The organism is Paraburkholderia sp. HC6.4b, assembly GCF_014200875.1.
Classification (GTDB): domain Bacteria; phylum Pseudomonadota; class Gammaproteobacteria; order Burkholderiales; family Burkholderiaceae; genus Paraburkholderia; species Paraburkholderia tuberum.
The window spans coordinates 338,402-395,502 of record NZ_JACHDC010000003.1 but is presented as its reverse complement, the minus strand read 5'-3'; the positions used below and the strand labels follow the sequence as shown (position 1 = coordinate 395,502).

The 57,101-nt window shown below is 65.9% G+C and carries 54 protein-coding genes (1 of these 54 cut by a window edge); 38 read left to right on the top strand and 16 right to left on the bottom strand.

The features are described from left to right. From accC to HDG34_RS06315, 5 genes are all read right to left on the bottom strand, one after another. Positions 1-618, bottom strand: partial view of an acetyl-CoA carboxylase biotin carboxylase subunit gene (gene accC, locus HDG34_RS06335; protein ID WP_090801904.1) — the beginning only. It extends 747 nt beyond the left edge of the window; the window shows 618 of its 1,365 coding nt (coding positions 1-618); the start codon lies at positions 616-618; its stop codon lies beyond the left edge, outside the window. A 116-nt stretch (positions 619-734) separates the two neighbouring features. Then, positions 735-1,208, bottom strand: coding sequence for an acetyl-CoA carboxylase biotin carboxyl carrier protein (gene accB / locus HDG34_RS06330; RefSeq protein WP_184058519.1), 474 nt, complete (start codon positions 1,206-1,208; stop codon positions 735-737). 77 nt (positions 1,209-1,285) lie between these two features. Continuing rightward, positions 1,286-1,741: a type II 3-dehydroquinate dehydratase gene (gene aroQ, locus HDG34_RS06325; RefSeq protein ID WP_184058517.1), complete on the bottom strand. Its 456-nt coding sequence runs from the start codon at positions 1,739-1,741 to the stop codon at positions 1,286-1,288. 208 nt (positions 1,742-1,949) lie between these two features. Continuing rightward, complete coding sequence (locus HDG34_RS06320) at positions 1,950-2,510, bottom strand: TlpA disulfide reductase family protein (RefSeq protein ID WP_184058515.1); 561 nt, start codon at positions 2,508-2,510, stop codon at positions 1,950-1,952. Positions 2,511-2,529: 19 nt separating this feature from the next. After that, on the bottom strand, positions 2,530-3,180 hold the full coding sequence (locus tag HDG34_RS06315; protein WP_090801898.1) for a UDP-N-acetylmuramate--alanine ligase: 651 nt from the start codon (positions 3,178-3,180) through the stop codon (positions 2,530-2,532). Between the two features lie 188 nt (positions 3,181-3,368). Between HDG34_RS06315 and mpl the strand changes: the two genes are divergently transcribed. The 16 genes from mpl (at position 3,369) to pyrF (ending at position 21,329) form a co-directional block, all read left to right on the top strand. Then, positions 3,369-4,763: a UDP-N-acetylmuramate:L-alanyl-gamma-D-glutamyl-meso-diaminopimelate ligase gene (gene mpl / locus HDG34_RS06310; RefSeq protein ID WP_184058513.1), complete on the top strand. Its 1,395-nt coding sequence runs from the start codon at positions 3,369-3,371 to the stop codon at positions 4,761-4,763. Beyond that, complete coding sequence (locus tag HDG34_RS06305; protein WP_184058511.1) at positions 4,760-5,374, top strand: YqiA/YcfP family alpha/beta fold hydrolase; 615 nt, start codon at positions 4,760-4,762, stop codon at positions 5,372-5,374. The genes mpl and HDG34_RS06305 overlap by 4 nt, the downstream gene beginning before the upstream one ends. 215 nt (positions 5,375-5,589) lie before the next feature. Next, a complete protein-coding gene (locus tag HDG34_RS06300) occupies positions 5,590-7,746 on the top strand; it encodes a ribonuclease catalytic domain-containing protein (RefSeq protein WP_184058509.1) in 2,157 nt (718 codons plus the stop codon). Then, positions 7,743-8,606, top strand: a complete 864-nt coding sequence (gene aroE, locus HDG34_RS06295; RefSeq protein WP_184058507.1) for a shikimate dehydrogenase — start codon at positions 7,743-7,745, stop codon at positions 8,604-8,606. The genes HDG34_RS06300 and aroE overlap by 4 nt, the downstream gene beginning before the upstream one ends. Before the next feature lie 25 nt (positions 8,607-8,631). Next, positions 8,632-9,366, top strand: coding sequence for a monofunctional biosynthetic peptidoglycan transglycosylase (mtgA, locus tag HDG34_RS06290; protein WP_184058505.1), 735 nt, complete (start codon positions 8,632-8,634; stop codon positions 9,364-9,366). A 363-nt stretch (positions 9,367-9,729) separates the two neighbouring features. Then, on the top strand, positions 9,730-10,758 hold the full coding sequence (locus tag HDG34_RS06285) for an IclR family transcriptional regulator (protein WP_184058503.1): 1,029 nt from the start codon (positions 9,730-9,732) through the stop codon (positions 10,756-10,758). Beyond that, complete coding sequence (locus tag HDG34_RS06280; RefSeq protein ID WP_184058501.1) at positions 10,755-11,870, top strand: 2-dehydro-3-deoxygalactonokinase; 1,116 nt, start codon at positions 10,755-10,757, stop codon at positions 11,868-11,870. Before HDG34_RS06285 ends, HDG34_RS06280 begins: the two co-directional genes overlap by 4 nt. Positions 11,871-11,915: 45 nt before the next feature. After that, entirely contained in the window at positions 11,916-12,596 is a 681-nt protein-coding gene (locus tag HDG34_RS06275; RefSeq protein WP_184058499.1) for a 2-dehydro-3-deoxy-6-phosphogalactonate aldolase, read from the top strand. Continuing rightward, positions 12,593-13,396: an SDR family oxidoreductase gene (locus HDG34_RS06270; protein WP_184058497.1), complete on the top strand. Its 804-nt coding sequence runs from the start codon at positions 12,593-12,595 to the stop codon at positions 13,394-13,396. Before HDG34_RS06275 ends, HDG34_RS06270 begins: the two co-directional genes overlap by 4 nt. A 120-nt stretch (positions 13,397-13,516) precedes the next feature. After that, positions 13,517-14,515, top strand: a complete 999-nt coding sequence (locus HDG34_RS06265) for an arabinose ABC transporter substrate-binding protein (RefSeq protein WP_184058495.1) — start codon at positions 13,517-13,519, stop codon at positions 14,513-14,515. A gap of 127 nt (positions 14,516-14,642) precedes the next feature. Next, positions 14,643-16,199, top strand: a complete 1,557-nt coding sequence (araG, locus tag HDG34_RS06260) for an L-arabinose ABC transporter ATP-binding protein AraG (RefSeq protein WP_184058493.1) — start codon at positions 14,643-14,645, stop codon at positions 16,197-16,199. A gap of 54 nt (positions 16,200-16,253) precedes the next feature. Beyond that, complete coding sequence (araH, locus tag HDG34_RS06255; protein WP_184022903.1) at positions 16,254-17,270, top strand: L-arabinose ABC transporter permease AraH; 1,017 nt, start codon at positions 16,254-16,256, stop codon at positions 17,268-17,270. A 51-nt stretch (positions 17,271-17,321) separates the two neighbouring features. Continuing rightward, complete coding sequence (locus tag HDG34_RS06250; protein ID WP_184058491.1) at positions 17,322-18,122, top strand: SDR family NAD(P)-dependent oxidoreductase; 801 nt, start codon at positions 17,322-17,324, stop codon at positions 18,120-18,122. Then, complete coding sequence (locus HDG34_RS06245) at positions 18,119-19,060, top strand: SMP-30/gluconolactonase/LRE family protein (protein ID WP_184058489.1); 942 nt, start codon at positions 18,119-18,121, stop codon at positions 19,058-19,060. The genes HDG34_RS06250 and HDG34_RS06245 overlap by 4 nt, the downstream gene beginning before the upstream one ends. Before the next feature lie 220 nt (positions 19,061-19,280). Continuing rightward, positions 19,281-20,342, top strand: coding sequence for an aldose 1-epimerase (locus tag HDG34_RS06240; RefSeq protein ID WP_184058487.1), 1,062 nt, complete (start codon positions 19,281-19,283; stop codon positions 20,340-20,342). A 171-nt stretch (positions 20,343-20,513) separates the two neighbouring features. Then, complete coding sequence (gene pyrF, locus HDG34_RS06235; RefSeq protein WP_184058485.1) at positions 20,514-21,329, top strand: orotidine-5'-phosphate decarboxylase; 816 nt, start codon at positions 20,514-20,516, stop codon at positions 21,327-21,329. A gap of 96 nt (positions 21,330-21,425) precedes the next feature. Here the strand turns inward: pyrF and HDG34_RS06230 are convergent, their stop codons facing one another. From HDG34_RS06230 to thiL, 4 genes are all read right to left on the bottom strand, one after another. Beyond that, the gene (locus HDG34_RS06230) at positions 21,426-21,956 is read right to left on the bottom strand and encodes a cupin domain-containing protein (RefSeq protein WP_184058483.1); all 531 of its coding nucleotides are present in this window, start codon (positions 21,954-21,956) and stop codon (positions 21,426-21,428) included. Positions 21,957-21,988: 32 nt separating this feature from the next. After that, a complete protein-coding gene (locus HDG34_RS06225) occupies positions 21,989-22,489 on the bottom strand; it encodes a CinA family protein (RefSeq protein WP_184022908.1) in 501 nt (166 codons plus the stop codon). 109 nt (positions 22,490-22,598) lie between these two features. Further along, positions 22,599-23,174 (bottom strand): phosphatidylglycerophosphatase A, encoded by a 576-nt coding sequence (locus HDG34_RS06220; protein ID WP_184058481.1) that lies wholly within the window; start codon positions 23,172-23,174, stop codon positions 22,599-22,601. After that, positions 23,164-24,165, bottom strand: a complete 1,002-nt coding sequence (gene thiL / locus HDG34_RS06215) for a thiamine-phosphate kinase (RefSeq protein WP_184058479.1) — start codon at positions 24,163-24,165, stop codon at positions 23,164-23,166. Before thiL ends, HDG34_RS06220 begins: the two co-directional genes overlap by 11 nt. Positions 24,166-24,343: 178 nt before the next feature. On the opposite strand from thiL, the gene HDG34_RS06210 reads away from it, so the two are divergent. From HDG34_RS06210 to HDG34_RS06200, 3 genes are all read left to right on the top strand, one after another. After that, on the top strand, positions 24,344-26,683 hold the full coding sequence (locus tag HDG34_RS06210) for an NADP-dependent malic enzyme (protein WP_184058477.1): 2,340 nt from the start codon (positions 24,344-24,346) through the stop codon (positions 26,681-26,683). Positions 26,684-27,103: 420 nt separating this feature from the next. Beyond that, positions 27,104-27,517, top strand: a complete 414-nt coding sequence (locus HDG34_RS06205; RefSeq protein ID WP_184058475.1) for a ribonuclease — start codon at positions 27,104-27,106, stop codon at positions 27,515-27,517. A 7-nt stretch (positions 27,518-27,524) separates the two neighbouring features. Continuing rightward, complete coding sequence (locus HDG34_RS06200; protein ID WP_184058472.1) at positions 27,525-28,094, top strand: barstar family protein; 570 nt, start codon at positions 27,525-27,527, stop codon at positions 28,092-28,094. A 129-nt stretch (positions 28,095-28,223) separates the two neighbouring features. Here the strand turns inward: HDG34_RS06200 and HDG34_RS06195 are convergent, their stop codons facing one another. The 3 genes from HDG34_RS06195 to speE form a co-directional block, all read right to left on the bottom strand. Then, complete coding sequence (locus HDG34_RS06195) at positions 28,224-28,964, bottom strand: 16S rRNA (uracil(1498)-N(3))-methyltransferase (RefSeq protein WP_184058470.1); 741 nt, start codon at positions 28,962-28,964, stop codon at positions 28,224-28,226. A 19-nt stretch (positions 28,965-28,983) separates the two neighbouring features. Continuing rightward, positions 28,984-29,397 carry a glyoxalase/bleomycin resistance/extradiol dioxygenase family protein gene (locus HDG34_RS06190; RefSeq protein WP_090801864.1) on the bottom strand — a complete coding sequence of 138 codons (414 nt, stop codon included), beginning with the start codon at positions 29,395-29,397 and terminating at the stop codon, positions 28,984-28,986. Positions 29,398-29,501: 104 nt separating this feature from the next. Further along, complete coding sequence (speE, locus tag HDG34_RS06185; protein ID WP_184058468.1) at positions 29,502-30,404, bottom strand: polyamine aminopropyltransferase; 903 nt, start codon at positions 30,402-30,404, stop codon at positions 29,502-29,504. Between the two features lie 269 nt (positions 30,405-30,673). Between speE and tkt the strand changes: the two genes are divergently transcribed. Together tkt and gap are read left to right on the top strand one after the other, a co-directional pair. Beyond that, positions 30,674-32,695, top strand: coding sequence for a transketolase (gene tkt, locus HDG34_RS06180; protein ID WP_184058466.1), 2,022 nt, complete (start codon positions 30,674-30,676; stop codon positions 32,693-32,695). Between the two features lie 112 nt (positions 32,696-32,807). Then, the gene (gap, locus tag HDG34_RS06175; protein WP_008923882.1) at positions 32,808-33,818 is read left to right on the top strand and encodes a type I glyceraldehyde-3-phosphate dehydrogenase; all 1,011 of its coding nucleotides are present in this window, start codon (positions 32,808-32,810) and stop codon (positions 33,816-33,818) included. A 71-nt stretch (positions 33,819-33,889) separates the two neighbouring features. Here the strand turns inward: gap and HDG34_RS06170 are convergent, their stop codons facing one another. Beyond that, positions 33,890-34,576, bottom strand: coding sequence for a FadR/GntR family transcriptional regulator (locus HDG34_RS06170; protein WP_184058464.1), 687 nt, complete (start codon positions 34,574-34,576; stop codon positions 33,890-33,892). A gap of 237 nt (positions 34,577-34,813) precedes the next feature. Here HDG34_RS06170 and HDG34_RS06165 point away from each other — a divergent pair, with 237 nt between their 5' ends. From HDG34_RS06165 to HDG34_RS06155, 3 genes are all read left to right on the top strand, one after another. Continuing rightward, the gene (locus HDG34_RS06165; RefSeq protein ID WP_090801858.1) at positions 34,814-36,142 is read left to right on the top strand and encodes a C4-dicarboxylate transporter DctA; all 1,329 of its coding nucleotides are present in this window, start codon (positions 34,814-34,816) and stop codon (positions 36,140-36,142) included. A 135-nt stretch (positions 36,143-36,277) separates the two neighbouring features. Then, complete coding sequence (gene alc, locus HDG34_RS06160; RefSeq protein ID WP_090801856.1) at positions 36,278-37,288, top strand: allantoicase; 1,011 nt, start codon at positions 36,278-36,280, stop codon at positions 37,286-37,288. Positions 37,289-37,315: 27 nt separating this feature from the next. Beyond that, positions 37,316-37,828, top strand: a complete 513-nt coding sequence (locus tag HDG34_RS06155; RefSeq protein ID WP_184058462.1) for an ureidoglycolate lyase — start codon at positions 37,316-37,318, stop codon at positions 37,826-37,828. Positions 37,829-37,930: 102 nt separating this feature from the next. On the opposite strand, the gene fur is transcribed toward HDG34_RS06155, so the two are convergent. Continuing rightward, positions 37,931-38,359, bottom strand: coding sequence for a ferric iron uptake transcriptional regulator (gene fur / locus HDG34_RS06150; protein WP_013090534.1), 429 nt, complete (start codon positions 38,357-38,359; stop codon positions 37,931-37,933). A gap of 153 nt (positions 38,360-38,512) precedes the next feature. Between fur and HDG34_RS06145 the strand changes: the two genes are divergently transcribed. The 9 genes from HDG34_RS06145 (at position 38,513) to HDG34_RS06105 (ending at position 48,432) form a co-directional block, all read left to right on the top strand. Beyond that, positions 38,513-39,361, top strand: a complete 849-nt coding sequence (locus HDG34_RS06145; protein WP_184058620.1) for an outer membrane protein assembly factor BamE — start codon at positions 38,513-38,515, stop codon at positions 39,359-39,361. A gap of 352 nt (positions 39,362-39,713) precedes the next feature. Beyond that, positions 39,714-40,511, top strand: a complete 798-nt coding sequence (gene dapB, locus HDG34_RS06140; protein ID WP_184058460.1) for a 4-hydroxy-tetrahydrodipicolinate reductase — start codon at positions 39,714-39,716, stop codon at positions 40,509-40,511. Between the two features lie 78 nt (positions 40,512-40,589). Beyond that, a complete protein-coding gene (locus HDG34_RS06135; RefSeq protein ID WP_184058458.1) occupies positions 40,590-41,309 on the top strand; it encodes a MotA/TolQ/ExbB proton channel family protein in 720 nt (239 codons plus the stop codon). 91 nt (positions 41,310-41,400) lie between these two features. Then, positions 41,401-41,832, top strand: a complete 432-nt coding sequence (locus tag HDG34_RS06130) for a biopolymer transporter ExbD (RefSeq protein ID WP_184058456.1) — start codon at positions 41,401-41,403, stop codon at positions 41,830-41,832. Positions 41,833-42,016: 184 nt separating this feature from the next. Next, the gene (gene leuS / locus HDG34_RS06125) at positions 42,017-44,608 is read left to right on the top strand and encodes a leucine--tRNA ligase (RefSeq protein WP_184058454.1); all 2,592 of its coding nucleotides are present in this window, start codon (positions 42,017-42,019) and stop codon (positions 44,606-44,608) included. Positions 44,609-44,696: 88 nt separating this feature from the next. Next, positions 44,697-45,248: an LPS assembly lipoprotein LptE gene (lptE, locus tag HDG34_RS06120; RefSeq protein WP_176078962.1), complete on the top strand. Its 552-nt coding sequence runs from the start codon at positions 44,697-44,699 to the stop codon at positions 45,246-45,248. A gap of 54 nt (positions 45,249-45,302) precedes the next feature. After that, positions 45,303-46,430, top strand: a complete 1,128-nt coding sequence (gene holA, locus HDG34_RS06115) for a DNA polymerase III subunit delta (RefSeq protein WP_184058452.1) — start codon at positions 45,303-45,305, stop codon at positions 46,428-46,430. A gap of 264 nt (positions 46,431-46,694) precedes the next feature. After that, entirely contained in the window at positions 46,695-47,966 is a 1,272-nt protein-coding gene (locus HDG34_RS06110) for a glutamate-5-semialdehyde dehydrogenase (RefSeq protein WP_184058450.1), read from the top strand. Positions 47,967-48,015: 49 nt separating this feature from the next. Continuing rightward, the gene (locus HDG34_RS06105) at positions 48,016-48,432 is read left to right on the top strand and encodes a CopD family protein (RefSeq protein WP_090801840.1); all 417 of its coding nucleotides are present in this window, start codon (positions 48,016-48,018) and stop codon (positions 48,430-48,432) included. Between the two features lie 112 nt (positions 48,433-48,544). Here the strand turns inward: HDG34_RS06105 and HDG34_RS06100 are convergent, their stop codons facing one another. Next, a complete protein-coding gene (locus HDG34_RS06100; protein ID WP_090801838.1) occupies positions 48,545-49,390 on the bottom strand; it encodes a MurR/RpiR family transcriptional regulator in 846 nt (281 codons plus the stop codon). A gap of 298 nt (positions 49,391-49,688) precedes the next feature. Here HDG34_RS06100 and edd point away from each other — a divergent pair, with 298 nt between their 5' ends. From edd to HDG34_RS06080, 4 genes are all read left to right on the top strand, one after another. After that, complete coding sequence (gene edd / locus HDG34_RS06095; protein ID WP_184058448.1) at positions 49,689-51,665, top strand: phosphogluconate dehydratase; 1,977 nt, start codon at positions 49,689-49,691, stop codon at positions 51,663-51,665. A gap of 2 nt (positions 51,666-51,667) precedes the next feature. Beyond that, positions 51,668-52,309, top strand: a complete 642-nt coding sequence (eda, locus tag HDG34_RS06090; RefSeq protein ID WP_184022929.1) for a bifunctional 4-hydroxy-2-oxoglutarate aldolase/2-dehydro-3-deoxy-phosphogluconate aldolase — start codon at positions 51,668-51,670, stop codon at positions 52,307-52,309. A 256-nt stretch (positions 52,310-52,565) separates the two neighbouring features. Beyond that, positions 52,566-53,969: a gluconate:H+ symporter gene (locus HDG34_RS06085; protein WP_184058446.1), complete on the top strand. Its 1,404-nt coding sequence runs from the start codon at positions 52,566-52,568 to the stop codon at positions 53,967-53,969. 10 nt (positions 53,970-53,979) lie between these two features. Further along, positions 53,980-54,474: a gluconokinase gene (locus HDG34_RS06080; protein ID WP_184058444.1), complete on the top strand. Its 495-nt coding sequence runs from the start codon at positions 53,980-53,982 to the stop codon at positions 54,472-54,474. A 99-nt stretch (positions 54,475-54,573) separates the two neighbouring features. Here the strand turns inward: HDG34_RS06080 and purB are convergent, their stop codons facing one another. Beyond that, the gene (gene purB / locus HDG34_RS06075) at positions 54,574-55,962 is read right to left on the bottom strand and encodes an adenylosuccinate lyase (RefSeq protein ID WP_184058442.1); all 1,389 of its coding nucleotides are present in this window, start codon (positions 55,960-55,962) and stop codon (positions 54,574-54,576) included. A 164-nt stretch (positions 55,963-56,126) separates the two neighbouring features. On the opposite strand from purB, the gene HDG34_RS06070 reads away from it, so the two are divergent. After that, complete coding sequence (locus tag HDG34_RS06070) at positions 56,127-57,083, top strand: LysR family transcriptional regulator (protein WP_018421792.1); 957 nt, start codon at positions 56,127-56,129, stop codon at positions 57,081-57,083. Positions 57,084-57,101: the final 18 nt, after the last annotated feature.

The window sequence follows — 57,101 nt, the reverse complement described above, 5'->3', positions numbered from 1 at the left end:
GTTCTCGAGGAATTTCTCCATGTAGACCTGCGGGTTGCCGAACGCGCGGCCGGCTTCCTCGCGGGTCATGATGACCGCGTTGACGAGCGCCGCTTCCGTGTGGACCACGCGCATGCCGCGGCCGCCGCCGCCGCCCGCCGCCTTGATGATGACCGGATAGCCGACCTGGCGGGCGATCTTCACGATTTCTTTTGGATCGTCCGGCAGCGCGCCTTCCGAACCCGGCACGCAAGGCACGCCGGTCTTGATCATGGTCTGCTTGGCCGTGACCTTGTCGCCCATCATGCGGATCGTTTCCGGACGCGGGCCGATGAAGGTAAAGCCGGACTGCTCGACGCGCTCGGCGAAGTCGGCGTTCTCCGACAGGAAGCCGTAGCCGGGGTGGATCGCTTCGGCGTCGGTGACTTCGGCCGCGCTGATCAGCGCGGGCATGTTCAGATAGCTCAGATTCGACGGTGCCGGGCCGATGCAGACCGCCTCGTCGGCGAGCTTCACGTACTTGGCTTCCTTGTCGGCTTCCGAATAGACGACGACCGTCTTGACGCCGAGCTCGCGGCAGGCGCGCTGGATACGAAGCGCGATCTCGCCACGATTGGCAATGAGGATTTTTTCAAACATAGCGGGTTTTCGACTCATCAATGGGCGCCGGGTCGGTCACGACGCCGGCTGCCGCAGAGGATCGGTCGCGCGCCTCGGGACGAGCGGCGCGCGGGCGGCAAATAGTGCGTGCCGCGTTAGCCGACCACGAACAGCGGTTGGCCGTATTCGACCGCCTGGCCGTTTTCGACGAGGATTTCCTTGACCACGCCGGACTTGTCCGACTCGATCTCGTTGAGCAGCTTCATCGCTTCGATGATGCAGATGGTCTGGCCTTCCTTGACCGTGTCACCGACCTGCACGAACGGATCGGCGCCCGGCGACGGCGCGCGGTAGAACGTGCCGACCATCGGCGAGGTAACGACGTGACCCTGCGGCGCGGCGGCGGCCGGCGTGGCCGGAGCGCCCGCGGGGGCTGCCGGTGCTTCGACAGCGCCGAACGGCGCCGGTTGTGCGAATTGCGGTGCGGCGTATGAGACGGACGGTTGGACGTAAACCGGCGGCGCATTCTTGACGATGCGGACCTTGCCTTCGCCCTCGGTCACTTCGAGTTCGGAAATACCGGACTCCGAGACGAGGTCGATCAGAGTTTTGAGTTTACGTAGATCCATCAGGTTGCCCCTTTCAATGCGTAGTGTGCCGGCGTGTACAAGTCGCAGTAGCCGGCTCAAATTGGACGTGTTTGGATTCAGCCGCGCGACGACCCGGCCGCGAGCCGGTCGAGCGCGAATTCGAGCGCGTACAGATACCCTTTCCAGCCGAGGCCGCAAATGACGCCCTCAGCCTGGTCGGAGAAATACGAGTGATGCCGGAACGGTTCGCGGCGATGCACGTTCGACAGATGAATCTCGACGAACGGGATGCCGACCCCCGCCAGTGCGTCGCGAATGGCCACGCTCGTGTGTGTGTACGCGGCGGGATTGATCAGGATGAAATCGGTTTGCTCGGTGCGGGCCGCCTGAATACGGTCGACCAGTGCGCCTTCGTGATTGCTCTGAAACGACGCGAGTTCGACGCCTGCGTCGGCTGCGCGGTCCACCAGCGCCTGATCGATCTGCGGCAGGGTCACGCGACCGTAGACCTCGGGTTCCCGGCTGCCGAGAAGATTGAGGTTGGGTCCGTGCAGTACCAGCAGTCGCGTCATGGTCGCTTCTTTTTCCGTGGAATTGCGCGCACTTTAGCGCTGATTAGAGAAACTTGTCTAGTTTCGCGCGCGTACGCGGCGACGGCCGGCGCGGGCCGCGGCGCAGCCTTGGGTCCAACTTCACTCAAATTCGGGAATTATCCGTGTATTTTTGCTCGTTCTGCACGGAATCGCATGCCAAAAAGCGCAGCGTGGGAAATCGGGGAATTTACAGCGCGTCGAGCGTCTGACGCAGCGCCGTCGGGTCGATCTGGCCCAATTTTGTCGAGCGGATGTTGCCTTTTGCGTCGATCACGACGGTAAACGGCAAACCGCCCGCATTGTTGCCGAACGCGCGCGCGAGGTCGGCGCCGCCGAAGCCGGTCACGTAGACGGGGTACGCGACCTTGACCTTCTGCAGGAAGGTCTGGATGTTCTTTTCCGAGTCGACGCCGAGGCCGACGAACTGGACGCCTTTCTTCGCGTACTCGCGCTGGATCTGCGACAGCGCCGGCATTTCCTCGACGCACGGAGCGCACCACGACGCCCAGAAGTTGACGACGATCGGGTGGCCCTTGAGCAGGCTCAGCGACTGCGATTTGCCGTCGACGTTCGTGACCGGCGCGCTCCACAGTTGCTGCACGGGACTCGCAGAGGTGGCAGGCTGCGCTCCGGCCTGCGCCGCGTACGCGACGTCGGAACTGCGATTGAGCCAGTGATTGGCCAGTACGCCGCCGCCCGCGGCAATCAGCGCAACGACCGCGCCCGCCAGCATACGTCTCGTGTTCATCGTGCTCCGTTCTGTCTGATCAATTGGTGAAGGACGGCACTTCGTCGCCGTCGAGCAGCGCCTGCACCGCCGGCAAATTGGCCCGCGCCGTGCGGCCGCGCGCGTCGGCGCGTACCGCGCCACGCAGGTCGTCGGTTTCGTACAGCGCGACGTGGATGCCGACCGGCTCGGCGTTGCGCTCGCCCGCGGGGCGCCACAGAAAGCTCAGCGTCTCCACGTAGCCGCGGCCCGCGAAGTGGCGCGTTTCCGACACGTCGTACTGGATGTTTGCATTGAGCATGTAGATCGCGACTTCCTTCGGGTTGTCGCAAAACACCTGCAGATGCACATCCGAATGCTCGCCGGCCGTACCGCCGAGCACCGCGCCCGTCAGATACGGATTGAACGGCGCGAGCCGCTCCATCCAGTCGACCGCGATCATGCGCAGGCGCCGCAGCAGCGCCGGCTGGCTGTCGCTCTGGAACAGCGACTGATATTCGCGGATTTCTTCTTCGATCTGATCGTTGTCCGGCAGCCATTCGCCGGCAACACGAGTCTCGCCGACGACTTGCCGGGCCGCCTTGCGCTTCGCGCTGGCGTAATCCAGGCCGTCTTCGGCAATCAGGCGTGCCGCCGCGATTGCGATTTCCTCGCGCACGCGCTGCGGGTCGAAATGTGATTTGCGGACCATCCTTGCATGATACTCGATCGAGCCTGCGACGCGGTTCGGCGGCCCGCACGGGGCGGCGCCGGGCGTGGCCGGCAGGGGGCAGCGCGCGTCGCGTCGGTTACAATAGGCGTCCTTTGCAGACGGTCGTTCCGACCGTCCTGTGGCTCTCTCATCCCTCGCAAGAAACGCCCCCGCGGCACGACAGGCTTATGCATATCCACATCCTCGGCATCTGCGGCACCTTCATGGGCGGTCTCGCGGTGCTCGCGCGCAATGCGGGCCACACGGTGACCGGCTGCGACGCCGGCGTCTATCCGCCGATGAGCACGCAGCTCGAGGCGCAAGGCATCGGTCTGATCGAGGGTTATGACGCGGACCAACTGAACGGCCTGAACGCGGATCTATTCGTGATCGGCAACGTGGTCACGCGCGGCAACCCGCTGATGGAAGCGATTCTGGACCGCGGCCTGCCGTACGTGTCCGGTCCGCAGTGGCTCGGCGAGCACGTGCTGAACGGCAAATGGGTGCTGGCCGTGGCCGGCACGCACGGCAAGACCACCACGAGCTCGATGCTGACCTGGCTGCTCGAAGACGCGGGCCTGAACCCCGGCTTCCTGATCGGCGGTGTGCCGCTCAATTTCGGCGTGTCGGCGCGGCTCACCGATTCGAGCTTCTTCGTGATCGAAGCCGACGAATACGACACCGCGTTCTTCGACAAACGCTCGAAGTTCGTCCATTACCGCCCGAAAACGGCGGTGCTGAACAATCTCGAATTCGATCACGCCGACATCTTCCCTGATCTCGCCGCGATCGAAACGCAGTTCCATCATCTGATCCGCACGGTGCCACGCCTCGGCCGCGTCGTCACGAACGGCCGCGAGGACGCGCTCGAGCGCGTACTGACGCGCGGCTGCTGGAGCGAGGTCGAGCGCTTCGGCGTCCAGGGCGGCTGGGAGATCCAGGCGGCGGAGCAGGGCGTGCCCGTCGACGAACGCTTCGCCGTCTATCACAACGGCGAGCGCGTCGGCGTGGTCGACTGGCAGGTGCAGGGCGAGCATAACCGCCTGAACGCGCTCGCCGCGATCGCCGCCGCGCGCCATGTCGGCGTGCCGCCCGCGCAGGCCGCGAAGTCGCTGTCCGGCTTTCGCAACGTGAAGCGCCGCATGGAAGTGCGTGGCAGCGTCGAGGGTGTGACCGTGTACGACGACTTCGCGCATCACCCCACCGCGATCGAGACGACGGTGGCCGGCCTGCGCGCGCGGGTCGGCCGCGACAACACGCGAATCCTTGCGGTGCTGGAACCACGCTCGAACACGATGAAGCTCGGCATGATGAAAGCGCAACTGCCGGCGAGCCTCGCCGACGCCGATCTCGTGTTCGGCTACGGCGCGCCGAGCGGGCGCGACGCGCTCGGCTGGAACCTCGGCGAAGCGCTCGCGCCGCTCGACGGCAAGGCGCAGGCGTTCGACAACCTCGACGCGCTCGTGAAGGCGGTGGTCCGCGCGGCGCGCCCCGGCGACCAGATTCTGGTGATGAGCAACGGCGGCTTCGGCGGGGTGCATCAGAAACTGCTCGACGGTCTTTCGACGCGAGGCGTGTCGTGATTCTGTATCTGCACGGTTTCCGTTCGTCGCCGAATTCGTTCAAGGCGCGCCTGCTCGCGGCGCGTCTCGCCGAGCTGGGCCGCGCCGACGAGTGGTGCTGCCCGATGCTGCCGGTGTCGCCGTTCGAGACCGTGGCGCTCGCCGAATCGCTGGTCGCCGACGCGCGCGCGAAGGGCGATGCGCGGCAGGTGACAGTGATCGGCAGTTCGCTCGGCGGCTACTTCGCCACCCATCTGGCCGAGAAACACGGCTGGCCGGCCGTGCTGCTGAACCCGGCGGTCGTGCCGCAGCGCGACCTGAGCGCGTATCTCGGCGAGCAGCCGTTGTGGCACGGTGGCGGCAGCATCGTCGTCGAGCCGCATCATCTGGATGAATTGCGCGCGCTCGGCGTGGCGTCGATCACGCAGCCCGAACGCTATTATTTGATGGCAGCCACCGGCGACGAAGTGCTCGACTACCGCGAAATGCTCGCGCACTATCCGGGCGCGCGCACCACGCTGATCGAGGGCAGCGACCACGCGATCAGCGAGTTCGCGCAGTATCTCGGCGACGTGCTGGCCTTTTGCGACGCCGAACATGTCGAGCCGCCGGCGCCGCGCGCAGCGGCCTGACGGCACGCAAGGGCGGCGGCACCGAACCCTGCCAGGACGTCAGTCAGAAAGACCCAACGACCGCCACCGCTGGTCGCAAGATTCAACCCGCTGGCACGCGCAGTGCGCGCCGCGGATTCACTATCACGAACAGGTTGCCGTGCCGCGCATGCAGTGATCGATCGCCACAGGGCGTCGGGCGCGACGGCAGACGCAAGTCAGAACGAGAGTATTGAGTGAACGTCTTCTTCGAGGAATCGGGCAGTTTCAAGGCCGGCAGCGTGCTGTCGCGCCAGGGCGACGCGTTTCAGGTCGAGTTGCCGGGCGGGCGGCGCGCGAAGGTGCGCGCGAAGGATGTGCTGATCGAGTTCGAGAAGCCCACCGCGGCCGAACTGATGCAGCAGGCCGACGCGTTGGCGCAAGAGATCGATCTGGACTTCCTGTGGGAATGCGCGCCGGACGATGAATTCCCGTTCGCGACGCTGGGCGCCGAGTACTTCGGCGCGAGCTTCGGCGCGATCGAGCGTGCGGCGCTGGTGCTGCGCATGCACGGCTCGCCGGTGTACTTCCGCCGCAAGGGCCGCGGCATGTACCAGCGCGCGCCGCAAGAGCAGCTGAAGATGGCGCTCGCGGGCCTCGAGCGCAAGCGTCAGCAGGCGCTCGTGCAGGCGCAGTACGAGGAAGAGCTGAAGGCAGGCCGCCTGCCTGAAGCGTTCGCGGGCGGCAAGGGGCTCGCGCTCTTAACGAAGCCCGACAAGAACACGATCGAGTACAAGGCGCTCGAGGGCGCCGCGGCCGCGCGCGGCATCTCGCAGGCGCGGCTGATGCTCGAATGCGGCGCGATCGCGTCGCCGCGCGCGCTGCACGAAGCGAAGTTCCTGTCCGAGTTCTTCCCGCACGGCACCGGCTTCCCGTCCGTCGCGGCCGCGAACGTGCCCGACGATCTGCCGCAGGCGCACGTCGAGGCGTTCTCGATCGACGACATCACCACGACCGAAATCGACGACGCGTTCTCGGTCGAGCATCTGGCCGACGGCCGTGTGCGCATCGGCGTGCACATCGCCGCGCCGGCGCTCGGCATCCAGCGTGGCGACGACGTCGATGCGATTGCGCGCGCGCGTCTGTCGACGGTCTACATGCCCGGCGACAAGATCACGATGCTGCCCGACAGCGTCGTCGACACCTTCACGCTTGCCGAGGGTGGGTATCGGCCGGCGCTGTCGCTGTACGTGATCGTCAATCGCGAGACGCAGGAGATCGTCGCGAGCGAAACGCGCGCCGAGCGCGTGTTCGTGAAGAACAATCTGCGCCACAACACGCTCGACGAAATCGTCACCGAGAAGGCGCTCGCCGAGGGCACCGGCGAGTATCCGCACAAGGACGATATCGCCGTGCTGTGGCCGTTCGCGCAAGCGCTGTTCGAAAAGCGCCAGACCGCGCGCGCCGGCTACGGCCTGCGCCGCGAAGTGCAGCGCAATACCGACTTCAATTTCTACGTCGACGGCGAGCATGTCACGATTACGCCGCGCCGGCGCGGCTCGCCGCTCGACACGATCGTCGCCGAGCTGGCGATTCTCGCGAACTCGTCGTGGGGCGGGTTCCTGCACGATCACGGCGTGCCGGGCATCTATCGCACGCAGCGCGCGTTCGGCGTGCCGAGCGGCCCGAAGCGCACGCGCATGCAGACCAACGCCGCGCCGCACGAAGGGCTCGGCGTCACGCAGTACGCGTGGAGCACGTCGCCGCTGCGCCGCTACGTCGACCTCGTGAATCAGTGGCAGCTGATCGCGTGCGTGCAGCATGGCGTGACCGCCAAGCTCGCCGCGCCGTTCAAGCCGAAGGACGCCGATCTGTTCGCGGTCGTGCAAGGCTTCGACGACACCTACACCGCGTACGCCGACTATCAGCGTCGCATGGAGTACTTCTGGTGTCTGCGCTGGCTCACCCAGGAAAACCGCAAGCAGGTGGTCGCGTCGGTCGTGAAGGGCGATCTCGTGCGTCTCGAGGAAATTCCGCTGCTGCTGCACGTGCCGGGCCTCGGCGTGCATGCGCGCGGCACGCGTTTGCAGATGGAAGTCATGTCGATCGATGAACTGACGATCGAAGCGTCGGTTCGTCTGTTGCACGTGCTCGATGCACCGACCGTGACGAGCGGCGCCGAAGCCGAAGAAGGCGAGGACGAGGGCGAGGAAGAGTTGCTCGACGCATCCGACGACAGCGCCGAAAGCGAAGCCGAAGCGGAAGCGGAAGCGGAAGCGGAAGCGGAAGCCGAAGCCGACGGCGGCAATCCCAACGACAACCCCAGCGCAGACGAATCCGCGGCGACCGGCGACGGCAACGACGCCGCGAACAACGCCGACAACGACCAACACGTCACGGAGCCGGGACGATGAGCGGCAACCCAACGCGCGAGCGCTACGCGGTCATCGGCAACCCCGTCGGGCATAGCAAGTCGCCGTTCATCCACGGCCGCTTCGCCGCGCAAACCGGCGAGCCGGTCGAGTACGGTCATCTGCTCGCGCCGCTCGACGCGTTCGTGCCGCACGTGCGCGCGTTCATCGAAGCGGGCGGACGCGGCCTGAACGTGACGGTGCCGTTCAAGCTCGACGCGCATGCATTCGCGAACACGCTGTCGCCGCGCGCGGCGGCGGCGGGCGCGGTGAACACGCTGCGGGTCGACGCCGACGGCATCTACGGCGACAACACTGATGGCTTCGGCCTCGTGCGCGACATCGAGGTGAATCTCGGCGTGTCGCTGAAGGGCGCGCGCATCCTGCTGCTCGGCGCGGGCGGGGCCGCGCGCGGTGTCGTGCTGCCGATGCTCGAGCGCGCACCGCATACGCTGACGATCGTCAATCGCACGGCGCAGAAGGCCGAAACGCTGGTCGACCAGTTCGCGCAGGCTGCCAGCGGCGCGCACTGCCGTCTGACCGGCGGCAGCGCCCGCGCGATCGAAGCGGGCCAGTACGACGTGATCGTCAACGCGACCGCGGGCAGCCTCGATGCGTCGCTGCCCGAGTGCGACGATCGCGCGTTCGGCAACGGCACGCTCGCCTACGACATGATGTACGGCGCGCATCCGACCATCTTCATGCAGCACGCGGCGAAACTCGGCGCGCGCGGCGCCGACGGACTCGGCATGCTGGTCGAGCAGGCCGCCGAATCGTTCCATGTGTGGCGCGGCGTGCGTCCGGACAGTGCGCCGGTGCTCGCCGAATTGCGCGCGCTGCTGACGGCGCCGTCGCCCGCGTAATGTCGGCGCGCGGATAGCACGCACCATGACAGCGACGCGGCGCGCCAGCGGTTCGCGCGGCCAGTCCGGCCCGCTGCGCTGGCTCGCCTGGTTGACCGCGGTCGTGGCCATCGCCTGGCTCGCGACGCAGGCGTACTACTTCGCGCAGATCGCAATCTGGAACGTCGTCAATCCGCGTTCGACCGCGTTCATGCGCTCGGACGCATGGCGTCTGTCGCAGGACCGGCCGGATCTGTCGGTGCAGCGAACGTGGGTGCCGTACGAGCAGATTTCGCGCAACCTGAAGCGCGCGATCATCGCGTCCGAAGACGCGAACTTCGTCAACAACAAAGGCTACGAAACCGACGCGATCCTGCAGGCGTGGGAGCGCAACAAGGCGCAAGGCCGGATCGTGCGCGGCGGCTCGACGATCTCGCAGCAGCTTGCGCGCAACCTGTTTCTGTCGCGCGAGAAAAGCTATATCCGCAAAGGCCAGGAGCTGATCATCACGTGGATGCTCGAAACGCTGATGGACAAGCAGCGCATCTTCGAGATCTATCTGAACTCGGTCGAATGGGGCAGCGGCGTGTACGGCGCCGAGGCGGCCGCGCAGTACTACTTCAAGACCTCGGCAAGCAAGCTCACGGCCGCGCAGTCGGCGCGGCTCGCGGTGATGCTGCCACGCCCCAGGTATTTCGATGAACACAGGAATTCGGCGTATCTCACGCAACGCGCGCGCGTGATTGCGCGGCGGATGGGCGCGGCTGAATTGCCGGATTGAAAGAGCCCTCGATCCCGTTGTCCTGCTTCGAAGCCCGCCTCGCGCGGGCTTTTTTGCCTCAGCAGACCGCGACCGCGACAGTTCGCTAAACACTCGATCGCCCACTAAAATCTCACTATATGGACTCAACATTCACATATTGGTGATTCTCAAAAGTCGCCCTACAATCCAAGCCAACATGCATCGCGAGTCGGCGCCCCAGCGCGCCGAAACAGCGAACAGCGACAGAAAAAAACCGGAGACGAGACCGACCATGTCTGGCAGCCAACCACAGCAGCCGCGCGAGCGCGGCGCCGCACCCGTTCCCGCCCTGTTCTCCGGCCCCGCGCGCTAAGCGCAGAAACCATCCGAAGGCGAATCGCCATGAACAAAGCGATGCCCACTCCCGCCGCCAGCGCGGCCGAGGCCGCGCAGGGCTCGAACGGCGGGCCGAACAGCGCCGCGAATCCGGCGCCGAATTCCGCGCCGCGCGAGGCTTCAGCCGTCACCGCCAATGTCGCCGCCAGTGCGTCCGCTACCGCGAGGGCGTCGCGCCCGGTGGCGCGCGCGGCGACCGTCGACGGTCTCGGGCTGCCGGTCACGCTGCTGGAAATCACGCCGCAGCAGGCCGGCACGCAGACACTGTTGCGCGGCCTTGCGATTCTCGAGGCGGCCGCGGCCGGTGTGCGCGATCTGCGCAGCTTCGGCGCCGCGCTCGGCACGACCCGCAGCACCACGCACCGGCTCGTCAGCAGCCTCGTGCAGGCGCGCTATCTGCGCCAGGTGCAGGGCGGCTATCTGCTCGGGCCGAAGCTGATCGAGCTCGGCACGATCGCGCTCGAACAGATGCCACTGACGGCCGTCGCGCGTGCGCACCTCGAGTCGCTGGCCGAGCAGACGCTCGACACGATCCACCTCGGCGTGCGCGACGGCGACGACGTGCTGTACATCGACAAGATCCCCGGCACGCGCGGCCTCGAAATGCGCTCGCGCGTCGGCCATCGGATGCCGCTCGCGTCGACCGGCATCGGCAAGGCGATGATGCTCGACCTCGCGGCGGACGCATGGCAGTCGCTGTTCGACGCGTCGCGCCGCGCGCTCGCAGGCGTCAGCTTCAAGCCGGACAACCGCCCCGATGCGCCGACCTTCCTGCAGCGAATGACGAACTACGCGGCCGGCGGCTACACGTTCGATCTCGAAGAGAACGAAGCGGCGATCCGTTGCGTCGCGGCGCCGGTGCGCGATGCGTCGGGCGCGATCGTCGCGGCGTTGTCGGTGGCCAGCACGATTCCCTATATGCCGCTCGAACGGATGGACGAACTGATTCCGGTCGTGCAGCGCGAGGCGCGCGCGATTTCGGAAGAACTCGGTTGGCGCGCACCGCGACCGGCCACGCGCAGGATCAAGCGATGAAACAAGCGGGCACCGCCACGCCGGCGGACCACCGGGCGCCCGCCGCGCCCACCTCGGGCGTGAAGCCGGACGCGACCGCCGCCGCCGATACCGCCGCCGTCGATTTCACGCACGCCGCGCTGATCGCGCTCGACTGGGGCACGACGTCGCTGCGCGCCTATCTGTTCGACGCGCACGGCCGCGTGCTGGCGACGCGCGCATCGACGGCCGGCATCATGAATCTGCCGCGTAGCGCGGCCGAGGGCGGCTTCGACGCCGCCTTCGACGACGCCTGCGGCGCATGGCTCGACCGCGCGCGCGGCGTGCCGGTGATCGCGGCGGGGATGGTCGGCAGCGCGCAGGGCTGGCTCGAAGCGCCGTATGTCGAGACACCCGCGAACGCCGATGCGTTGGTGGCCGGTATCGTCCGCGTGCAGACCGCGCGCGGCGCGACGCTGCATATCGTGCCGGGCGTGCTGCAACGCGGTGAATTGCCGAACGTGATGCGCGGCGAGGAGACGCAAATTTTCGGCGCGCTCAGCGCGGACGCGGACGGCGCGCACGACGCGAACTCGGTCGACAGCAACGCCCGCTCGCTGATCGGCCTGCCCGGCACGCACGCGAAATGGGCGGTCGTGCAGGCGGAGCGCATCGAGCGTTTTCATACGTTCATGACCGGCGAGGTGTTCGCCGCGCTGCGCGAGCACACGATTCTCGGCCGCACGATGGTCACGCCCGATCGCCCGGATACCGAAGCATTTCTGCGCGGCGTGAACATCGCGCGCGAGCAGGGCCAGGCAGGCGTGCTCGCGACCGTGTTCAGCACGCGCACGCTCGGCTTGACCGGCGCGCTGTCGAGCGAGGCACAGCCGGACTATCTGTCGGGCCTGCTGATCGGGCACGAACTCACCGGCCTCGAAGCGGTCCTCGCGCAGCAAGGCAGCTCGCTCGCGCAGCAGAGTCTGCGGCTGATCGGCAACGACGCGCTGTGCGAGCGCTACCGCCTCGCGCTCGCGCAATTCGGCTGTCTGCGCGCGGAGCCGGTCAGGCATGCAACCGAACGCGGCCTGTGGCGCGTCGCCGTCGAAGCGGGGCTCGTCCGGCCGTCCGCCCAGGCGGCGCGCGCAGGCTGACCGGCGGCAGAGCCCTTTACGACGCTCACGAAACAAGGAACCGACATGCAACCACACATCAATCTGCCCGCACCGTACATGCCGCACGCGGGTCTGATCGCCGCGTTCGAAGCCTGTCCGCTGATCGCGATCCTGCGCGGCGTCACGCCCGCCGACGCGGCCGATCACGGTCAGGCCCTGTACGAAGCCGGTTTTCGCATCGTCGAAGTACCGCTCAATTCGCCGCAGCCGTTCGACAGTATCTCGGCGATCCGCAAGGTGCTGCCGGCCGACGCGATCGTCGGCGCGGGCACGGTGCTGCATCCGCTGTTCGTGGACGACGTGAAGGCCGCAGGCGGCGAACTCATCGTGATGCCGCACAGCGATCCGGAAGTCGTGATCGCCGCGAAGGCGCGGGGCCTCGCCTGCGCGCCCGGCGTCGCGACGCCGACCGAGGCGTTCGTCGCGCTGAAGAACGGCGCGGACGTGCTGAAGATGTTTCCCGCCGAGCAGCTCGGCTGCCAGGTCGTCAAGGCATGGCGCGCGGTGATCGCCGCGCAGGTGCCGCTCGTGCCGGTCGGCGGCGTCACGCCGGACAACATGGGGCCGTTCCTGAGCGCCGGCGCGAACGGTTTCGGCCTCGGCTCCGCGCTGTACAAGCCGGGCCAGAGCGCGGCGGTGACCGCGTCGCATGCGAAGGCGTTCATCAACGGTCTGCGGATCGCCCGCGCGGGCGCGAAGAAATGAACCGGCTCGCCGGCAAAGCCGCTCTCGTGACGGGCGCTGGACGAGGCATAGGCGCGGCGATCGCGCTGGCGTTCGCGCGCGAGGGCGCGGCGGTCGTGCTGGCGGAACTCGACCTCGACCTGGCGCAGCGCACGGCCGCGCAGATCGAGGCGGAAGTTGGCACCGGCGCGCGCGTGCTTGGCACCGGCGCGCGCGTGCTCGCGATTCAGACTGACGTGACGCAACCGGCGTCGGTGCGGCACGCGGTCAGCGAAGGCGAACGCGCGTTCGGCGCGCTCGACATCCTCGTCAACAACGCGGGCATCAACGTGTTCTGCGATCCGCTGACGATGACCGACGCCGACTGGCGGCGCTGCTTCGCGGTCGATCTCGACGGCGTGTGGAACGGCTGTCGCGCGGTGCTGCCGGGCATGGTCGAGCGTGGCGCGGGCAGCATCGTGAACATCGCGTCGACGCACGCGTTCAAGATCATTCCGGGCTGCTTTCCGTACCCGGTCGCGAAGCATGGCGTGATTGGCCTCACGCGCGCGCTCGGCATCGAGTACGCGCCGCGCAACGTGCGCGTGAACGCGATCGCGCCGGGCTACATCGAGACGCAGCTGACGCACGACTGGTGGAACGAGCAGTCCGATCCGGCCGCCGCGCAGCAGGCGACACTCGATCTGCAGCCGATGAAGCGCATCGGCCGCCCGGAGGAGGTGGCGATGACCGCGGTGTTCCTCGCGTCGGACGAAGCGCCGTTCATCAACGCGAGCTGCATCACTGTCGATGGCGGACGCTCGGCGCTGTATCACGACTGAATTCGCATCGCGAAGAGATGCACAGAACACCGGACGACGCGCTGGCCGCGTGTGTCAGACCGGTACAAGAAGACGCGGCCGATTACCTTCTCGTTATCAATTAGTCAGGAGACACGCATTATGAAACGCAGAATTTTCCTCACGCTGGCAGCGGCGGCGGCGGGTGTGCTCTTCAACGCACCGGTCGTACAGGCTGCCGATACGGTCAAGATCGGCTTCCTCGTGAAGCAGCCGGAAGAGCCCTGGTTCCAGGACGAATGGAAGTTCGCCGAGATCGCCGCCAAGCAGAAGGGCTTCACGCTCGTGAAGATCGGCGCGCCGTCGGGCGAGAAGGTAATGAGCGCAATCGATAACCTCGCCGCGCAGAAGGCACAGGGCTTCGTGATCTGCACACCCGACGTCAAGCTCGGGCCGGGCATCGTCGCGAAGGCGAAGGCGGACGGCCTGAAGATGATGACGGTCGACGACCGCCTCGTCGACGGCGCGGGCAAGCCGATCGAAGCGGTGCCGCACATGGGCATCTCGGCGTATAACATCGGCAAGCAGGTCGGCGACGGCATCGCGGCTGAAATCAAGAAACGCGGCTGGGACATGAAGGACGTCGGCGCGATCGACGTGACCTACGAGCAGTTGCCGACCGCGCATGACCGGACCACCGGCGCGACCGACGCGCTGGTCGCCGCGGGCTTCCCGAAAGCGAACATCGTCACCGCGCCGCAGGCGAAGACCGACACGGAAAACGCGTTCAACGCCGCCAACATCGCGCTGACGAAGAACCCGCAGTTCAAGCACTGGGTCGCTTACGCGCTGAACGACGAAGGCGTGCTCGGCGCGGTGCGCGCGGCGGAAGGCCGTGGCTTCAAGGCCGACAACATGATCGGCATCGGCATCGGCGGTTCGGAGTCCGCGATGAACGAGTTCAAGAAGCCGCAGCCGACGGGCTTCTACGGCACCGTGATCATCAGCCCGAAGCGCCACGGCGAGGAAACCTCGGAACTGATGTACGCGTGGATCACGCAGGGCAAGGAACCGCCGCTGCTGACGCTGACGACCGGCATGCTGGCGACGCGCGACAACGTCGGCGAAGTGCGCGAGAAGATGGGCCTCGCGTCGAAGTAACCGCAAGTCTTGCGGTGGTATGAAGTACACCGGCGGCGCGTCGCTTTCCCTGCCTATCGCAGGGGACGGCGCGCCGGCGGCGAGAAACGATCTGCGGTAGACAGACGGATGAAGCAAAGGAGGCGAAGTGTCAGCGGCGCTACGTTTTGACAATATCGGCAAGGTTTTTCCAGGCGTGCGTGCGCTCGACGGCGTGTCCTTCGACGTCAACGTCGGCCAGGTGCACGGCCTGATGGGCGAAAACGGCGCGGGAAAATCGACGCTGCTGAAAATTCTCGGCGGCGAGTATCAGCCCGATTCGGGCCGCATGATGATCGACGGCAACGAGGTGCGCTTTCCGAGCGCGGCCGCGTCGATCGGTGCCGGCATCGCGGTGATTCACCAGGAACTGCAGTACGTGCCCGACCTCACGGTCGCGGAGAATCTGCTGCTCGGCCAGCTGCCCAATGCGCTCGGCTGGGTCAACAAGCGCGAGGCGAAGCGCTTCGTGCGCGAGCGGCTCGCAGCGATGGGCGTCGCGCTCGATCCGAACGCGAAGCTGCGCAAGCTGTCGATCGCGCAGCGGCAGATGGTCGAAATCTGCAAGGCGCTGATGCGCAACGCGCGCGTGATCGCGCTCGACGAGCCGACCAGCTCGCTGTCGCACCGCGAGACCGAGGTGCTGTTCAAGCTGGTGCGCGATCTGCGCGCCGACAACCGCGCGATGATCTACATCTCGCACCGCATGGACGAGATCTACGAGCTGTGCGACGCGTGCACGATCTTCCGCGACGGCCGCAAGGTCGCGTCGCATCCGACGCTAGAAGGCGTGTCGCGCGACACGATCGTCAGCGAGATGGTCGGGCGCGAAATTTCGGACATCTATAGCTATTCGGCGCGGCCGCTCGGCGAAGTGCGTTTCGCGGCGAAGGCGATCGAAGGTCATCCGCTCGCGCAGCCGGCGAGCTTCGAGGTGCGGCGCGGCGAGATCGTCGGCTTCTTCGGACTCGTCGGCGCGGGCCGCAGCGAGCTGATGCATCTGGTGTACGGCGCCGAGCATCGCAAGGGCGGCGAACTCATACTCGACGGCAAGCCGATCAAGGTGCGCAGCGCGGGCGAGGCGATTAAGCACGGCATCGTGCTGTGCCCCGAGGATCGCAAGGAAGAGGGCATCGTCGCGATGGCGAGCGTCGCGGAGAACATCAACATCAGCTGCCGCCGTCACTATCTGCGCGCGGGCGTGTTTCTCGATCGCAAGAAGGAGGCGCAGACGGCGGATCGTTTCATCAAGCTGCTGAAGATCAAGACGCCGCATCGGCGGCAGAAGATCCGCTTCCTGTCGGGCGGCAACCAGCAGAAGGCGATTCTGTCGCGCTGGCTCGCCGAGCCCGATCTGAAAGTCGTGATTCTCGACGAACCGACTCGCGGCATCGACGTCGGCGCGAAACACGAGATCTATAACGTGATCTATCAGCTCGCGGAGCGCGGCTGCGCGATCGTGATGATTTCGTCGGAATTGCCGGAAGTGCTCGGCGTGTCCGACCGGATCGTCGTGATGCGCCAGGGCCGCATTTCCGGCGAGCTCGCGCGCAAGGACGCGACCGAACAGTCGGTGCTGAGCCTCGCGCTGCCGCAAAGCTCGACCGCGCTGCCTGAAAACGCGAACGCCAACGCCGCCAACCAGAGCGCGTCGCGCGCGGCCTGAACCTTATCCGGACGCGAGTCCGCAACCCGTGGGGAACGGGGAGGAGTATTGAACATGCAAGCCAGAGAAAACCTCGCGCAGCAGACCGCCAAGAGCGCGGCCGACGCGCTGATTCCGCAGACCGGCGACAAGGCCAAATGGTGGCAGCAGATCACCGAATACAGCCTGATCGTGATCTTCATCCTGATGTTCGTCACGATGTCGCTGACCGTCGATCATTTCTTCTCGATCGAGAACATGCTCGGCCTCGCGCTGTCGATCTCGCAGATCGGCATGGTCGCGTGCACGATGATGTTCTGCCTCGCGTCGCGCGACTTCGACCTGTCGGTCGGCTCGACCGTCGCGTTCGCCGGCGTGCTGTGCGCGATGGTGCTCAACGCGACCAACAGCACGGTCATCGCGATCATCGCGGCGGTCGCGGCGGGCGCGGTGATCGGCTTCGTCAACGGCGCGGTGATCGCTTATCTGCGCATCAACGCGCTGATCACGACGCTCGCGACGATGGAAATCGTGCGTGGCCTCGGCTTCATCGTGTCGCATGGGCAGGCGGTCGGCGTGTCGTCGGATACGTTCATCGCGCTCGGCGGCCTGACGTTCTTCGGCGTGTCGCTGCCGATCTGGGTCACGCTGATCTGCTTCATCGTTTTCGGCGTGATGCTGAACCAGACCGTGTACGGCCGCAATACGCTGGCGATCGGCGGTAATCCGGAAGCGTCGCGGCTCGCCGGTATCAACGTGGAGCGCACGCGCGTCTACATCTTTCTGATCCAGGGCGCCGTCACCGCGCTTGCCGGCGTGATTCTCGCGTCGCGTATCACGTCGGGTCAGCCGAACGCCGCCGAAGGCTTCGAGCTGAACGTGATCTCCGCGTGCGTGCTCGGCGGCGTGTCGCTGTTGGGCGGCCGCGCGACGATCTCCGGCGTCGTGATCGGCGTGCTGATCATGGGTACGGTCGAGAACGTGATGAACCTGCTGAACATCGACGCGTTCTATCAGTACCTGGTGCGCGGCGCGATCCTGCTCGCGGCCGTGTTGCTCGACCAGTTGAAGAACCGCGGCTCGCGCGATTGAGTCGCTTTCACCCCATCCCAAGCACATCCAAGCTCATAAAGGAATCGAACGATGTCGTCTCCGGCCAATGCAAACGCCAGCCTCGCTGACACCGCGTACGCGCGCTATCCGAGCCTCGTCGACCGTACGGTGCTGATCACGGGCGGCGCGACCGGCATCGGCGCATCGTTCGTCGAGCACTTTGCGGCGCAGGGCGCGCGCGTCGCGTTCTTCGATATCGACGCGAGCGCGGGCGACGCGCTCGCCGACCAGCTCGGCGATTCGAAGCACAAGCCGCTGTTTCTGGCCTGCGATCTGACCGATGTCGACGCGCTGCAAAAAGCGATCGCCGACGTAAAGGCCGCGCTGGGTCCGATCCAGGTGCTCATCAACAACGCTGCGAACGACAAGCGCCATCAGATCGGCGACGTGACGCGCGAGTCGTTCGACGCGGGCATCGCCGTGAACATCCGCCATCAGTTCTTCGCGGCGCAGGCCGTGATGGAGGACATGAAGGCCGCGCGTAGCGGCTCGATCATTAACCTCGGCTCGATCAGCTGGATGCTGAAGAACGGCGGCTATCCGGTGTACGTGATGTCGAAGTCGGCGGTGCAGGGTTTGACGCGCGGGCTCGCGCGCGACCTCGGCCACTTCAATATCCGCGTCAACACGCTGGTGCCGGGCTGGGTGATGACCGACAAGCAGCTGCGCCTGTGGCTCGACGACAACGGCCGCCGCCAGATCAAGGAAGGCCAGTGCATCGACGCCGAGCTGATGCCGGCCGACCTCGCGCGCATGGCGCTGTTCCTCGCCGCCGACGACAGCCGCATGATCACCGCGCAGGACATCGTCGTCGACGGAGGCTGGGCGTGAGCGCCAGCCCGCGCGTGCAGCGGGCCACGCTGCTGCTCGACGCGCAATGCGAGCTCGGCGAAGGCGCGACCTGGTGCGCGAGGAGCGCCCGCTTCTACTGGACCGACATCGAAGGCGCGCGGCTGTGGCGCTACGATCCGGCCGACGGCCGCAGCGATTCGTTCGACATGCCCGAGCGGCTCGCCACCTTCGCACTGTGCGAAAACCCGCGCTACGTGCTGCTCGGGCTCGCATCGCACCTCGCGTTTTTCGATCTGCAGACAGTCAGCACACAGCGCATCGTCGACGTCGAGCCCGGCATGAATACACGCGTCAACGACGGCCGCTGCGATCGGCAAGGGCGCTTCGTGTTCGGCACCAAGGACGAAAGCGGGCAACGGCAGACGGTCGCCGGCTTTTATCGGTTGAATCACGATCTGTCGCTCGAACGTTTACCGTTGCCAGCGCCGGCGATTTCGAACAGCATCGCATTCAGTCCCGACGGCGCGACGATGTACTACTGCGATTCGCCGACGCGTGAAATCCGCGCGTGCGACTATCGCGCGGACGGCGGCATCGCGAACGATCGCCTGTTCACTCGCCTGACCGATGCGAACGGCATCCCCGACGGCTCGACCGTCGACAGCGACGGCGGCCTGTGGAACGCGCAATGGGGCGGCGCGCGCGTGGTGCGTTACGGCCCCGATGGCGTGGAAACCGAGCGCATCGACGTGCCGACCACGCAGCCGAGCTGCGTCGCGATCGGCGGTGCCGCGCTCGGCCAGGCCACGGGCAGCGCCCAGGGCGAGTCGGCGCTCGACACGCTGTACATCACGAGCGCCTACGCCGAGCTCGATGCGACGGCGCGCGCGGCCGACACGCTCGCGGGCGACCTGTTCGTCGCGACGCTCGCGCGGCGCGGTGTTGCGGAGCCGCTGTTCCAGGGCGCGCCTATCTAGCGCAGAATGACGCAGCCCCGGCCGCATGCCGGGGCCGCGATCCTGAAGGTGAAGCAGAAGTCGATGTGGCAGTTTCGGTCCGCGAGCAATACGCCCGCGACCGGCCGGCAACGAATCGGCAGCATGCAGTTCGGACTCGAGGCGAATTGGTCACAAAAAGTCGCCCGCCACTCCCGTCAACCCTGACGGCAACGTCCCACGCCTCTCGATGGAGCCAGATATGACTGTTGCGAATCTCGTTTCAGCCTCATCCCCAACCTCTCAAACGCGACGCTCGCGACTCGCCGCGGCGGCCAATCCCGTGCTGGCGGGCCCGAGCACGTCGGCGGTGGCCCTCGGCGAAGGCAGCGCCGGCGATGTCGCGTGCATCACACTCGCCAACTCGCAATTGCGTCTCGATGTCGCGCCGACGCTCGGCGGCGGTGTGACCCGCTTCGACTGGCGCGACGACGGCGCGCTGACGCCGATCTTCCGGCGCTGCAGTCACGTCGGTGTCGATACGCAACCGAACCAGCTGGCCTGCTATCCGCTCTTGCCGTACTCGAACCGCATCGGCGGCGGCCATTTCAGCGTGGCCGGGCGGCGCGTCGAGGTACCGCGCAACCGCGCCGACGAGCCGCTGCCGATTCACGGCGACGGCTGGCTCGCGCAATGGCAGGTGCTCGACGCGGGCCGCGAGCACGTGCGTCTCGCGCTCGACCGCAGCGACGGCAAGCCGTACGCGTTCCGCGCGACACAAACCTACACGCTGGACGGCCCGACGCTGGTCGTCTCGCTCGACATCGAAAACGCTGGCCGCGAGACGCTGCCGTTCGGGCTCGGCGTGCATCCGTTCTTCGTGCGCGACGCGGACACCGAGCTGTCGGCGGCGGCCGGCGGCCTGTGGCTCTCGGGCGACGACTGGCTGCCGGTGCGCCACGTACCGGCGCCCCCCGCGTGGCAGTTCGGCGTCGCGTATCCGCTGCCGGAGACGATCGTCAATCACGCGTTCACCGGCTGGAGCGGCCAGGCGGCAGTGGTGTGGCCGAAGCGCCGTCTGTCGCTGAACATCGCCGCCGACACCGACTATTACGTGCTGTACACGCCGCCCGGCGAAGACTTCTTCTGCTTCGAACCGGTCGATCATCCGATCAATGCGATGAACCTGGCGGGCGGCGCGAGCGAAAACGGCATGACGCTGCTCAAGCGCGGCGAGCGGTTGACGCGCGCGTTCCGCTTCACGGTCGAGCGGACTGGACTGCGCTCGATGCCGGGCGGGCGCGGCGCGCGGCGCAGGAAGTAGCCGCAGTCGTAGCCGCCGGGCCGCCGCCCGGACGAACGTCCGAACGGGCGGCCTGGCGCTGCTATCGCCTATGAGGCGCGGGCCGCGCGGTGACCGCCATCGACGGACGGCGTTCGTGGGACAGGTAAAATACGCGCCTCCTCCGATTACCGGCTCGCCGCGAGACTCACCATGTCCAATTTCATCCAGACACTCAACGACGCCTGGCAGCGCACGAACTCGCTGCTGTGCGTTGGCCTCGATCCCGAGCCCAGCAAATTCCCGGGTGCGCTCGCGGGCCGCGCCGACGCGATCTTCGAGTTCTGCCGCACGATCGTCGATGCAACCGCGCCGTACGCGTCGTCGTTCAAGCCGCAGATCGCCTACTTCGCCGCGCATCGCGCAGAAGAGCAGCTCGAGCAGCTGATCGCCCACATTCACGCGAACCATCCGGGCCTGCCGGTGATTCTCGACGCCAAGCGCGGCGATATCGGCAGCACGGCCGAGCAATACGCACGCGAGGCCTTCGAGCGCTACCAGGCCGACGCGGTGACGGTCAATCCGTACATGGGTTTCGATTCGATCGAGCCGTATCTCGAGCACGCAGGCAAGGGCGTGATCGTGCTGTGTCGCACGTCGAACGCGGGTGGCTCGGATCTGCAGTTTCTCGAGACAAGCGGTCGGCCGCTGTATCAGGTCGTCGCGCAACTGGCCGCGCAGAAGTGGAATGCAAGCGGCCAGCTTGGGCTCGTGGTCGGCGCGACGTTTCCGAAGGAAATCGAAGTGGTGCGGGGGATCGTCGGCGACATGCCGCTGCTGATTCCGGGCATCGGCGCGCAAGGCGGCGACGTGCAGGCCACCGTGAGCGCCGGACGCACCGCGAACGGCACCGGCATGCTGATCAACTCTTCGCGCGCGATCATCTACGCGGGCAAGGGCGACGATTTCGTGCAAGCGGCCGCGCAGGCCGCGAAGGACACCCGCGACCGGATCAACGCGTTTCGTTGAACCGGCGGGCGATCCCGCGGCGGGCGATCCCGCGGCGGGCGATCCCGCGGCGGGCGATCCCGCGACGGGCGATCCCGCGACGACCGGCGCGGCGCGTCAGCGCGCCGGTGCGAGCCGCCCGATCAACCCCGCATGCCGCGGATGCCGCGCCTTCAGCGCGTCCACCTCCGCGAGTTCGAACTCGCTGAATTCGAAACCCGGCGCGACCGTGCAGCCGACCAGCGCGAACGATGCCGGATCGGCGCACTCGGCCGCGAACCACAAGCCGGCCGGCACGACGGCCTGACAGACCGTATCGGGATGCGTGAGCGGATTGCCGAGCCGGTGCGTGACGAGCGCACCGCCGGCATCGCTTTCATCGAGCACGTGGACCAGCAGCGGCTCGCCGGCATAGAAATGCCAGACTTCATCGGAACGGATCCGATGCCACGCCGAATGCGCGCCGTCGCACAGCAAGTAATGGATCGCAGTCGACGCCGCACGGGCGTTCCCAACCTCGCTCGGCTCGCCGGCGCGCAGCACACGCGCGGCCGAGCGGTATGTCTCCGCAAAAAAGCCGCCTTCAGGATGGGGCTTCAGATCGAAGCGGCGGATCAGTTCGTCTGCGATCGCGCGCGAATCCGGCATTGTCCGTCTCCTCAGTGATAGTTAGCCGCCGCTCAATGCTCGCGTTCGTCGAGTAGCGCCAGCAGGCCGCGCAGCGCGTGCGCCGCGGCCTGCACGCGGATCTGGTCGCGGTCGCCCTTGAAAATCTTCGTTTCCACCGACGTGTGCAGCCGGTTGCTCCAACTGAACGACACCATGCCGACAGGCTTGGTTTCCGTGCCGCCGCCGGGGCCGGCGACACCGGTGATCGACAGCGACACCTGCGCTCGGCTGTTGCGCAGCGCGCCTTCGGCCATCGCTCGTGCGACCGGCTCGCTGACCGCGCCGTGCTTTTCGATCAGGTCGGCCGGCACACCGATCATTTCGCTTTTCGCCTGGTTCGAATACGTGACGAAGCCGCGTTCGAACCAGCCGCTGCTGCCGGAGATGTCGGTGATCGCGGTCGCGACCATGCCGCCCGTGCAGGACTCGGCGGTCACGAGCATCAGGCGCTCGTCGCGCAGACGGTTGCTCACGCGGATCGCAAGCTGGTGAACGACGGAATCGGTAGGCATGATCTCAGTCAATCCGGAAAACGAAGCCGGCCGGGCGGCGCGGCGAACGGCAGGGGCCGGGCGGCGACCAAAACAGTCGAACGGTACTCGAACGGTGAACAGGCGGCGCTCAAACCGACATCCGCCACAGCGCAATCACCAGCAACGTAAAAAATGCGGCGATCAGGTCATCGAACATGATGCCAAAGCCACCTTTCAGCCGGCGGTCGAAGTAGCCGATCGGCGGCGGCTTCACCATGTCGAAGAAGCGGAAGATCAGGAACGCCCACACCTGGCCGGTGAGCGTGGCAGGCGTGACCATCAGCAGCACGAGCCAGATCGCGACGATTTCGTCCCACACGACCGCCGACGGATCCTCGACGCCGAGCCGCTTCGCGGTAAAGCCGCACAACGCGATGCCGCCGAGAAAGCCGACGCCGATCAGCACGCCCCATTCAATAACTGTCAGATAACGACTCAGCACCGCGAACGAGGCCCACCCGAGCAGCGTGCCGATCGTGCCCGGTGCGACGGGCGACAGCCCGCTGCCGAAGCCGAGCGACAGAAGGTGGACTGGATGCGACAGCATGAAGCGCGCGGTCGCGCGGCGCGGCTGAGCAGGCTTCGGCTCGCGCGGTCCAGGCGCCTCTGGCGGCTCGCCGCCGAGGAAGTCGTCGGCGGGGCCGAGCGGGGGGTCATTCTGCATGAAAGTGATCGAAACCTTGCAAGGTCAGAGTGAGCGGCGCGCCGCTGGCGTTGCGCCACGCGATGGCCGGGCGGTCGGTGGCCGCCTCCAGTGCGCTTATTGTACCGATGCGGGTGACCGGCACGGCGGCCTTCTGCGCGGCGGCCTCGACCGCGGCGCGCGCGGCGGCGGGCGCGGTGAAGCACAGCTCGTAGTCGTCGCCGCCGGCGAGCGTGCAGCGCTGCTGGACGTCGGGCGGCAGGCGGCGTAGCGCGGCCGAGCGCGGCACCGCATCGACGTCGACGCTCGCGCCCACCGACGAGCGTTCGAGGATGTGCCGCAGATCGCCGGCGAGTCCGTCCGACAGGTCGAGCGCCGCGTGTGCGATGCCGCGCAGCGCGAGGCCGAGCGCGATGCGCGGCTCGGGGCGTTCGAGCGCCCGGCGGAACGTCGCGGCGTCATTCGGGGTGGCGGACCATTCGCCGCGCTGCGCGCCGAGGCCGGCGCGCGCGTCGCCGAGAGTGCCGGAGATCCAGATGTCGTCGCCGGGTTGCGCGGCATCGCGGCGCAAGGCTGTTCGTGGCGGCACGCTGCCGAATACCGTAATGCACAGATTGAGCGGCCCGCCCGTCGTATCGCCGCCGATCAGCTCGCAACCGTAGCGCTCGGCGAGCGCGAACAGGCCTTCGCTGAAACCGGAAAGCCAGGCTTCGTCGGCTTTCGGCAGCGAGAAGGCCAGCGTGAACGCCCGCGGCTGCGCGCCCATTGCGGCGAGGTCAGACAGATTGACGGCAAGCGCCTTGTGACCGAGCGCTTCGGGATCGATATCGGCGAAGAAATGACGGCCTTCGACCAGCATGTCCGTCGATATCGCCAGCATTTCGCCGGCAGGCGGCGCCAGCAACGCGCAATCGTCGCCGATGCCGAGCGTGCTGCCTTCGGCATTGGCGGGCCGCACGGCGGCGGCGCGGCGGGCAAAGAAACGATCGATCAGCGAAAACTCGGAAAGCATGATGGCGGACGGTGAGCGGAGAACGATTGTAGAAATGGCGCGGATCAGGCTGATTGAGCGTGATGCCCCGTCGCAAGCGCCGGACCATCCGGACAACGGGCAACGCGCGCTTTCACGCTGTTTCAGTCGCGGCTGTTGTACCCGTATTGAAGGAATTGCGTAGGCAATTGGGGCTACAATGCCGTCGAACGTCTATTCTAATCTGCCCTCCGAAGCCCGCCTTATGTCGAATCCCGTCAATACCAAACTCCGCGAAGCAGCTCTCGATTACCACGAGTTCCCGACTCCCGGCAAAATCGCGATCGCCCCGACCAAGCAGATGATCAACCAGCGCGACCTCGCGCTGGCGTATTCGCCTGGCGTCGCGTTCGCGTGCGAGGAAATCGTCGAGAGCCCGCTGAACGCCGCGCGCTTCACCGCGCGCAGCAACCTCGTTGGCGTCGTCACGAACGGGACCGCGGTGCTGGGCCTCGGCAACATCGGGCCGCTCGCGTCGAAGCCGGTCATGGAAGGCAAGGCCGTCCTGTTCAAGAAGTTCGCCGGCATCGACGTGTTCGATATCGAGATCAACGAGAACGATCCGCACAAGCTGGTCGAGGTGATCGCCGCGCTCGAACCGACCTTCGGCGGCATCAACCTCGAAGACATCAAGGCGCCGGACTGCTTCATCGTCGAGCGCGAATGCCGCAAGCGCATGAAGATTCCGGTCTTCCACGACGACCAGCACGGCACCGCGATCGTCGTCGCGGCGGCGGTCACCAACGGCCTGAAGGTCGTCGGCAAGGACATCAAGGAAGTCAAGCTGGTCGCGTCGGGCGCGGGCGCGGCGGCGCTCGCGTGTCTGGACCTGCTGGTCGACATCGGCCTGTCGCTCGAAAACATCACCGTGACCGACCTCGCGGGCGTCGTGTACAAGGGCCGCACCGAACTGATGGACCCGGACAAGGAGCGTTTCGCGCGTGAAACCGACGCGCGCTCGCTTGCCGAGGTGATCGAAGGCGCGGACGTGTTCCTCGGGTTGTCGGCCGGCGGCGTGCTCAAGCAGGACATGGTCAAGCAGATGGCCGCCAGGCCGCTGATCCTCGCGCTTGCGAACCCGACGCCGGAAATCCTGCCGGAACTCGCGCTCGAAGTGCGTCCGGACGCGGTGCTGTGCACGGGCCGCACCGATTACCCGAACCAGGTCAACAACGTGCTCGTGTTCCCGTTTCTGTTCCGCGGCGCGCTCGACGCCGGCGCGACGACGGTCACGCGCGAAATGGAAATCGCCGCCGTCAACGCGATCGCCGAACTGGCGCGCCAGGAGCAGAGCGACATCGTCGCGACCGCGTACGGCATCCAGGATCTATCGTTCGGACCGGAATACCTGATTCCGAAACCCTTCGATCCGCGTCTGATCGTGAAGGTCGCGCCCGCGGTGGCGAAGGCCGCGATGGAATGCGGCGTCGCCGAGCGTCCAATCGAGGACATGGACGCATACGCGCAGCATCTGCAGCAGTTCGTTTATCACAGCGGCACGACGATGAAGCCGATCTTCCAGCTCGCGCGCAGCGTCGAGCCGGAGAAGAAGCGCATCGTGTTCGCGGAAGGCGAAGAAGAGCGCGTGCTGCGCGCGATGCAGATCATCGTCGACGAAAAGCTCGCAAAGCCGATCCTGATCGGCCGGCCGGCCGTGATCGAGCAGCGGATCGCGCGTTATGGCCTGCGGCTCGTCGCGGGGCAGGACTACACGGTCGTCAACACCGATCATGACGAACGTTACCGCGAGTTCTGGCAGGAATACGCGAAGATGATGTCGCGCAGGGGCATCACCACGCAGATGGCCAAGCTCGAGATGCGCCGCCGCACCACGCTGATTGGCTCGATGATGGTCAAGAAGGGCGAGGCGGACGGCATGATCTGCGGTACGGTCAGCACCACGCACCGCCACCTGCACTTCATCGATCAGGTGATCGGCAAGAAGCCCGGCGCGAAAGTCTATGCGGCGATGAACGCGCTGGTGCTGCCGAATCGGCAGATTTTCCTCGTCGATACGCACGTGAACGTCGATCCGACACCGGCCGAGCTGGCTGAGATCACGATCATGGCAGCCGAGGAAGTGCGCCGTTTCGGCATCGAGCCGAAGGTTGCACTCGTGTCGCACTCGAACTTCGGTTCGAGCAACGCGCCGACGGCGCAGAAGATGCGCGATACGCTCGAGATCCTGCGCGAACGCGCGCCGGGGCTGCAGGTTGACGGCGAAATGCACGGCGACGTCGCGCTCGACGCCAACTTGCGCCGCGAGGTATTGCCCGATTCGACGCTCGAAGGCGACGCGAACCTGCTGGTGCTGCCGAACATCGACGCGGCCAATATCTCGTACAACCTGCTGAAGACGGCGGCCGGCAACAACATTGCGATTGGCCCAATTCTGCTCGGCGCGGCCAAGCCGGTGCACGTGCTGACGCCGTCGGCGACGGTGCGCCGGATCGTCAACATGACGGCGCTGCTGGTCGCGGACGTTAGCGCAACCCGCTAACTGCGCATCGTGATCGGGCCGCGACGGGCCCGGCGCCGGTTTTCCAACCGGCGTACCTGAAAAAAAAGGCGTGCCCGCAATGGGCACGCCCTCAGGGCAAGCTGGGGATCGCCACCCCGAAAAATGGCAATGACACGGCCTTTCGGCTCAGTGGTTTCAGGCTCCAACAACCGCAATCGAGCGCCTCGGCCAGCGGCCGCTTGCACCGCCCGCACTGCATTCGATCACGGTTGAGCTCAGTTTAGCCTGATCGAGCTAAACATTCTGTCAAAAGTCGTCAAAGTCCGCGCCACCGGCTTTTCCGCGGGGTGAGGTGGGGTGCCATCGGCCGTCGAACGTTGATTCCAAAGGCTATTAGCGATACCCTTACGACTTTCATGGTCGTCAAACTCGTGATCTGACAGCGGGGAAACCTGATACATGGCACGCAACTGGTTGCGCATGAAAGGCGTGCTGATCGGTGCCGCCGCACTCTGCGCGTTGTCCAGTTCCGCGCCCGAAGCGCTGGCGCGAGATTACTCGGCGCCAGCTGGGGTGGAAGCGCAGGTGGGCACCATCGCGCTGGCGCAATTGCCGCGCGAGGCGGTCGATACGTTGAACCTCATTGCCGCCGGCGGGCCTTACCCGTATCAGAAGGACGGCATCGTATTCGGCAACTACGAACGGGTGCTGCCCGCCCACCGGCGCGGCTATTACCACGAATACACCGTCCCCACGCCTCACGCGCGTAATCGCGGGGCGCGCCGCATCGTCTGCGGAGGTCCGCTACAGCGGACCGACAATTGTTATTACTCGGACGACCATTACACCAGTTTTAACCATATTGTTGAATGACATTGGGATGAACGGCATGAGCGACAACATCTACGCGCACGATTCCGGAGTCGCGACGGATCTTTTCGCGGCCGGCGACGGCAATTTGTTCCAACGCGTCATGAAGATGCGCGCCGACGAGCAGGGTCGCGACAAACAAAGCGAGGCTGCCACGGTGGTTTCATCGAACGAGGAGCCCATGAGCCTTTTCAGGACGGTGCGGCCGAACATCGTGCAGTCGATCCGCGCGTTCCGCGTGCAGGATCTCGCCGACGAGGCCAAGCTGCTCGGCCAGCACTTTCTGTATGCGTACTGCGCGAACGCCGCCTCGAAGCAGGAAGTGCTCGAGACGATCGCGACTTCGTTCCTGTTTCCCAAGCATTTCGGCAAGAACTACGACGCGCTCTACGACTGCCTGACCGACCTCGTGCACAAGGCCGGCGCACAGCCCGGCTTCGTGATCGTGCTCGAACACCTGCCGATCGCGCAGAAATTCGACAAGGAAGGGCGCGAGACGCTGCTCGACGTGTTCCGTGAAGCGGCCGAATTCTGGGCCGAGCGTAAGGTCGCGTTCCGGGTGTTCTACTCGTTCGCTTGAAGTTCGCCGGATTTTCGCCTGTTCAGGCGTAGCTGCTTGAGTCTGGCAGTGAACGTCGCGGTATAAACGGCAAAGGCCCGCTAATTGGCGGGCCTTTGCTTTTGTCGCGCTGCTTGGGCAAGCACTCGCTCACCAGCCGCCCCAGCGTGCCGCGAGCCCCGCCAACACTGCGATTCCGGCGGTCTCGGTGCGCAGCACACGCGGTCCCAAGCCAATCGCGGTAAAGCCCTGTTCGCCGGCGGCGGCTTCCTCGTCGGCGCAAAGGCCGCCTTCGGGGCCGATCAGCAGCGTCACGCCACCAGGCGGCGGCGCGTCAGGCAGCGCCGCAAAGCCGATGCTCGCGCGCGGCGATAACAGCAGGCGCAGCTCGTCAGGCGCCGGCTCGCGCGACAGCGTATCGAGCCACGCGCCAATCTCGCACACCGGCATCACGTCCGGAACCCGATTACGTCCGCACTGCTCACACGACGCCCGCACCACACCCTGCCAGTGCTGCTGCCGCCGCTGCGCGCGCTCGCCGGTAAGCCGCACGATGCTGCGCGCGGTCGCGAGCGGCACGAAGCCCGAGGCGCCGAGTTCGACCGCCTTCTCGATCAGCCAGTCCATCTTGTCGCCGCCGGCGATGCCTTGGGCGAGCGTCAGCCGATACGGCGGCTCGACCTCGATCGCGCGAAATTCGCCGATTTTCACGCGAGCCGCACGACGCTCGACCTCCACGAGTTCGGCGCCGTATTCGCCGCCCTGGCCGTTGAACAACGTCAGGGAATCGCCTGGCTGCAGACGCAGCACGGCCACGTGGCGCACGACGTCGTCGGGCAGTGCGATCACGTCGTCGGCGTAAAGCGGGATATCAACAAAAAAACGGGGCATCGACGGGAGACTCTTGAATTCAGGACAGGTGGCGGGCGAGTGCCCAGCGATAGCCGTCGATATCCTCGACCTGCGCGAAGCGGTCGCCCCAGAACTGGTCCTGTGGCTCGCTCAGCGACTTCGCGCCGGCCGCGAGCGCGCGAGCATACACGGCGTCGACGTCCTCGACATAGACATAGAACGATTGCGGCGCGATCGTGCCCGCGCTTTTCGGCGTCTTCGCGGTCGAGCCGAACGCGCCTTCAGGCGCGAACATCACGATCAGCTGGCCTTGATAGGTCATCTCGACGTGCATGACGACGCCGTCGTCCTGCACGCTGTCGCGCACGTCGAAACCGAACGCCGCCGAGAAGAATGCCGTCGACGCGCGCGCGTCGCGCACCGTCAGATAGGGGGTGAGCCAGGGCACACCGGCGGGGTGGGGGGCGGTCATGGAGTTCTCCGGATCTCGTGAGGCGGCGAGGCCACGGTTGCGGGTTTCGGTCGGGCGCGGCACGTCGGCATCACACGAACCGATTCGCGCAAGGTGTCCGCGCTTCAAAAGGACGACTTCGTCAACGGGCTCAGTTTATCGCGCGCCGATCGCGCCGCCGAGAATAGCCCCGCGTGCAGGGCTGGTTCGTAATGACGCAGCGAATCGATGCCGCGCGCGGCGAGACGCTCGGTGAGCGTGTCGGCGGTGAGCGCGGCGGGGTCGAGCGTGTCGCTGGCGATCGCCATCAGCCATAGCGAGCCGTAGAGCGGCACGAAGGTGCCTAGCGTGCGTACCTGTGCGAACGCGGCGTGCAGATCGCCGAGCAGCGCGGCGATGCGCGGCGCGTGGTGGTACGGCGAACCGAGATGGAGCGACAGCAACGCATCAGCACGCAGCACGCGCTTCAACTGCGCGTAGAAGGTCGGCGTGTACAGGCCGGCCGCGGGCGAATCGGGTGGCGTCAGGTCGAATACGACGAGGTCGAACTGCGCGGCCGCGACGTTCGTTGCACCCTGCGTCGCGCGGGCCGCCGCCGCGACGTAGTCCGCCGCATCGCAGATCACCAGCTCGACGCGCGGATCGTCGAACGCACCGCCATGCACCTGCGGCAAATGTCCGCGCGTGAGCCGCACGACCTCGGGATCGAGCTCCGCGACGACGATCCGCTCGATGCCCGGATGCCTGAGCAATTGCCTCGCGGCCCCGCCATCGCCGCCGCCGAGCACCAGCGCCGCGCGCGGCGCCGGATGCGCGAGCGCGGCCGGATGCACCATGCATTCGTGGTAGATGAACTCGTCGCCTGCGGACGTCATCGGACGGCCGTCGAGCGTGAACAGCGCGCCGAGCTGCGGCGTGTCCCAGATCTCGATCGCTTGATAACGGGATTCGACACGCTCGACGAGGCGCGCGTGAGGAAAGCCGTAGACGGCGTCGGGACAAGGCTGGAACAATAGCGGGGCGTTCACGGCGGACGGGCTCGATCGGTAGTGCGGGCAAACAGCTGCTCGAATTGTAAATGCCGCCGCCTGGCGGTGTGCGTTGAACCGCACGGCCAGGCGGCTTTCCGGCCGGATAGGGGTTAACCTTCTGCTAGAATGTAACGCTTTCAGCCTTGTCCGCTTGCTCTGCCCGTTTCGCGTCTCCTGGCGCCGCATCGTGCGCCGTAGCGAAGTGACCGCCGAGCTTCCGGGCCTCAAGCGCGCCCCCGCTTTCTGACTCTGTCTCCGGACTCGACATGACGACCCCGTCTCCCGCACCCACCTCCCTGATGGCCAACGCGATCCGCGCGTTGGCCATGGACGCCGTTCAAAAGGCGAACTCCGGTCACCCCGGCATGCCGATGGGCATGGCCGAAATCGGCGTCGCCCTGTGGTCGCGTCATCTGCGCCATAACCCGAAGAACCCGCAATGGGCCGATCGCGACCGCTTCGTGCTGTCGAACGGTCACGGCTCGATGCTGCTGTACTCGCTGCTGCATCTGACCGGCTACGACCTGCCGATGGACGAGCTGAAGAACTTCCGCCAGCTCCATTCGAAGACGCCGGGTCACCCGGAATACGGCATCACGCCAGGCGTCGAGACGACCACCGGCCCGCTCGGCCAGGGTCTCGCGAACGCGGTCGGCATGGCGCTCGCCGAATCGCTGCTCGCCACCGAATTCAACAAGCCCGACGCCAGGATCGTCGATCACCACACGTACGTGTTCGTCGGCGACGGCTGCCTGATGGAAGGCATCTCGCACGAAGCCTGCTCGCTCGCGGGCGTGCTGAAGCTGAACAAGCTGATCGCGTTCTACGACGACAACGGCATTTCGATCGACGGCGAAGTGGTGCACTGGTTCCACGACGACACGCCGAAGCGCTTCGAGGCGTACGGCTGGAACGTGATCCCGAACGTGGTCGGCCATGACGTCGACGCGGTCGACGCGGCGATCAGGCAGGCGAAGCTGTCGGACAAGCCGACGCTGATCTGCTGCAAGACCGTGATCGGTGAAGGCGCGCCGACCAAGGCGGGCTCGCACGATTCGCACGGCGCGCCGCTCGGCGACAAGGAAATCGCGGCGACGCGCGAAGCGATCGGCTGGAAGTGGGAGCCGTTCGTGATTCCGCAGGAAGTCTACACGGCATGGGACGCGAAGGAAGCGGGCGCGCGCTTCGAAGCGGAATGGGACGAGGCGTTCGCTGCCTACGCGGCGAAGTACCCGCAGGAAGCGGCCGAATTCAAGCGCCGCAGCGCGAAGCAACTGCCGGCCGACTGGAAAGATAAGGCGAAAGCGATCATCGCCGGCGCGAACGAGCGCGCTGAGACCGTGGCGACGCGTAAGGCGTCGCAGCAGGCCATCGAAGGTCTGTCGGCCGTGTTGCCCGAACTGCTCGGCGGTTCCGCCGACCTGACCGGCTCGAACCTCACCAACTGGAAGGCCGCCAAGCCGGTGCGCGTGAATGCCGAAGGCCGTGCCGCCGGCAACTACGTGAACTACGGCGTGCGCGAATTCGGCATGAGCGCGGCGATCAACGGCGTCGCGCTGCACGGCGGCTACAAGGCGTTCGGCGGCACGTTCCTGACGTTCTCCGACTACAGCCGCAACGCGCTGCGCGTCGCCGCGCTGATGAAGTCGCCGTCGATCTTCGTGTTCACGCACGACTCGATCGGTCTCGGCGAAGACGGCCCGACCCACCAGTCGATCGAACACGTCGCGAGCCTGCGCCTGATCCCGAATCTGCAAACGTGGCGCCCGGCCGACACGGTCGAAACCGCGGTGGCCTGGACCCATGCGATCGAGCATGAAGGTCCGTCGTGCCTGATCTTCAGTCGCCAGAACCTGCAGTTCAACGAGCGCACCGACGCGCAGATCGCCAACATCGAGAAGGGCGGCTACGTGCTGCGCGACTGGGATGAAGAGATCGTCGCGCGTAAGATCATCCTGATCGCGACGGGCTCGGAAGTCGAACTCGCGATGAAAGCCGTCGAGCCCCTCGCGCGCGAAGGCATCGCCGCCCGCGTCGTGTCGATTCCGTCGACGACCGTGTTCGACAGGCAGGACGCCGAGTACCGCGAACGCGTGCTGCCGCATGGCGTGCGTCGCGTCGCGATCGAAGCGGGCGTGTCGGATTTCTGGCGCAAGTACGTGGGTCTGGAAGGCGGCGTGGTCGGCATCGACACGTTCGGCGAATCGGCCCCGGCAGGCGTGCTGTTCAAGCATTTCGGTTTCACCGTCGAGCACGTGGTGGCGACGGTCAAGGCCGCGCTCGGCTGATGGTTGCGTCGCGTTGCCGTCGTGCCCCTCGTGGCTGCGCGCGGCAACGCACCGAACCGGATGTCCGACCAGGCGAACCTAAACGGATTTTTTAGCCATCAGGAGATAAATCATGACGATTCGCGTCGCAATCAACGGCTACGGCCGGATCGGCCGCAATACCCTGCGCGCCTTCTATGAAAACGGCAAGAAGCACGATATCGAAATCGTTGCCATCAACGATCTGGGCGATGCGAAGACCAACGCCCACCTGACGCAGTACGACACCGCGCACGGCAAGTTCCCGGGCGACGTGTCGGTAGACGGCGACTACCTCGTCGTGAACGGCGACAAGATCCGCGTGCTGGCGAACCGCAACCCGGCCGAACTGCCGTGGGGCGAGCTGGGCGTCGACGTCGTGATGGAGTGCACGGGCTTTTTCACGACCAAGGAAAAGGCGAGCGCGCACATCAAGGGCGGCGCGAAGAAGGTCATCATCTCGGCGCCGGGCGGTAAGGACGTCGACGCGACGATTGTCTACGGCGTGAACCACAACGTGCTGAAGGCGTCGGACACGGTCATCTCGAACGCATCGTGCACGACCAACTGCCTCGCGCCGCTGGTCAAGCCGCTGAACGACAAGATCGGCCTCGTGAACGGCCTGATGACGACGATCCACGCGTACACGAACGACCAGGTTCTGACCGACGTGTACCACGAAGACCTGCGCCGCGCGCGTTCGGCCACGCATAGCCAGATCCCGACCAAGACCGGCGCGGCATCGGCGGTCGGCCTCGTGCTGCCCGAACTGAACGGCAAGCTGGACGGCTACGCAATCCGCGTCCCGACGATCAACGTGTCGGTCGTCGACCTGTCGTTCATCGCCGCGCGCGACACGACGGTCGAGGAAGTCAACGCGATCATGAAGGAAGCATCGGAAGGTGCGCTGAAGGGCGTCCTTGGTTACAACGACGCACCGCTCGTGTCGATCGACTACAACCACAACCCGGCTTCGTCGACGTTCGACTCGACGCTGACCAAGGTGTCGGGCCGACTCGTGAAAGTGTCGAGCTGGTACGACAACGAGTGGGGCTTCTCGAACCGCATGCTGGACACGGCTGTGGCGCTCGCGAACGCGAAGTAAGTTTCGGGTTTCACGCTGCATGAAAAAGCCGCTCTCCGGAGCGGTTTTTTTTCGTCTGCGATTTTTGCCGTCTACGGCGTGGGGAAATAGACGCCGGCGCGCTGCGCGGCGTTCGCGATGTGTGTCTCGATCGCCTTGCCCGCGGCGAGCGAATCGCGGGCCTTCAACGCGTCGAGAATCGCGCGATGTTCGGTGTACGTGGACAGCACCCGCTCGCGCCGGTAGAACGGCATGCGCTGGCTTTCCTGCATGATCTCGGCGCTGCTGCGCAGGATTGACTCGATCGCCGCATTGCCCGCGATGCTGACGATGCGCATATGGAACGCGTAGTCGAGCCGAGCTGCTTCGTCGAGTTCCTCGCAGGCGAGCGCGCTTTGCATCGCGGTGATGTTTTCCTCGAGCCACACGAGGTCGTCGTTGGTGACCGCGAGCACCGCCATACGCGCGACGAAGCCTTCGAGCGCGTAGCGCATCTGATACGTGTCGGGCAGCGACGACTGCTCGGCGAAGCGCCACGCCTGCGCGTTTTTCGCCTGCGCGCTTTCCACGTAGACGCCCTTGCCGGGGCGGATCACCAGCAGACCAAGCGCTTCCAGCGTGGAAAGCGCTTCGCGCAGTGACGCGCGGCTGATCGACAGTTCATCGGATAGCTGGCGCTGCGCCGGCAGCAGACTGCCCACCGGATAGACGCCCCCCTCGATACGCTCGCGGATGGTCGCGATGGCCGCGTCGGTGACGGTGTGCGGGACGTTTTTCATGAGGGATCGCTCGGTAGCGTGGTCTGACCGCAATTCTAATACTTGCGCGCGAGAAGGCGCGCCGCGCGCCGTCTGAAAACCCGAAATCCGACCCGAAATCGCCGAAAACACAACGGGTAAACACTGCTCGATGAGTCCTTGACGCGGGTATATCGGCTTTCTACTATTCGCCATAACAGTACTGGTCGGACCAGTCTGAACAGAAGTGACCGAGATAACCATCCGCAGGAGGAAGCCGTGTTGAAATTCTTCAATTCGCTATTTGGCCGGGTCGTGATAGCGCTCGTGGCCGGCATCGTGCTCGGTGCCGTGTTTCCGCATTTCGCGCAGTCCTTGCGGCCGCTTGGCGACGGCTTTCTGAAGCTGATCAAGATGGTGATCGGGCCGATCGTGTTCTGCGTGGTGGTGAGCGGCATGGCGCACGCGGGCGATCTGCGCAAGGTCGGCCGCGTGGGCTTGAAGTCGGTGATCTACTTCGAGGCGATGACGACCATTGCGCTCGTGATCGGCGCGGTGCTCGCTTACGCGACGCGTCCTGGTGCAGGGATGAACGTGAACCTGAACTCGCTCGATGCGGCGTCGCTCGCGACCTATACCGAACACGCGAAGAGCCTGAAGGACACAGCGGGCTTCCTGCTGAAGATCATCCCCGACACGGCGATCAACGCGTTCGCGACCGGCGACATTCTGCAGATCCTCGTGTTCTCGGTGCTGTTCGGCTCGGCGCTGTCGCTGCTCGGCAAGCGCGCGCAGCGCGTGAGCGGCTTGATCGATGAGCTGTCGCAGGTGTTCTTCCGCGTGATGGGCTTCATCATCAAGCTCGCGCCGCTCGGCGTGCTCGGCGCGATCGCGTTCACGACCGGCACCTATGGCGTCGAGTCGCTGAAGCAGCTCGGCATGCTCGTGCTGGTGTTCTACGCGAGCTGCGTGGTGTTCGTCGTGCTCGTGCTCGGCGCGGTGATGCGGCTCGCCGGCTTCAGCATCTTCAAGCTGATCCGCTATCTGCGCGAAGAACTGTCGATCGTGCTCGGCACCGCATCGTCCGACGCCGTGCTGCCGCAGATCATGCGCAAGCTCGAATGGATGGGCGTCAAGGATTCGACGGTCGGTCTCGTGATTCCGACCGGCTACTCGTTCAACCTCGACGGCTTCTCGATCTATCTGACGCTCGCCGTGCTGTTCATCGCGCAGGCGACCAACACGCCGCTGTCTATTCATGACCTGATCGTCGTCGTGCTGGTGTCGCTGGTGACGTCGAAGGGCGCGCACGGCATTCCGGGCTCTGCGATCGTGATTCTCGCGGCGACGCTCTCCGCGATTCCCGCGATTCCTGTGCTCGGTCTCGTGCTGATTCTGCCGGTCGACTGGTTCGTCGGCATCGCCCGGGCGCTCACCAACCTGATCGGCAACTGCGTCGCGACGGTGGTGGTTGCCGTGTGGGAAAACGATATCGACAAGGCGCGCGCGCATCGCGTGCTGAATCGAGACGCGGCGCTGCGCTACGTGCCCGTCGTCGACGACACGCTCGTCGAACCCGGTGCGGCCGAACCCGCGCCGGCGGTCTGACGGCTGCGCGGGGATCTGGTCTGACCAGACGAACCGGCATCGCTTTCCAGATAGCTCCTCGACCTTTTTTCGTAAAGCCGGCGGTTGCCGTGGCGTCGCCGGCTGTTTCTGACCTCTTCGACACCGACCGACATCATGGCCAACCCGATCCTCGACCCGAACGCTCCCGCCTTCACACGCCGCTACATGAACCTCGCCGATCCGCGCCTCGGCGCGAAGGCGCTGTTCGCCAGCGACGAATTCTTCGCGCCGAAAGAGCGCATGCTCGACCCGCAGCCGGCGGTGTTCATCCCCGGCAAATACGACGACCACGGCAAGTGGATGGACGGCTGGGAGACGCGTCGCAAGCGCACGACCGGCCACGACCATTGCGTGATCCGGCTCGCGCGGCCGGGCGTCGTGCATGGGGTCGATCTCGATACGAGCCACTTCACCGGCAATTTCCCGCCGGCGGCGTCGATCGATGCCTGTCATAGCGACGCTGACGTGCCGCCCGAGCACGCCGACTGGCAGCCGCTCGTGCCGGCGACAACGCTACAGGGCAACCAGCATCACTACGTCGAGGTGAAAGACGCGCGCCCGGTCACCCATCTGCGCGTGAATCTGTATCCGGACGGCGGGCTCGCGCGACTGCGCGTGTATGGCCAGCCGCAGCGCGACTGGAGCCGCGTCGAGCGCGGCACGCTGCTCGATCTCGCCGCGATCGAAAACGGCGCGTACCTCGTCGCCGCGAACAACCAGCATTTCGGGCCGGCCTCGCAGATGCTGATGCCGGGCCGTGGCGTGAACATGGGCGACGGCTGGGAAACGCGGCGGCGTCGCGAGCCGGGCAACGACTGGGCGATCGTCGCGCTCGCGCGGCCCGGCGTGATCCGCAAGATCGAAGTGGACACCGCGCACTTCAAGGGCAACTTCCCGGATCGCTGCTCGCTGCAGGCGGCATCGGTGACGGGCGGCACAGACGATTCCCTCGTCACGCAGGCGATGTTCTGGCCGGTGCTGCTCGGCGAACAGAAACTGCAGATGGATCACGTGCACGCGTTCGCGGACGACCTCGCCGCGCTCGGGCCGGTCACGCACGTGCGCTTCAACATCTTCCCGGACGGCGGCGTGTCGCGCCTGCGTCTGTGGGGCGAGATCGCTTAACGCAAGCAACGTCATGGAGCGGCACGCATGAAGATCCTGCAGATGGAACGCCTGACGCGCGCGGCCTTCGCGCCGTTCGGCGACGTGATCGAACTCGACGGCGCGCGTCGTTTTCCGATCAACGGCGGTACCACCGAGCGCTATCACGACCTCGCGCGCGTCGACGTGGTGGAGCAGGGCGGCCGGCCGCTCGTCAGTCTGTTTCGCGCGCAGCCGCGCGCGCTGCCCGTCGAGATCACGATGATGGAGCGGCATCCGCTCGGCAGCCAGGCTTTCATTCCCTTACGCGCGGGCCGATATCTGATGGTGGTCGCGCCGGCCGGCGAGTTCGACGCCGCGCGCATGCGCGCGTTCTGGACCGATGCGTGGCAGGGCGTCAATTACGCGAAAGGGGTCTGGCACCATCCGCTGCTCGCGCTCGATCAGGTCAGCGATTTCATCGTCGTCGATCGCGGCGGCGATGCGCCGAATTGCGACGAATTGCAGTTGGCCGAGCCGTGGCGCCTCGCCTTCGAGCCGAGCGTGGAGCTGGTCGGATAGCGGCGATTGTCGCCGCCTGAATAAAAAAGACCCGGCCGATGCCCATCGGCCGGGTCTTTTTTCTGACTTGCCAGGTCGCGTTCGCAGGCGACCCGCGACGCATCAGTGCTTACGATGCGGGCAATTTTCCTTCGTGCACGCCCCATACAGCGCCAGCGCGTGTTCCTGCAGCTTGAAGCCGCGTGCTTTGGCGATGGACTGCTGACGGCTTTCGATTTCGGGGTCGAAAAATTCCTCGACCAGCCCGCAATCGAGGCACACGAGGTGGTCGTGGTGCGACCCCTCGTTCAGTTCGAACACCGCCTTGCCCGATTCGAAATTGCTGCGCGAGAGCAGGCCGGCCTGCTCGAATTGCGTCAGCACGCGATAGACGGTGGCGAGACCGATATCGAGCTCCTCGTGCAGGAGGTTGCGGTACACGTCTTCGGCGGTCAGGTGACGCACCGGGCTATGCTGGAAAATCTCAAGGATTTTGAGGCGCGGAAGGGTCGCCTTGAGCCCGATGTTCTTGAGATCGGTTGGATTGGTCATGACAAGGGATCCCTAGAGTACAATGCTGGGCTCTCATAGTAATGTGTTTTTGCCGTTCTGGTCATCTTCGATGGAATGAGCGCGGCCCGCAAGCGGGCCCGCACGGTGAGTGAAATGATTTCTAAATCTCAATTGATCTACCGGGGGAGCCGCATGCGGGGTACCTTGATCGCTGTTGCGACTGTCGCGGTTCTTGCCGGATGTTCCACATACGACAGCCTGACCCAGCGCATTGCCCAACGCATTACGCCGTATCGGATTACGGTTGTGCAAGGTAATTTCGTGTCGCAGGAAATGGCCGACCAGATGAAGGTCGGCATGACGCGCGCGCAGGTGCGTCAGTTGCTCGGCACGCCGCTGTTGACCGACATGTTCCACGCGAATCGCTGGGATTACGTGTTCTATTTCAAGCGCGGCTCGACGTCGATCGTGCAGCAGCGTGACTTCGTCGTGTACTTCTCCGGCGACCTCGTGACCCACTGGACGGGCGGCGAGGATCTGCCGACCAATCTCGAATTGCTGGCCGAGATCGACGGCGACCGCCGTGGCCGCAGCCCGAACGCGACGCCGCCGCGCGCGGCGAGCGCGGCCGAGGCCGCCAACGCCGTGGCCGCCAGCGACGCAGCCGCCGCCAGTGCGGCGGCCGCCGCGGCACCGGCTACCGTGGATACGACGCGCTCGCCGTCGGTCGAAGGCGCCCAGCAGGCCGCCACGCCGTCCATGGACGCCAACGCGGAAGCCGCCCAGGCGGCCAATCGCGCAACGAGCGCGGTGCCGACGCCGAGCCGCGCGCCGTCCGTGCGGTCGGCCGTGCCGAGAGCGAACGCCGGCGGGATCCCGACGCAAGGCCCGACGTCCGGCGGTCAGCCGCAGTTCCAGTTCAAGCGTCCGCCGCCGCCCGCTCAGGAGAACGAGAGCAACCCGGTCGGCCCGACGGGCTCGCAAAGCAGCGGCAGCCCGACGCTGAACACTTCGCCGGCGACGCCGGGAACGAGCAACTGATTTGCTCGTCGGTGTTGTGAGGCGGGCTGCGCGCCACATGTGCGGCGCCCGCCAGATGTGTGTTTGTCCGGCACCAGGCGAGGTCGGAAATGCGCCGCTTGGGCCGCATGAATGTGTTGCCGCGGTTGCCGCGGCAGTAGGTCGCCGCAGCGGGCCGTATCGGTCAGTCACCTGAGCGAGCCGTCCCGGTTGGCCGCCCGCATTGGCTCCAGCAGCGAGCCGGGTGACTTTGCTCCCTGCCGCCGCGTGTCCCTATATCGACCGGGCGCATTCCCCGGCACACTGGTCCGGGCATTCGCCGGGCCGCGTTTGCCGGGCTCCATACCGGTTGACTCTTTTCGAATTCATCGTCATGAAAATTGCCATTGCAGGCGCATCGGGCCGGATGGGCCGCATGCTCATCGAAACCGTCCTCAACGATGCCGACGCGACGCTGTCCGGCGCGCTCTGCCGCACGGGCGCTGCGCAGCTTGGCCAGGACGCCGGCGCGTTCCTCGGCAAAGAGACCGACGTGCTGCTGTCCGACGACATCGAGCTTGTGTTCGCCGAATCCGACTACCTGATCGACTTCACGCGTCCCGACGCGACGCTCGCGCATCTCGAAGCCGCGCAGCGCCACGACGTGAAAATGGTGATCGGCACGACCGGCTTCGACAACGCGCAAAAAGCGCAGCTGCGCGCGGCGGCGCAGAAGATCGGCGTCGTGTTCGCGTCGAACATGAGCGTCGGCGTTAACGTCACGCTGAAGCTGCTCGAATACGCGGCGCGGCACTTCTCGACCGGCTACGACATCGAGATCATCGAGGCGCATCATCGTCACAAGGTCGACGCGCCGTCCGGCACCGCGCTGACGATGGGCGAAGTGATCGCCAACGCGCTCGGCCGCAATCTCGACGACTGCGCGATCTACGGCCGCGAAGGCGTGACCGGCGAGCGCGATCCGTCGACGATCGGCTTCTCGGCGATTCGCGGCGGCGATATCGTGGGCGATCATACGGTGCTGTTCGCGGGCATCGGCGAGCGCATCGAGATCACGCACAAATCGGCAAGCCGCCTGGCATATGCACAAGGCGCGCTTCGTGCTGTACGCTTCCTCGAAGGCCACGACAACGGCTTCTTCGACATGCAGGACGTGCTCGGCCTGCGTTGAGCGAAGCCCGTTGCGCAGAGGCGGAGTAGCGCATCCCGAGCGCGCCCTCCCGAAGTCACTTTCCCAAGGCGAGGTCAGATGGCAGGCAGCAGCGGCATCATCCATTACCTGCAAACGAGCGACGCAATCACGCATGGCGTCGCCTATGTGCTGCTGGCCATGTCGATTGCGAGCTGGTGTTTTCTGATCGTCAAGAGCTGGATTCTGACGCGCGCGAAACGCCAGGCCAACCGGGCGATCGCGCGCTTCTGGCAGGCGCCGACGCTCGCCGAAGGCGTCGCCATCCTGCGCCGCACTGATCGTGAGCGCGTGTTCGCGCCGCTCGCCGAAGCGGCGCTGAATGCGGCCGAGGTCGACATTCCGGGCGCGCTGCTCGCGCGCGTCGAGCGCAGCGAACGGGTGCTGCGCGCGCTGCGCCAGGCGCTCAATGCGTCGCAGCGGCGGCTCGAGTTCGGTCAGGTGCTGCTTGCGTCGGTTGGCAGCACCGCGCCGTTCGTCGGTCTGCTCGGCACCGTATGGGGTATCTATCACGCGCTCGGCAGCATCGCGGCGAGCGGGCAGGCGCAGATCGAGAACGTCGCGGGACCGGTGGGCGAAGCGCTGATCATGACCGCGTTCGGTCTGGTGGTGGCGATTCCGGCGGTGCTCGCGTACAACGTGCTGGGCCGGCTCGTGCGGCAGTTGTCCGAGGAGTTGGACGGCTTCGCGCACGATCTGCATGCGTACGTGTGCTCCCCAACCGAGCACGCGCCGACGCCTCCGCGCGCGCAGCAGGCGGCGCGCGAGGCGCACCGCTGACTTGTCACGCGCGGCGGGCTCGGCACATCGCGACCTTCCTCGCACGACACACCGCCCATCGCACGGGCAAGCTCAGACGCAAGGAGGCGACATGGCATTCGGCGGACTCGAGAAGAAGCAGACGGCCGCGCCGATGGCCGAGATCAACATGACGCCGCTGATCGACGTGATGCTGGTGCTGCTGGTGATTTTCATCATCACCGCGCCGCTGTTCTCGCACGCGATCCGGCTCGATCTGCCGAAGGTCGCGGCGGCGCCCGCGCGCCAGACCCCGCAAACCATCTCCCTTTCGATCGACGGCGCCGGCAAGCTCTACTGGAACGGCAAGCCGATCACGCTCGCGCAGATGCGCGCGCAGTTCGCCGAGGCCGGCAAGCGGGCGGACCAGCCGGACCTCCAGTTGCGCGCGGAGCGCTCGACGCGCTACGAAGTGATTGCGCAGGTGATGGGCGCCGCGCAGCAGGCGGGGCTCGAGCGGATCGGCTTCGTGACGGACCCGCCGCCGCCCGCCGCGCGGCACTGAGCGCCACCGGGTGCGCACCGCGTTCACGAATCCGGCATACGCAGTCCCGCACCACGCCGCGCGGCGCACCCGTCCGCGAACGGTATAATCAGCCCTTTCCCCGCCGAAGGGGACACGACGCAACGACATTCTGCAGAGCACCGGGCCGGTGCGAAAGCACCGAACCTGGCGATCCCATCACACCATGCACGAAAAATACGTTCCCTCCGACGTCGAAGCCGCCGCGCAAGGGCAATGGCGCGCCGTCGACGCCTACAAGACGACGGAAACCACCGACAAGCCCAAGTTCTACTGCGTCTCGATGCTGCCGTATCCGTCGGGCAAGCTGCATATGGGGCACGTGCGCAACTACACGATCAACGACGTGATGTACCGCTATCTGCGGATGAACGGCTACAACGTGCTGATGCCGATGGGTTGGGATGCCTTCGGCATGCCGGCGGAGAACGCCGCGATGGCCAACAACGTGCCGCCCGCGCAGTGGACCTACGACAACATCGCTTACATGAAGAAGCAGATGCAGTCGATGGGCCTCGCGATCGACTGGTCGCGCGAAGTCGCGACCTGCAGCCCTGACTACTACAAGTGGAACCAGTGGCTGTTCCTGAAGATGCTCGAAAAGGGCATCGCGTACAAGAAAACCGGCACCGTGAACTGGGACCCGGTCGACCAGACCGTGCTCGCGAACGAGCAGGTGATCGACGGGCGCGGCTGGCGCTCGGGCGCGCTCGTCGAAAAGCGCGAAATCCCGATGTACTACATGCGCATCACGCAGTACGCGGATGAACTGCTGAACGATCTCGAAGGCCTCGGCTGGCCCGAGCGCGTGAAGATCATGCAGCAGAACTGGATCGGCAAGAGCTTCGGCGTGAACTTCGGCTTCCCGTATGAAATCGACGGCGAACAGAAGCTGCTGCGCGTGTTCACGACGCGCGCCGACACGATCATGGGCGTCACGTTCTGCGCGATCGCCGCCGAGCATCCGCTCGCCACGCGTCTCGCGCAAGACAAGCCGGAACTGCAGCCGTTCATCGACGAATGCAAGCGCGGTGGCGTCGCCGAAGCCGACGTCGCGACGATGGAAAAGAAAGGCATGGCCACCGGCTTCTACGTCACGCATCCGCTGACGCAGGCGAAGGTCGAGGTGTGGATCGGCAACTACGTGCTGATGACTTACGGCGAAGGCGCGGTGATGGGCGTGCCGGCGCACGACGAGCGCGACTTCGCGTTCGTGAAGAAATACGGTCTGCCGATAAAGCAGGTCGTCGCGGTCGAGGGCAAGGAATTCTCGACCGAAGCGTGGGCGGAGTGGTACGGCGAGAAGACCGGCACGCTGGTGAACAGCGGCAAGTACGACGGCCTCGCCTACGACGAAGCCGTAGACCGCATCGCCGCCGATCTCAAGGAACTGGGCCTCGGCGACAAGCAGATCACGTGGCGTCTGCGTGACTGGGGCGTGTCGCGCCAGCGTTACTGGGGCACGCCGATCCCGATCATCCACTGCCCGAAGTGCGGCGACGTGCCGGTGCCGGAAAAAGACCTGCCGGTCGTGCTGCCGGAAGACCTGGTGCCGGACGGCACGGGCAATCCGCTCGCGAAGTCCGAAGCGTTCCTGAACTGCACGTGCCCGAGCTGCGGCGGCGCGGCAAAGCGCGAAACCGACACGATGGACACCTTCGTCGATTCGTCGTGGTACTTCTACCGCTACGCGTCGCCGGATGCGAAGACGATGGTCGACGAGCGCACCGACTACTGGGCGCCGATGGATCAATACATCGGCGGTATCGAACACGCGATCCTGCACCTGCTGTACTCGCGTTTCTGGGCGAAGGTGATGCGCGACCTCGGTCTCGTGAAGTTCGGCGAACCGGCGAAGAACCTGCTCACGCAGGGTATGGTGCTCAACGAAACCTATTACCGCGAAAACGAAGCGGGCAAGAAGACCTGGTACAACCCGGCGGAAGTGACCGTGTCGTTCGACGACAAGGGCCGCCCGGTCGGCGCGGTGCTGAACGCTGACGGCCAGCCGGTCGTGCTCGGCGGCGTCGAGAAGATGTCGAAGTCGAAGAACAACGGCGTCGACCCGCAGATGCTGATCGATCAGCACGGCGCGGACACCGCGCGTCTGTTCGTGATGTTCGCGGCTCCGCCCGAGCAGCAGCTCGAGTGGTCGGGTTCGGGCGTCGAAGGCGCGAGCCGCTTCCTGCGTCGCGTGTGGAACTTCGGCTATTCGAACGAAGCCGCGCTGCGCGCGGGCGGCCAGTTGGACGCCGCACGATTCAACGACACCGACAAGGCGCTGCGTCGTGAGATCTATAGCGTGCTGAAGCAGGCCGATTTCGACTATCAGCGTCTTCAGTACAACACGGTGGTATCGGCCGCGATGAAGATGCTCAACGCGCTCGACGGCGCGAAGGGCGCGCAGACCGCCGTGCTGCGTGAAACCTACGGTGTGATGCTGCGCGTGCTGTACCCGGTCGTGCCGCACCTGACGTTCCAGCTATGGCAGGAGCTCGGCTATGCCGACGAATTCGGCCCACTGCTCGACGCGCCGTGGCCGAAGGTCGACGAGAAGGCGCTCGAACAGGCCGAGATCGAACTCGTGCTGCAGGTGAACGGTAAGGTGCGCGGCGCGATCACGGTCGCGAAGGACGCGTCTCGCGAAGCGATCGAGCAGCTCTCGGCCGAGCACGCAATGGTCGTGAAGTTCAGCGAAGGCAAGGCGCCTAAGAAGATCATCGTGGTGCCGGGCCGTCTCGTGAACGTGGTCGTTTGACGTTCCAGGCCCTCATCCGGCAGACGGAGCGCCGCCCGCCCGGCGGCGTTCCTCGGCACCGCGAATCCACTGCGAACCGGGAGCGAATGTGACTCGCAGATCGTTTTTGACGCTCGCTTGCAGCGTAATGATGTTGTCGGCCTGCGGCTTCCAGTTGCGCGGCCAGCAGGACTTCGCGTTCAAGCGCCTCTATGTGGCGGGCGGCTCGCCCGCGGCCATGGCGCGCTTCACGCGCATCGTGCAGGGCGGCAGCGACACCGTGGTGGTCAGCTCGCCCGCCAATGCCGATGCGCTCCTGCAGATCACGCAGAACCGCAACGTCAGCACGCTGACGCTGAATTCGCTGGGCGTCGTCGCCGAGTATCAGTTGAATCTGCAGATGACCTACACGCTGACCGGCAAGGACGGCACCGTGTTGATTCCGGGCAGCGTGATCGCGCTGAACCGCGCGATGACCTATAGCGACCAGTTCTCGCAGGCGAAGGCCGCCGAGTCCGACATCCTGTTCGCCGACATGGAAAACGACGCGGTCGATCAGCTCGTCCGCCGTCTCGGCGTGGTGCGCTCGCTGCATCCGACGCCGGCCGAGGCCGTGCCGGCCATTGTGCCGCGCGCACCGCTGCCGCCGCCGCCGCTGTGAGCATCGCGCCGTTCGTGATTCGTCGAATCTCATTCATCCCGTCAACCGCCAGCCATGCAACTGCGACCTGACGCGCTCGAAGCGCATCTCGCCCGCGGCCTCGCCGGACTGTACGTCGTATACGGCGACGAGCATCTGCTCGCGCAGGAAGCGTGCGATCGCATCCGCGCGGCGGCGCGCGCGGCCGGCTTCACCGACCGCTCGGTGTTCACGGTCGAGCGCGGTTTCGACTGGAGCTCGCTGCTCGGCGCGAGCCAGTCGATGTCGCTGTTCGGCGACCGTCAGCTGGTCGAGTTGCGCATTCCGTCGGGCAAACCCGGTAAGGAAGGCGCCGATGCGCTGAAGGCGCTCGCATCCACCGTCAACGACGACGTGCTGACGATGATTACGCTGCCGCGCCTCGATGCGGCCACGCAAAAGTCGGCATGGTTCACCGCGCTCGCCGACGCCGGCGTCGCGCTGAAGATCGATCCGGTCGAGCGCGCGCAGCTGCCGAACTGGGTCGGGCAGCGGCTCGCGGCCCAGGGTCAGCGCGTCGCAGCCGGCGAGGAGGGGCGGCGTGCGCTCGCGTTCATCTCCGAGCGCGTCGAGGGCAATCTGCTCGCCGCGCATCAGGAAATCCAGAAGCTCGGGCTGCTGTATCCGAACGGCTCGCTGAGCTTCGATCAGGTTCAGGACGCGGTGCTCAACGTCGCGCGCTACGACGTGTTCAAGCTCAACGAGGCGATGCTCGCGGGCGACGTCGGCCGTCTCGCGCGCATGCTCGACGGGCTGCGCGGTGAAGGCGAGGCCGCGGTGCTCGTGCTGTGGGCGGTCGTCGAAGAAGTGCGCACGCTGCTGCGGATCAAGCGCGGCGTCGCGGCCGGCAAGCCGCTCGCGATGCTCACGCGCGAGAACCGCGTGTGGGGTCCGCGCGAACGGCTGATCGGACCTGCGCTGTCGCGCGTCAGCGAAGCGGCGCTCGAGAAGGCACTCGCGCTGGCGGCGCGGCTCGACCGGCAGGTGAAGGGGCTGTCGGGCGGCACGCCGGGCAATCATCGCAACGATCCGCCGCCCGATCCGTGGGACGGCCTGTTCGAACTCGCGATGACGGTGGCGGCGCCAAAACCGTCGGCAGCTTCGCCAGTGCCGCCGCCGCGACCTCGGGTGCCAACGGCGGCGCCAGCGCGGCGGCCAGTCTGAAGCGGCACAGCTGATTCGCGCGAGCGTCGAAGCAGTGGCTGATGCGAGCCATCGTGTACCAACTGCCAGTCGTTCCACACAGACAGACCAGCGTGTTTCGCGTGCCACGCGCCGAACGAAACGCATCGGCGAACCTGTGACAGCACAGTGCACCCGCCGCTCGCGTGCGAGCAAAGCCCCGGTACCCGACTTACAATCGTTTGATCTTTCGCTAATCCTGCCCGACCACCGCATGCCAACGTGCGGGGCATCACGAGAATGACCATGGATATCGACCAGTACATGACCGACCTCGGCCAACGCGCCCGTCAGGCTTCGCGCGCGATGGCGCGGGCGTCGACCGCCGCGAAGAATGCGGCGCTTGCGGCCGTTGCCGAGGCGATCGAGCGCGATGCCGATCTGCTGAAGGCCGCCAATGCGCGCGACCTCGAACGCGCCCGCGGCAAGGGCCACGATGCCGCGTTCATCGACCGGTTGACGCTGTCCGACAAGGCGCTGAAAACGATGGTCGAAGGCCTGCGCCAGGTCGCGGCGCTGGCCGACCCGATCGGCGAGATCAGCAATCTGAAGTACCGGCCGAGCGGCATCCAGGTCGGCCAGATGCGTGTGCCGCTCGGGGTGATCGGCATCATCTACGAATCGCGCCCGAACGTGACGATCGACGCGGCCGCGCTGTGCCTGAAGTCCGGCAACGCGACCATTTTGCGCGGCGGCTCCGAAGCGCTCGAATGCAATACCGCGCTCGCGAAGCTGATCGGCGAGGGCCTCGAAGCGGCCGGTCTGCCGCAGGACGCGGTGCAGGTGGTCGCGACGTCGGACCGCGCGGCGGTCGGCAAGCTCATCACGATGACCGAGTACGTCGATGTGATCGTGCCGCGCGGCGGCAAGAGCCTGATCGAGCGTTTGATGAACGAAGCGCGCGTGCCGATGATCAAGCACCTCGACGGCATCTGCCACGTTTATGTCGACGATCGCGCGGACCTGGCGAAGGCGCTCAACGTCTGCGACAACGCGAAGACGCACCGCTACGGCACCTGCAACACGATGGAGACGCTGCTGGTCGCGCGTGGCATTGCGGCCGAAGTGCTACCGCCGCTGGGCAAGCTGTATCGCGGCAAGGACGTCGAGCTGCGCGTCGATGCGGCGGCGCGCGCGGTGCTGGCCGATGCGGGCGTCGGTCCGCTCGTCGATGCGAGCGAGGAAGACTGGCGCACCGAATATCTCGCGCCGGTGCTCGCGATCAAGGTGGTCGACGGCATCGACGCGGCGATCGAGCACATCAACACGTATAGCTCGCAGCACACCGACGCGATCGTCACCGAAGACCACGACCGCGCGATGCGCTTCCTGCGCGAAGTCGATTCGGCGAGCGTGATGGTCAACGCGTCGACGCGTTTCGCGGACGGCTTCGAGTTCGGCCTCGGCGCCGAGATCGGCATTTCGAACGACAAGCTGCACGCGCGCGGCCCGGTCGGCCTCGAAGGGCTGACGTCGCTGAAATACGTCGTGCTGGGTCATGGCGAAGGCCGTCAATAAAGCACGAATCGAAGCGCCACAACAACAAGGACCACAAGGACCCCCGCCGATGCTTTGGGTAAAGACGTTTCACATCGTATTGATTGCCTCCTGGTTTGCCGGCCTGTTCTATCTGCCGCGCATCTTCGTCAATCTGGCGATGGAAACGGAACCCGCCGCGACGGCGCGTCTTCTGCTGATGGCGCGCAAGCTGTTCCGCTTCATGAGCTTCATCGCCGTGCCCGCGATCGCGTGCGGCCTGTGGTTGTGGCTCGTGATCGGCATCGGCAGCGGGCAGGGCTGGATTCATGCGAAGGTCGGCGTGGTCGTGCTGCTCGTCATCTATCACGCGTATTGCGGCGTGCTGTTGCGCAGGTTCGAGCGCGGCGAGAATCGCCACTCGGACAAGTGGTATCGGATGTTCAACGAGCTGCCGGTGCTCGGTATGCTCGCGGCGGTCGCGCTGGTAGTGATCAAGCCGTTCTGAGCGGCTGACGGCGTTAAGCAGGGCGCTGGAAAAGATCAAAGGGTGGTATGCCGGCTGAATGGCACACCGCCCTTTTGCGTTACCCCGTCGTTTCGGATTCCATCGCAGCGGTTCACCCCTGCGAATCCACCCGCCGCCGGTGGATCACTTCCTTCGTTTGCGCGAGCTTCTCCAGCAGTTCGGGCCCGCGGCTCAGCGCGACGCCGACCGCCAGAATGTCGCCGATCGCCAGATGTGACACCCGCGAGGTCATCGGGGAGAAGATGTCGGTGTCTTCGTCGACGTTCGCAAAGAGGCCCACGGTTGCGAGCCGCGCGAGCGGCGAATTGCCGTGCGTGATCGCGATCACCTTCGCGCCCGCGTTCAGCGCGGCCTTCGCGGCATCGATGATGTCGCGCGTGCGGCCCGTATTGGAAATCGCGACGACCACGTCCCCAGGTCCGAGCAGCGCGGCCGACATCAGAAACGTATGCGGGTCCGAATACGCGACGCTCGGCATGCCGAGCCGAAAGAACTTGTGCTGCACGTCGAGCGCGGCGATGCCTGAGCCGCCCGCCCCGTAGAACTCGATGCGCTTCGCTTGCGCGAGCATGTCGATCGCCGCCGCGACGCTATCCGACGACAGATTGTTGCGCACCTGAATCAGCGCGCCGATCGTCCGGTCGAGCACCTTCGCGGCGACACCCGGCGTCGGCTCGTCGGGCCGCACGTCGCGATAGACGGCGGGCACTTCGCTGGCGATGCCCTGCGCGAGACGGATCTTGAATTCGCGAAAGCCGGAGAAACCGAGCGCGTGGCAGAAGCGCGCGATCGTCGGCTGACTCACGCCCGCGCGCGCGGCGACCTCGGTCATCGACAGATCGAGTACCTCGCGCGGCGCCTCGATCACGTAATCGGCCAGCTTGCGTTCGGACGGGCGCAGCTGGTCGCGCATCTCTTCCACCTGGGACAGCATCATCGGAAAACTCGCACTATGCTGAAGAACGTGTGGACTATATCCGATTGATCGTTGGCGCACAAAAGGTAGGTACAAAAACTACATATCGGCGAGTAAGTGTATTCCCTGGGTTTCTGCTATAAAGCGCTAAGGCGCCGCCAGTAGGGCGACCTGGCGATCCGTGCCATGCGGCGCCGCAACAGAGTTCGTCATTGCGATCGTGTAGTTTTTCTACTAAGATGACGTCGTTCGATATCACAACCCCGCGATGCCGCCAGGTGTCATGCGTGCGCCTGCCGCCAGCGACGAAGGAGCTCCGATGGTTTCCCCGCATTCGCAATTGTTGAAGGTCACGCAACGCGTGATCGAGCGCAGCAAGCCCACGCGCGCAGCGTATCTGGCCCGCATCGAGCATGCGCAGGGGCGCTTTCCGGCGCGCGGCGCGTTGTCGTGCGCGAACCTCGCTCACGGTTTCGCCGGCCTCGAGGGCAACGACAAGCTCGTGATCAAGCAGATTCGCGAGCCGAATATCGGCATCGTGTCGTCGTACAACGAGATGCTGTCGGCGCACGCGCCGTACAAAAACTACCCGGACATCATCAAGCAGGCCGCGCGCGAAAACGGCGGCGTCGCGCAATTCGCGGGCGGCGTGCCGGCGATGTGCGACGGCGTCACGCAGGGCAACGCGGGCATGGAGCTATCGCTGTTCTCGCGCGAAGTGATCGCGATGAGCACGGCCGTCGCGCTCACCCACAACATGTTCGACGCGGCGCTGTGCCTCGGCATCTGCGACAAGATCGTGCCGGGCCTGCTGATCGGCGCGCTGCAGTTCGGCCATTTGCCGACCATCTTCGTGCCGGCCGGCCCGATGGCAAGCGGCCTGTCGAACGACGACAAAGCCAGGACGCGTCAGCAGTTCGCGACCGGCCAGTGCGGCCGCGACGCGCTGCTCGAAGCGGAAGCGGCCGCCTATCACAGCCACGGCACCTGCACGTTCTACGGCACCGCGAACAGTAACCAGATGCTGATGGAAGTGATGGGCCTGCATCTGCCGGGCTCGGCCTTCGTGCATCCGCACACGCCGCTGCGCGACGCGCTGACCGCGCAGGCCGCGCGCCGCGTGCTCGATCTGACGGTCGAGCGCGGCCACTACATGCCGATCGGCCATGTGGTCGACGAGAAGGCGATCGTCAACGGCATCGTCGCGCTGCTGGCGACCGGCGGCTCGACCAATCACACGCTGCACCTCGTCGCGATTGCGCGCGCGGCCGGCATCGTGATCGACTGGGACGACTTCGACACGCTGTCGCAGGCGGTACCGCTGCTTGCGAAGATCTATCCGAACGGCAAGGCCGACGTGAACCACTTCCACGCGGCGGGCGGCGTCGCGTTCCTCGTGCGCAATCTGCTCGAAGGCGGTCTGCTGCATGAAGACGTGAACACGGTCGCGGGCAAGGGTCTGAAGCGCTACACCGAGGAGCCGAAGCTGCTCGACGGCAAGCTGCAATGGGTGGCAGGTGTCGAGGCGAGCGCGGACACAGCGGTGCTGCGCGGCATCAGGGAGCCGTTCCAGCCGGACGGCGGCCTGCGTCTGATGCAGGGCAAGCTCGGCCGCGGCGTAATCAAGATTTCGGCGGTCGCGGCTCAGCACCGCATGGTGAAGGCGCCGGCAATCGTGTTCGATTCGCAGGAAGCGGTGCAGGAAGCGTTCGACAAGGGCGAGCTCAAGCGCGACTTCATCGCGGTGGTGCGCTTCCAGGGCGCACGCGCAAACGGCATGCCCGAGTTGCATCGTTTGACGCCGCTGCTCGGTGTGCTGCAGGATCAGGGTTTCCATGTCGCGCTGGTGACCGATGGCCGTATGTCGGGCGCGTCGGGCAAGGTGCCGGCGGTCATCCATCTGTCGCCGGAAGCGTTGCTGCAAGGCCCGATCGGCAAAGTGCGCACGGGCGACATGCTGGTGATCGACGCCGAAGCGGGCCTGCTCGACATCGAAATCGACGCAGCCGAGTGGGCCGCGCGTCCGAACGCCGAGCCGCTGCATCAGGCGGACAACGAAGTCGGCTTCGGCCGCGAGCTGTTCGGCGTGTTCCGTGCGGCGGCGGCGCCGGCGGAGCAGGGCGCGTCGGTGTTCGGCAAGCTGGTCGGCGAGGGCGGCACGGTCGACGGCCAGCACGGCCACGGCGGCCATCACAAGCACGGCCACGACGGTGACCATCAGCACGGCCATCGATCCAGCGACCATCACACGAGCACCGCGCAAGCCGGCGCGGCGCCGCAGAAACAAGGAGTCTGACTATGACGTCGAAAACAGTAAGCGATATCGTGCGCCTCGGCCCGGTGATTCCGGTGCTCGCGTTCGACACGGTCGAACAGGGCGAACACGTGTCGCGCGCGTTGCACGCGGGCGGCGTGAAGGTGCTCGAAATCACGCTGCGCACGCCGGCGGGCCTCGGCGCGATCGAGCGTGCGTGCGAACTCGCGGACGACATCGTGGTCGGTGTCGGCACGATCACGAAGCCCGAGCATTGCGCCCAGGCGAAGAAGGCGGGCGCGCAGTTCGGCGTGTCGCCGGGTCTGACCAAGGACATGCACAAGGCCGCGCAGGATGTGGGTCTGCCGCTGTTGCCCGGCGTGATGACGCCGTCGGACATCATCCTCGCGCTCGAGCTCGGCTACGAGATCGTCAAGTTCTTCCCCGCACAGCAGGCGGGCGGCGTGCCGATGCTGCAGGCGTTCCACGGCCCGTTCCCGGCGCTGAAGTTCTGCCCGACCGGCGGCATCACGCCGGAAAGCGCGCCGCACTTCCTGTCGCTGCCGAACGTGGTCTGTGTCGGCGGTTCGTGGCTCACGCCGAAGGCCGCGCTCGCCGCGCAGAACTGGGACGAGGTCACCCGCCTCGCGCGCGCCGCGAGCCAGCTGGCGGCACCCGCGCACTAAGCCCCACAACCCAATAGCGCATCGGTCAACTGAACCGGGCCCAGGAGTCTCGTCGATACAGCCGCATCAGGCTGTCGCGCCGAGACTCTTTTTTTACCTGATATGCGTGCTGGATTTGCGCGCGCTTTCTGGAAACAAACAGTAGAATTCAGCGTCCGCGCGGCTAGCCGGGTTTTCAGGCATCGCGCAGGTTGCCGTGAGACGAAGTGCCGGCCGCACCCGCACTCTGAAGTCAATAAACCAAAGGAGGGGCTTCATGGAATCTGCCCACGGCAGCTTGCTGCTGGTCTACGCATTGATCGCGATCGCGCTGCTGATCTTGATGATCACGCGCTTCAAGGTCTATCCGTTTCTCGTTCTGATCATCGTGTCGTTGCTGCTGGGCCTCGTGGCCGGCATGCCGATGCAGACCATCGTCAAATCGTTCGAAACGGGGAACGGCAACACGCTCGGGCACATTGCCATCGTCGTCGGTCTCGGTACGATGCTCGGCAAGATGATGGCCGAATCGGGCGGCGCCGAGCGCGTCGCGACCACGCTGATCAACTGGTTCGGTGAGAAACACATTCACTGGGCGATGATGGTGGTCGCGATCATCGTCGGCTTGCCGGTGTTCTTCGAAGTCGGCTTCGTGCTGCTGATTCCGATCGCGTTCAACGTCGCCAAGCGCACCAACAAATCGCTGCTGCTGGTCGGCCTGCCGATGGTCGCGGGTCTGTCCGTCGTGCACGGGCTGATCCCGCCGCACCCGGCCGCACTGCTCGCCGTGCAGGCGTATCACGCGGACATCGGCAAGACGATCGCCTACGGTCTGATCGTCGGCGTGCCGTGCGCGATCGTCGCCGGTCCGCTGTTCGCGTTGATGGTGAGCCGTCATATCCAGTTGCCGAAGGAAAATCCGCTTGCCGCGCAATTTCTGGGCAGCGACGTGAAGGACGCCAACGGCGTGCAAAGTGGTAACGCCGCGAAGGCCGCTGCACCGAAGCGCGAACTGCCGGGCTTCGGCATCACGCTGGTCACGATCCTGTTGCCGGTGGTCCTGATGCTGGTCGGCAGCTGGGCCGACCTGGTCTTCGAGCCGAAGACGCTGCCGAACGATCTGCTGCGCTTCTTCGGCAACACCGACGTCGCGCTGCTGACGGCCGTGCTGGTCAGCTTCTGGACCTTCGGCGCGAGCCGCGGCTTTAACCGCGAGCAGATTCAGAAGTTCTGCGGAGAATGTCTCGCGCCGATCGCGGGTATTACACTGATCGTCGGTGCGGGCGGCGGTTTTGGCCGCGTACTGATGGATAGCGGCATTTCGAAGGAAATCACCAGCGTGGCGACCGCGGTGCATCTGTCGCCGCTGCTGTTCGGCTGGCTCGTCGCGGCGATGATGCGTCTCGCGACCGGCTCGGCCACCGTCGCGATGACGACCGCCTGCGGCATCGTCGCGCCGATCGCGGCGGCGGGCGCGGTGCAGGTGAAGCCGGAACTGATGGTGCTCGCGACCGGCTCGGGCTCGCTGATCTTCTCGCACGTGAACGACGGCGGCTTCTGGCTGATCAAGGAATATTTCGGCATGACGGTGGTGCAGACCTTCAAGACGTGGTCGCTCCTCGAAACCATCATTTCGGTGATGGGGCTGGGCCTGACCTTCGCACTCGCGGCGGTCCTGTAAGGAGTTTCAAATGATTCTGATCGCAATGGGCGTGTCGGGCGCCGGCAAGACGAGGATTGGCGAAATGCTGGCCGAGCGCCTGCATTGCGCGTTCACCGACGGCGACGCGTTCCATAGCGCGGCGAACAAGGAGAAGATGCACCACGGCATTCCGCTCACCGACGAAGACCGCTGGCCGTGGCTGAAGACGATCCGCGCGGCGATCGAGGAAAAGCAGAAAGCGGGCGAGACGGCGGTGTTCACGTGTTCGTCGCTGAAGCGCTCGTATCGCGACATTCTGCGTGCCGGCGACAAGGACGTGTGCTTCGTCTACCTGCAGGGTTCGCGCGAGGTGCTCGCGGAGCGTCTCGGGGATCGCACTGGGCATTTCTTCGATCCGTCGCTGCTGCAAAGCCAGCTCGATACGCTCGAGGAGCCCGGTGACGACGAAGCGATCACGGTCAGCATCGATCTGACGCCGGAACAGATCGTCGACGAGGTGCTCAAGCAGGTCGAAGCGCGCTGAGTCTTTGATTGCTTCGCGTTCCAGCTTCGAACGCGGGACGAAAAAAAAGCCGCTCCCCGGAGCGGCTTTTTTACGCATTGAAGAAGCTGGCCCAGCCGATCAGCCGATCCGCTTCGCCAGTTCGACGGCCCGGCCGATGTACGAGCCGGGCGTCATCGCGAGCAGGCGGTCCTTCGCGTCCTGCGCAATCGCCAGGCCGCCAATGAAGCTCTGCAGCGCCTCGCGCGTGATGCCCTTGCCGCGCGTGAGCTCCTTCAGCTGCTCGTACGGATTCTCGATGCCGTAACGGCGCATTACGGTCTGCACCGGCTCGGCCAGCACTTCCCAGCAGTTGTCGAGGTCTTCGTTCAGACGCTGCGCATTCACTTCGAGCTTGTCGAGGCCGCGGATCAGCGAGTCGTACGCGAGCAGCGAGTAGCCGAACGCGACGCCGATGTTGCGCAGCACCGTCGAGTCGGTCAGGTCGCGCTGCCAGCGCGACACCGGCAGCTTGTCGGCGAGGTGACGCAACGTGGCGTTCGCGAGGCCGAGGTTGCCTTCCGAGTTTTCGAAGTCGATCGGGTTGACCTTGTGCGGCATCGTCGACGAACCGATTTCGCCGGCCTTCGTGCGCTGCTTGAAGTAGCCGAGCGAGATGTAGCCCCACACGTCGCGGTCCAGATCCAGCAGGATCGTGTTCGCGCGCGAGATCGCGTCGAACAGCTCGGCCATGTAGTCGTGCGGCTCGATCTGGGTCGTGTACGGATTGAACGCGAGCTTCAGACGGTTCTCGACGACGTCCTTCGAGAATGCTTCCCAGTCGAACTCCGGATACGCGGACAGGTGCGCGTTGAAGTTGCCGACCGCGCCATTCATCTTGCCGAGCAGTTCGACCTTCGCGATCCGCTCGATCGCACGCGCGAGCCGCGCGGCGACGTTGGCGATTTCCTTGCCGAGCGTGGTCGGGCTGGCCGGCTGGCCGTGCGTGCGCGACAGCATCGGCTGGGCGGCGTGCGCGTGCGCGAGCGCAACGAGGCGTTGATGCACCGAGCGCAGCGCCGGCAGGATCACGTGTTCGCGCGCGCCGGCGAGCATCAGGCCGTGCGACGTGTTGTTGATGTCTTCCGACGTGCACGCGAAGTGGATGAACTCGCTCGCGCGCTCCAGTTCTTCATGGCCCTTCACCGATTCCTTCAGCCAGTATTCGACGGCCTTCACGTCGTGGTTCGTCACGCGCTCGATTTCCTTGATGCGCGCGGCATCGTGCGCAGTGAAGCGCTCGGCCAGTTGCAGCAGGAATTGCTCGGACGCCTCGGAGAAGCGCGGCACTTCAGCGAAGCCGGCGCGCGACAGCGCGATCAGCCAGTGGATTTCGACCGTCACGCGATTGCGCATGAAGGCGGCTTCCGAGAGCCAGTCGCGCAGGGCTTCGGTTTTGGCGGCGTAGCGGCCGTCGAGCGGGGAAAGCGCGTTCAGCGCGAACAGGGTGTCGGGGCGGGTGTCGGACATGATGAGGACCGGGTTGAAGCGGTTGAGCGCTCAGCGAGCGGGTCGGGAACGGAGGGAACCCTGAATTTTACCACTGTGACGCGATCGGCCCGCCCGGATGCGTGGGTCGCAATCCGCGCCGCTAGAATGCAGACTTCTTCCCTCTCGACGGCAAGCGCAATCGCATGGAACTGAAATGGCTCGAAGACTTCATTTCGCTCGCGGAAACGCGTAGCTTCAGCCGCTCGGCCGAGTTGCGCCACGTCACGCAGCCGGCTTTCTCGCGCCGCATCCAGGCGCTCGAGGCGTGGCTCGGCACGGAACTGATCGACCGTTCTGTTTATCCGACACGGCTCACGGCGGCCGGTCAGGTGTTCAACGAGCAGGCGCTCGCGATGCTGTCGCAATTCCACGAGGCGCGCGCGCTGCTGCGCGGCCACACGGCGACGCCCCAGGCGACGATCGAATTCGCGGTCCCCCACACGCTGTCGCTCACTTACTTCCCGCGCTGGCTGCAGCGCATCGAGGCGCAGATGGGCCCGATCCACACGCGGCTGCGCGCGCTGAACGTGCACGACGCGGCGCTCTCGCTGGTGGAAGGCGGCTGCGATCTGATGATGGGCTACCACCATCCGAGCCATCCGGTCGCGCTCGATCCGGCGCGCTACGACATGCTGACGCTCGGCCACGAGCCGATCAGCCCGTTCTCGGCGCCGGCCCGCGCGGGGCGGCCGCGTCACACGCTGCCAGGCTCGGCCGATGCGCCCGCGCCGTATCTGTCGTACACGCCGAACGCGTACCTCGGGCGCATGACCGAGGTGATTCTCGCGAACGCGCCGGAGCGCCTGTACCTCGACCGGCTCTACGAAACCGACATGGCCGAGGGGCTCAAGGCGATGGCGCTCGCTGGTCACGGCATCGCGTTTCTGCCGCATAGCGCGGTCGAAGATGCGGTGGCCGAAGGCCGGCTGATCCGCCTCGATCGTGCGACGCGCGGCACGCCCGAAGGGCAACTGACGCTCAGCATGGAGATTCGCCTGTATCGCGACAAGCTCGCCGCGAAAAGCGACGACGCGCGCCAGATTCTCGTGCGCCAGTTGTGGGACGTGGTGTCGGAGGAACTCCGGCAGAGCGCCGCCTGAGCCGCGGCATAAAACTCA

Bases quoted from the DNA above. Each gene is read 5' to 3' on its own strand.
- accB (WP_184058519.1), bottom strand. From the start codon at position 1,208: ATGGATCTACGTAAACTCAAAACTCTGATCGACCTCGTCTCGGAGTCC.
- aroQ (WP_184058517.1), bottom strand. From the start codon at position 1,741: ATGACGCGACTGCTGGTACTGCACGGACCCAACCTCAATCTTCTCGGC.
- HDG34_RS06320 (WP_184058515.1), bottom strand. From the start codon at position 2,510: ATGAACACGAGACGTATGCTGGCGGGCGCGGTCGTTGCGCTGATTGCC.
- HDG34_RS06315 (WP_090801898.1), bottom strand. From the start codon at position 3,180: ATGGTCCGCAAATCACATTTCGACCCGCAGCGCGTGCGCGAGGAAATC.
- mpl (WP_184058513.1), top strand. From the start codon at position 3,369: ATGCATATCCACATCCTCGGCATCTGCGGCACCTTCATGGGCGGTCTC.
- aroE (WP_184058507.1), top strand. From the start codon at position 7,743: ATGAGCGGCAACCCAACGCGCGAGCGCTACGCGGTCATCGGCAACCCC.
- mtgA (WP_184058505.1), top strand. From the start codon at position 8,632: ATGACAGCGACGCGGCGCGCCAGCGGTTCGCGCGGCCAGTCCGGCCCG.
- HDG34_RS06285 (WP_184058503.1), top strand. From the start codon at position 9,730: ATGAACAAAGCGATGCCCACTCCCGCCGCCAGCGCGGCCGAGGCCGCG.
- HDG34_RS06280 (WP_184058501.1), top strand. From the start codon at position 10,755: ATGAAACAAGCGGGCACCGCCACGCCGGCGGACCACCGGGCGCCCGCC.
- HDG34_RS06275 (WP_184058499.1), top strand. From the start codon at position 11,916: ATGCAACCACACATCAATCTGCCCGCACCGTACATGCCGCACGCGGGT.
- HDG34_RS06270 (WP_184058497.1), top strand. From the start codon at position 12,593: ATGAACCGGCTCGCCGGCAAAGCCGCTCTCGTGACGGGCGCTGGACGA.
- HDG34_RS06265 (WP_184058495.1), top strand. From the start codon at position 13,517: ATGAAACGCAGAATTTTCCTCACGCTGGCAGCGGCGGCGGCGGGTGTG.
- araH (WP_184022903.1), top strand. From the start codon at position 16,254: ATGCAAGCCAGAGAAAACCTCGCGCAGCAGACCGCCAAGAGCGCGGCC.
- HDG34_RS06250 (WP_184058491.1), top strand. From the start codon at position 17,322: ATGTCGTCTCCGGCCAATGCAAACGCCAGCCTCGCTGACACCGCGTAC.
- HDG34_RS06240 (WP_184058487.1), top strand. From the start codon at position 19,281: ATGACTGTTGCGAATCTCGTTTCAGCCTCATCCCCAACCTCTCAAACG.
- pyrF (WP_184058485.1), top strand. From the start codon at position 20,514: ATGTCCAATTTCATCCAGACACTCAACGACGCCTGGCAGCGCACGAAC.
- HDG34_RS06230 (WP_184058483.1), bottom strand. From the start codon at position 21,956: ATGCCGGATTCGCGCGCGATCGCAGACGAACTGATCCGCCGCTTCGAT.
- HDG34_RS06225 (WP_184022908.1), bottom strand. From the start codon at position 22,489: ATGCCTACCGATTCCGTCGTTCACCAGCTTGCGATCCGCGTGAGCAAC.
- HDG34_RS06220 (WP_184058481.1), bottom strand. From the start codon at position 23,174: ATGCAGAATGACCCCCCGCTCGGCCCCGCCGACGACTTCCTCGGCGGC.
- thiL (WP_184058479.1), bottom strand. From the start codon at position 24,165: ATGCTTTCCGAGTTTTCGCTGATCGATCGTTTCTTTGCCCGCCGCGCC.
- HDG34_RS06210 (WP_184058477.1), top strand. From the start codon at position 24,344: ATGCCGTCGAACGTCTATTCTAATCTGCCCTCCGAAGCCCGCCTTATG.
- HDG34_RS06205 (WP_184058475.1), top strand. From the start codon at position 27,104: ATGGCACGCAACTGGTTGCGCATGAAAGGCGTGCTGATCGGTGCCGCC.
- HDG34_RS06200 (WP_184058472.1), top strand. From the start codon at position 27,525: ATGAACGGCATGAGCGACAACATCTACGCGCACGATTCCGGAGTCGCG.
- HDG34_RS06195 (WP_184058470.1), bottom strand. From the start codon at position 28,964: ATGCCCCGTTTTTTTGTTGATATCCCGCTTTACGCCGACGACGTGATC.
- HDG34_RS06190 (WP_090801864.1), bottom strand. From the start codon at position 29,397: ATGACCGCCCCCCACCCCGCCGGTGTGCCCTGGCTCACCCCCTATCTG.
- tkt (WP_184058466.1), top strand. From the start codon at position 30,674: ATGACGACCCCGTCTCCCGCACCCACCTCCCTGATGGCCAACGCGATC.
- gap (WP_008923882.1), top strand. From the start codon at position 32,808: ATGACGATTCGCGTCGCAATCAACGGCTACGGCCGGATCGGCCGCAAT.
- HDG34_RS06170 (WP_184058464.1), bottom strand. From the start codon at position 34,576: ATGAAAAACGTCCCGCACACCGTCACCGACGCGGCCATCGCGACCATC.
- alc (WP_090801856.1), top strand. From the start codon at position 36,278: ATGGCCAACCCGATCCTCGACCCGAACGCTCCCGCCTTCACACGCCGC.
- HDG34_RS06155 (WP_184058462.1), top strand. From the start codon at position 37,316: ATGAAGATCCTGCAGATGGAACGCCTGACGCGCGCGGCCTTCGCGCCG.
- fur (WP_013090534.1), bottom strand. From the start codon at position 38,359: ATGACCAATCCAACCGATCTCAAGAACATCGGGCTCAAGGCGACCCTT.
- HDG34_RS06145 (WP_184058620.1), top strand. From the start codon at position 38,513: ATGCGGGGTACCTTGATCGCTGTTGCGACTGTCGCGGTTCTTGCCGGA.
- dapB (WP_184058460.1), top strand. From the start codon at position 39,714: ATGAAAATTGCCATTGCAGGCGCATCGGGCCGGATGGGCCGCATGCTC.
- HDG34_RS06135 (WP_184058458.1), top strand. From the start codon at position 40,590: ATGGCAGGCAGCAGCGGCATCATCCATTACCTGCAAACGAGCGACGCA.
- HDG34_RS06130 (WP_184058456.1), top strand. From the start codon at position 41,401: ATGGCATTCGGCGGACTCGAGAAGAAGCAGACGGCCGCGCCGATGGCC.
- leuS (WP_184058454.1), top strand. From the start codon at position 42,017: ATGCACGAAAAATACGTTCCCTCCGACGTCGAAGCCGCCGCGCAAGGG.
- holA (WP_184058452.1), top strand. From the start codon at position 45,303: ATGCAACTGCGACCTGACGCGCTCGAAGCGCATCTCGCCCGCGGCCTC.
- HDG34_RS06110 (WP_184058450.1), top strand. From the start codon at position 46,695: ATGGATATCGACCAGTACATGACCGACCTCGGCCAACGCGCCCGTCAG.
- HDG34_RS06105 (WP_090801840.1), top strand. From the start codon at position 48,016: ATGCTTTGGGTAAAGACGTTTCACATCGTATTGATTGCCTCCTGGTTT.
- HDG34_RS06100 (WP_090801838.1), bottom strand. From the start codon at position 49,390: ATGATGCTGTCCCAGGTGGAAGAGATGCGCGACCAGCTGCGCCCGTCC.
- edd (WP_184058448.1), top strand. From the start codon at position 49,689: ATGGTTTCCCCGCATTCGCAATTGTTGAAGGTCACGCAACGCGTGATC.
- eda (WP_184022929.1), top strand. From the start codon at position 51,668: ATGACGTCGAAAACAGTAAGCGATATCGTGCGCCTCGGCCCGGTGATT.
- HDG34_RS06085 (WP_184058446.1), top strand. From the start codon at position 52,566: ATGGAATCTGCCCACGGCAGCTTGCTGCTGGTCTACGCATTGATCGCG.
- HDG34_RS06080 (WP_184058444.1), top strand. From the start codon at position 53,980: ATGATTCTGATCGCAATGGGCGTGTCGGGCGCCGGCAAGACGAGGATT.
- purB (WP_184058442.1), bottom strand. From the start codon at position 55,962: ATGTCCGACACCCGCCCCGACACCCTGTTCGCGCTGAACGCGCTTTCC.
- HDG34_RS06070 (WP_018421792.1), top strand. From the start codon at position 56,127: ATGGAACTGAAATGGCTCGAAGACTTCATTTCGCTCGCGGAAACGCGT.